The organism is Novosphingobium sp., from assembly GCF_032093395.1.
Classification (GTDB): Bacteria; Pseudomonadota; Alphaproteobacteria; order Sphingomonadales; family Sphingomonadaceae; genus Novosphingobium.
This window is the reverse complement of sequence record NZ_DAMDBA010000031.1, coordinates 1-53,804: the sequence shown is the minus strand read 5'-3', so window position 1 is coordinate 53,804 and position 53,804 is coordinate 1. Positions and strand designations below refer to the sequence as shown.

Below are 53,804 nucleotides of genomic sequence, written 5' to 3'. Positions count from 1 at the left end.
GCGCCGAGGGTAAGGTCCGGATCGTGCCACGCGCGACGCCGGAATGGACGCCGACGGCCGTGAACAGGTCCCCAAAGTGACCTTGGACGGGCAACCAGCCCGCCCGGCGGCCACTTTGGCCCGAGCTGTTCGCCATTCGGGCGCCTCGATGGTGCGGTTTATGAGTTTACGCCCTAGTGCCATCGGCTGGAAAATACTCCGATTCGACAGGCCTTACGCCGCGCCCCAAAGCGGACCCTGCAATTGTGTTAATTTAACAGGCTCGGGTGATTTCGAGGAAGTTCGCCTTAGCTCATCTCGTCGAAATCACCCGGCTTCCAGCTTCCATCGAACGCACCGCCTTCGGGTCCATAAATGCGGAAATAGGCGAACCAGCCCTTGCCCGGGGTCGTCTTGATCCACCGCGCCACTTGGCCATCCGATGCCTCCGGCCCGAAGAAAAGATCGACGCTGTCTCCGGTCAGGTCGCTCAGTTCGAACATCGAACGCAACGCTGCCTTGTTCTGATCGGTGCGGATCTGGCTTCGCGTATCGGTTTCATAGACGGTAACCGACCAGAACAGCCGTCCGGGCACCGACAGCGGCACGGACAGCCGATAGTTTTTTCCGCCGTCGAGATAGGCCCCTTTGCCATCCCGAAGGCCCAGCCAATAGAGCGAGCCAGCCAGCGCATCGCGACGGAACATCGCCGGGGAGGCGCCGATCGCCTGATAAAACCACTTCTCCCGCGCTTCGAGATCCGTGTGGAACGCGGTGTTGAAGTCTCCATCCTCATAGCGCAGGCTTGCCCATTCCCACTTGCGGTCCGGCCATGGGAACCGGTCGGGCCGGCGGTCGGCAAAGGACTGAACCCGCATCTGGTCGTTGGCGATCTGCGCCGCGCGTGTCAGGATGTCCTTCATCCGTTCGTCCGGTGCAAAAGGCGTGCCCTTTCCGATTCCCAGGGCGGCAAGCTCGCCATATTCGTTGTGATATCCCGCAAAGGCCGGTTCGTGTTCAAGGGTCCGGTGCAAAACCTCCCAGAAGTGAAACTCCCGCTCATACGCGATCGGCGTACCGTCCTGCTCAACACCAGTGAGATCGATCCATTGCGGCTCGTCCCATGCCGCCGTAGGATCGAGCGGATAGACCTTGATGGTGGTCAGCAGCTGTTTGGCGCTTTCGACATCGCCGCCCACCGGCAACGCCCGCGCGCCAACGATCTGAAGATTGCTGCTCGCCTCGTGGAGGTAGATACCCTCGCCGCTGGGCAGTTCGCCCTGCCAGCCCGGCGGAACCAGGACATGCTTGCCGCCCTTGCCTCCGTCAGGTCCCGGCAGCCCCATGTCCGCTACCCAGCGCTGGTTGACGTCGATCGAACAGACGATCAACGCCCCGGGCTGCAGCTCGATCACCAGCGGTCCCACTCCAAGGTCAAGAAGCAGCGGACCGTAAGGCGTATCGTTGTTGGTGGTGTAGACGATCTGTTCCGGCCCGGAATGCATGGTCCCGAACACTTTGTTGGGCACCAGTCCGCAATCCAGATTACCCTTCAAGATCGCTGCCCCCACAACGGTCGGGTAAAAGAACCGATAGGCGGTGATGGCACGGTTCAGGTCTGCCGCGTCGTAGGCGTCCTGAGCGGTTTCTGGATCGGGATATCCGAGCGAAAAGCGAGCGTCATCGTTGGCGGCTGACGAAATGGCACCGGACATAAACTTGTCTCCTCAGACCGCCACGTTACCCCGCTGCCATAATCCCGACATTGGGGTCTCCCCCGAGAGGGCGAGGGACAAATACCGGTTAGGAAGCAAGAACGCCGCGACACTCTGGAGATTACGACGTCTGTTGGCCCACGGGTAAAAACCATCAAAGTCGTCGGTCAGGAAGCAGCCAAACAGTAGCTTGGTAGGCCGCCGCCGGAGCGGCCGGGCAGCAAAGCGCTTAAAATCGGTCATTTCTGAGCCACGCCATCGTTCGATACATCGCGTTCGACACGGCGGCCTGTCAGCTGATCGATGTGAAGCGCCGGCCATGAACGTAGTCGCTATTATTGTAACTATTTGGCGATACCACGACGAAGGCGTAGCGCGCGGTTATCCGCGACTTAAAAATGATCAGCCGATCCGGGTCTGAGCTGCTAATCGGCAAGCGCCGCAACCTGGAATATCGCCGATCATTCAGGCATCCTCAAACCGCGTATGCTTCGGCGACGGTCAGCGCAGTGGGGTGTCGACGACGTACGGCTGGTCGTGGAACGCGCGGACGAACCGATACGACTACGGCAACCGCACCGAGATGACCGGGCAGCAGTTCGATGCCTCGCTGATGCTCCAGTTCTGGGACGGAGGCGGGCGAATCCGCCTGCCCAAGAAGCTGGTTCCCCCCATCAACAGCCGGGGCAATGACGGCTGGTGGGATCTTTATGATGTGGAGATGGGGCCGGACGTGATCCGGGCCAGATACCGTCTCAATGGTCTCAACAAGCCGCTGGTGACGATCAACCGCCGCAGCGGTCAGATCAGCGTGCAGGGCACCGCGCCTTATGCGTTTCGCGGAACCTGCGACCTGATTGATGGGCAGGAGCATCGCCGCTTCTGATGTATTTCGGCTCCCCGGTGCTTGCCGTCGTCATGGTTGTGCGACTTGTGTGTCAGCGCGAACGCGGCCCGATCAGCGCCGGTGCGATGAGGCCGCGCCGGGCCGCATCGGCTGCCGCCTCAATTGCGATGGCGTTGACGGGATGGACTACGGCGATCGGAATGGGCGGAAATCGGCCACATTGAGCCAGAAACTGCTCGGTCGCTTGAGTGATGGGGGCCTCAGTCATGCGCGAGAATCCAGCGCGCGATCTCCGGCCAGGCATAGGCGAGCGTGCGATGCCCCATGAACAGCCCGATGTGCCCGCCGGGAACCAGCCTGCTCTCGATCAGATCGGGGTCCGTACCGAATAAGTCGCGGGCGCGAAAAACCTGCTCGGACGTCGTGATATCGTCCTCCTCGCCCGCCAGCAGGTAGGTGGGTATGGTTATGTCTTTAAGGTCCAGCGTCCGCCCTAGCGCGCTAAAAGTGCCGTTGGCCAGCCGGTTTTCCTTGAACAGCTGGCTGATCGCCTGGAGATAATAGCGTCCCGGCAGGTCCAGCGGATTCTCGTACCAGCTGGCGAATTTCTAGGTGCGGGCGATGTAGTTGCGATCCTCTATGTTGCGGTAGAGGGTCTCGAACTTCTCGACGTACTGCTTGTCGGGATGCATGTTCTTCCAGCCCGTCAGCATGAAATCGCCGGGCATGTTGCCTCCGCCCGCGCCGACCATCTTTTCATGCCCCTTGAGTGTCTCGGACATCATGGATCCACAATTCGCGCTGAGGGTACGGAATGGAGATGCCGGCGTCGTCCAGCGCCTTGACGATCACGAAGTAGAGATCGGATCGCACGGTCAGGCGCTGGTTCACGTCGCCCACGAAGCATAGCAGATTGAGGTTGATGGCATTGTCCCCCAAGGCATCGATCACGACGCGAGGGAGCGGATCGCCCAGCACCTTCTCGTGCGATACCGCTATGTCGACGAGCAGCTTGCGCACCTTTTCCAGGTCGGAACCGTAAGCGACACCGATCGGTAGCACGATCCGCCCCTCGCTGTCGCCATAGGTCAGGTTCTTGACGCTGCCGGCCACCAGTTCGTTGTTGGGGATGATGACTTCGTGGCGATCGGCCGTTTCGATGTGCGTCGAGCGGAACGCGACCTTGCGGACATGGCCGGAATAGCCCGCGACCTCGATCCAGTCGCCTTGCTTGATCGGCCTTTCGATGAGCAGGATAATACCGCTGACGAAGTTCGCGACGACCGACTGCAGGCCAAAGCCGATGCCCACTGACAGGGCCCCGGCGATGAAGGCGAGGCTCGAAAGGTCGAGCCCTGCAGCCGTGATCGCTACCAGCGCCGAAAGCGTAAGTCCCAGGTAGCCGGTTCCGGTCAGGATCGCACTGCTTGCTCCCACGTCCACCCGAAGCCGGTCCAGCACGGCGAAATGGACGATACGCTGGATCCAGCGGGTCAGGATGTAGCCGAACAGGAACACAAGCGCGAACGTCATCACGCTGCCGAACGATATGCGAATGTCGCCGAGCGCCACGCCATTCTTGAACGCCAGCACCAGGTCGATGACTCGTTCACCACTGACGCCCCACATCAGCGCGATCAATGGCAGAGTGGCTATCAGCAGGACGAAGCCGAATACGAGCGGCACGACTTGCATGTAGCGGGACTGAGGCTGGCCTGGAGCCATGAACAGCAGACCCGAGGCTTCGGTAAGCGAGCGGAACAGGAATAACGCAGTAGCAGCGGTGGCGAACGACGTCAGCGTCGATATCAGCAGATACTGTGACAGCTTGGAATAACCGGTCATCGCCGCAAGCACCGCGAGTATCGCGATGATCCTCAGGAACAGGATGACCGAGGACAGCATGTCGCCGCGGTGCGATCCAGCCTCAGCATTCGTGCCAGCCTGTCTTCCGGGCCGGGCAAGTCGCAGGAGTGCGGTCAGTCGCCAGATACAGGCGGCGCCGAACACGATGATCGCCAGCGAGATGATGGCATCGAGCGCGGGAGCGCTGCCGGGCAACAGCCTGACATCCTGCCGCAGGGTATTCGCAGCAAGCGTGGCGCCAAGCAGCGCCATGAGTGTGATGGCATTGCCCAATTTGCCTTCCGGGAGGGTGAGAAGCCGTCCGGGCGGAAAGGCCGGTTCGAAAATGCTGTGGCCCAGCCAGCGGGCGAAAATGACGGTCATGCCCGCAAGCGTCACCCGTCCGCCGATTGCAGCAAGGACCGGTAGCTGATCGGGCATGCTCCGCAAAAGCAGATGGACGAACAACAAGGCCAGCGCCGGAGCGGCAATGTCGATGAGATCGCGCAAGAAGGCGAACCCGAGACGCCTCGCCGGCACAGTCGATGCCTGGGAGCGCCGGTCGATCATCACGCGTGTCCGGCGACGGACGCGGAATGCCAGCCACAGCGCAACAATCCCCGCAGCGAAGGCGACAACGAACCGCGCGGCAGCGGAAAATGCGCCGCCAGCGGGCAAGGCAGCGGAAAGCAGCGTAGATACTTGCGATCCGGCCGCTCGCCATGTCTGCACTAGCAGCACCGAATTGCGGTTTGCAAAAAGGTCACGGCTACGCTGCTTGCGCAGGATTTCATCGATGTCCGAGATGAGCACGCTTGATCGGGCGTGGAAATCCCGGGCGGCCATGACCGGTGCCTGGTCCGCCGCCAGTTCGGCATTGAGCGCAGCGCGACGTGTACGCATCCATTCAGGCTCGGGCTGCCCTTTGGCTGCGGCGCCCAGTTCCTTGAGCTGAGCGGCCGCTATCCGGCTTCCGAGGCTTCCGTGCGATGTCTGTTCCAGCGCTTCCTCGCGCTGCAGGGTCAATTGCAGGCGCAACTCTTCCCATTGCTCCGAGGTAATCCGATCACGTCTCGGCGGTGGAAGCTGGAGCAGCGTTTCGGCCCGCGTCGCCGTCGCCTCCCAGGTTTGGCTGGTGCTGTCAGTCACTTCGGCCATCGCGGGCCATGCGATCAAGAGCAGGATCGCCGACGTCAGGCCCAGGGCGAGCCGAAAACTCACTGGCCTCCTGGCCGATGCATTTGAAGTGTCTGGCATCACGGCTGCGGTACGACCGCATCCATGATCGTCAGCCGTTCGAGCGGCGTGGCACCGACCCGCGAATCCGTGACGAGGATCGTCGATCCCGGTTTCAATTGCGCCTTGACCAGTTGGTAGAAGGCTCTCGGCATATGGACCCGGTTGACAATGGCTTCATCGACTTCCTTGCCTTCATCGGCCTCATGCCCGTTCATCCCCACATAGACCCAGTGCGGCTTTCCCTGCCGGAGCGTCAGGGTGATGACATGTGAGCCGGGATCATCGTCATTCACCTGTGCGGCGCTGCGTCCGATCTCTGTTCCGTTGCGGAGCACGACGACGCGCTGATCGGATTTCGACACGATGATGCTGAGCGGCCCTTGCTCGGCTGCTTGCGGTGTCCAGCGATATTCCATTCCCTCAAGGGGCTGCGTGTCCCGAGCCCGGCCGGCCGCGTCAAAAGGGGCAAGCAGGCTGTTGTCGCTGGTCCGCACGTGATGGGCGGCGTCGCCCTCGACGACCACGGTAATGCCAAGGCTTGTTATCCCGAAAAGCTCTCGTGCGAACTCGAAAGGGAGATGCACGCATCCATGGCTCTCGGGATAGCCCGGCAGACCGCCCGCATGGAGCGCGACCCCATCCCACGTCAGCCGCTGCTGGAACGGCATCGGCGCACTGTTGTATTTGCTGGACCGGTGATCGGCGTCCTTCTGAAGAATGGTGAATACGCCGGTCGGCGTCTCGTGACCTGCCTTGCCGGTCGAAACGGTCGTGGCGGCAATGCGGATCCCGTTGCGATAGACGATGGCGATCTGGCGGGAGAGGTCGACATAGATCAGGATCGGCCCCCTTGGCGAGACCTGAGACGCCCAGACCCACTGGCCAGGTTGGAGATCCTCTATCATTCGCGCGAATTCAGGAGGCGAACTGGCTTTCGCCCCTTGCGCCGCTACTGGTTGCGCAAGCATGCATGCCAATCCCGCAATGACAATGCCAAACGATCTCATGCCATCCCCAAGCAAATTGCTGATCGGAACCCTTGCAGGGAGTAGATCAGGAATTTGCTTGGACAGTGCAAGTGTTTACGTATGTTACTTCTAGTGCCGTAGCTGTGTAGCGAAAACCAATTCGCCCCACTCTGCCCCGGAGGATTGCCTTGCGCTGCGGGCCCATTGCAGGATCGCCCGGCTCGTAAATTCAGTGCCATTACCACTGATAATGCAAGCAGGTTTCCCGTGTAGACGAACCAGAGCATCCCGTTCACGCGCCACCTGAGCCCCCGAGATGCTGGTGTCCGCCGCCAGGCACAGGTTCTCCCGGCAACATCATAATTGATCGCCAAAATCTTGAACTTGCGCGACGCGCCAAAGGTATCGGCGACAAAGTCCATCGACCAGCGGTCGCCAGCGCGAAGTGCCCCCTGGACTGGCGTTCGACTGCCCCGGGCACGCTTGCGGCAACGTCGTCGGCGCACGTATCGCCTCGTCCAGCATGCTGTCGGCCAGGAGCCGCTTCAGTTTGCAGTTCTCGTCGTCCAATTGCCGCAACCGATGGGCATCTGGGGCAGTTCACTCACCCGTTTGGCCGTTTCTCCCCTAACCGTCTTAAAACCTTCATAAAATTCTTTGTCCCCTTTTGCGGTTGGGCACAATCTTCCTCCTTGGTTGACCGGTTGAATTCGGCGTGAAGGGGATCCGATGTGCATGACATCGCAAGCATCGAATCTTCTCAGGCAGGGGGTATCCGGTCTCCGCTCGCCTTGTTCCTCGTTTCTCTTCTGGAACGATGCTCAGGCGATACGACAGGCGCACCCGGTCAGCGATCTGTGCCTGTTTCCTCTAAAAAGGAGCAATTTGATGCGTTCTGCTTCCTGCCTGAACCGGCTTATCCCGTGGATACTTCCAGCCATGGTTGCATCCTTCCCCGGACCTGCTTTCGCCGCGGTCATAGGCCATGATCAGGTCCAGTCCATACCGGCGGCCGCCGAAAGCTACATGTCCAAATTCCAGCCCGTGCTGAAGGTGGAGAGCGGCTGCGTGCCGTTTCCCGCCGTCGATGCCGCTGGCAACACCAACGGGGGGCTGAACCCGACCGGCTCTCGTAACGGCGGATGTTCCTCCAACACCGGCCAGGTCTACGTCCGCGCCCAGACCCATTACGGTCTCTGCGCGGTCATGTACGCCTGGTATTTTCCCAAGGACCAGGTGATAGACGGCCACCGGCACGATTGGGAAAGCGCGGTCGTCTGGCTGTCCAGCTGCGAGGAATCCGCAAACGTGGTCGCGGTCTCCTATTCGGCACATTCGGGCTACGACAAATCGACCTCGCCGCCGCTCGACGGGAGCCACCCGAAGATCCGCTATTACACCAACGGCATCACCAACCACCAGCTCGGTTCGACCACCTCGCAGGGTGGCCAGCAGCCGCTGATTCAGTGGGAAAAGCTGCCGGCTGCCGCGCGCAACGCCCTGACGAACACCAGCTTCGGCGATGGCAATGTCCCGATGAAAGACGCCAATTTCGCCAACAATATCGTGAAGGCCGATTTCCGCTAAACGGAAATCTTGTCCTTATATCCCAGTGGCCCGCCGCGCATACGACGTGCGGCGGGCCACTTTGACTTATGCCGCAACGAGATAGATTCCGTCGGCCCGCTTGCTGGGCCGCAGGCCGAACAGCGCGCCGATCAGCGCCAGCGATTGCTCGGGCTCGTCGAGGCGGAAGCGACCGCTGAAGGTGCGGCTCGCCAGGGACGGTTCCTGAAGCCGGATCGGATCGGCGCTGTAGCGGCTGAGGCGCTCGATCGCAAAACCGAGCCGCATGGACTCCGCGTCGAGCCAGTCGTTCTGCCAGTCGGCGTGGGCGGCAGGATCGAAGCTGCCCTCATCGATGGCTCTCCCATCGAACAGCGCCCACTGCCGCGCGGGCACCACCAGTGGCTGCTGCCCGTGCGCCGCCATCGCGACGCGGCCCGAGAAGACGCGCAGCTCGGCAGCGTCCGAGAGCCGGTCGACACTGAAGCTGGTGCCCAGCGCGGTCATGGCCGCGCCGGGGGTGCGCACCTCGAAGGGACGCGCCGCATCGTGGCGTACGTCGAAGCGCGCGGCACCCCGGTCCAGCTCGATGCCGCGCCGCTCGGGCGTGAAATGAACCCTGACCGACGATGCGGCGTCGAGCAGCATGCTCGATCCGTCCGGCAGTACGACGTGACGCCGCTGGCCGACGTCGCTGGCAAAACGCAGCGGATCGGGCGCCGAAGCCGGCTGCCTACGCGTCAACAAATAACCTCCCAGCGGCGCGGCGACGAGGGCGGCAAGCCCTGCCGCCAGTGCCTGTCGGCGCCCGAGCTGCGTGGGCAGGGCGTCGTGAAGACGGGAGAAACGTGTGCGAGGCAGAGGGCGCGATCGCGGCAGATCCGCTGCGAAGTCCACCATACGCGCATCGCGGGAAGGCGCGGTATCGACGGCCTCCAGCAGCGCAGCATCGCTGAGCACCTGGCGGATCCGGGCAAAGGCGCGGGCATGTTCGGGGCGCTCGGAAAGCCACTGGGCCAGCTCGCGCCGCTCGGCTTCGTCGAGTTCGTCATAGCGGTCTGCCCAGTCGGCGGCGGTCTCGATCGTTTCGAGCTGTCGTTCATCCATGGCCCGTCGTTCCCATCCGATCGGTTTTCCAGTCGCTGGCCCAATCTCCGCCCAACGACAGGGTCAGGTCGGCCATCGCGCGCACGAGGTGTTTCTTCACCGCCTCCACGCTGAGGTCCAGTTCCGCCGCGATCTCCTGCCGCGACTTGCCATCGATATGGCGGAGGCGGAAGGCCGCGCGCCGCTGCGGTGTCAGGCGCTCCAGCGCCGCCTCGAAGCGGGCGAGGCGCTGGCGATAATCCAGCACTTCATCGGCCAGCGGCAATTCGCAAGCGAAATCCAGGCCGTCCAGTCCCGCTTCCCGCGAAGACTTGCGCGCGCCGGCCATGATCACCGAATCCGCAACCCGAAAGGCATAGGCCAGGGGCTGTTCGATCACCTGCCGGCGCTCCTGCTCGATCACGCGCATAAGCGTTTCCTGCACCACGTCCTCCATGCCTTCGGGGTCGCGCAGGCGCCGGCGCACATAGCTGCGCAGCCGCCCGAGCCCCGCGGAAAGCTGGCTGGCGACATCGCTCATGTACATCGGCGGCAGTCCGGCAGGAAGCTCTGCATGTCCGGCGATCCATAAAATATCCGGCCCATATGAGGCCTGCGATGAAGAGTGCGGAGCGGGCAAAACGGGGACAGGTAAATTCCGTCCATCTCGGTCAGAACCGGTATCGCAGCCCGGCCGAGAACACGCGTCCGCTGCGGGTCCGGGCGAGGAGACGCTGTGCGCTGTGATCGGTGTACTGGACGACCGGGGCGTCGGTGAGATTACGTCCCTCGATCAAGGCCTGCATCCTTGCGCCGATCGCCAGGTGAGCCGCGAAATCGAGCGTCAGGCTGGGCTTGATCCACTCACCGATATTGCCGTTGTTGCCGATCCCCACGCGGTAGGTGCCGCGATAGGCCGCGGCCACGCGCGCGTCCCAGCCACGCCCGGTGTAATAGAGCGTGGTGTTGCCCGACCAGCGCGAGAGGTCGATCAGCGGCAGGCGGACAGTACCGCTATCGTACGTGACCTCGCTCCTGCCCGAGGCGAACGTCACATTGGCGGCAAGGCCCAGGCGGTCGAGCGGCGCGGGAAGAAAACGCAAGTCTCGCTGGATGGCCGCCTCGACACCGACGATGGACGCCCCCGATCCGTTCACCGGCTGGATGACGTTGTAGAGGATCGAGCCGTCCTGGTCCGCGTAGAGGAACTCCAGCGGATAGCCCGTCTGCGCGTAGGGTATCACGCTCGTCTCCGAGGTGATGAAGGAATCGAGGTGCTTGTAGAACAGGCCGAGCGAAGCGTAGCCGTCCCGGCCCCAATACTGTTCCAGCGAAAGGTCCAGCGCATCGGAGGTGAAGGGCTTGAGCGCCGGGTTGCCCGAGGTGATCGTGCCGCCGAAGGGCGTGGCGTTGACTTGCGCTGCGGCGCGCAAGTCCGCCACATCGGGCTGGTTGAGATTGCGGCTGGCTGCCAGCCTCAGCAGGAGATTTGGGCGCAGGGTGGCACGTGCCTGGAACGAGGGCAGCCAGGCGTCGCGGTGGCTGCGTTGGGAGACGCGGTACTGGCTGGCATCGGTGCTGGCCTTGCCTGACGACAGCATATCGACGCGCTGGTACTGAAGCCCGATTTCGGCCTTGATCGGCCATGGGCCCAGCCGTGTGTCGAATGTCGCCAGGGCGAAGGCCGCGTAGCTGTCCTCGTGAACCGCATAGCTGGTGCCGGGCATGTCGTCGGTGCCGGAAAGCACGCGGTTCTGCCCGGTGGCGGCGAAAGTGCGGTCGACATCGGCGACGACATAGGGCGCCAGGGTTTTGCCGGGCAGCAAAGTGGTGACGGCGGCCAGCCCGCTTCCGGCCGGGTAGTCGACCCGCACGCGCCGCTCATAGCCGTCATTGCCGAAATAGCGATAGATTCCGCCGAGCTTCAGGGTTGCGCCGGGCGTGAGCACGCGGGCCACTTCGAGCCGGGCGGTGGCGTTCTGGTTCAGAATGGCATCCTCGCGCGTGTCGGCCCGCATCAGGCCCCATTGCGCGGCATCGGCCGGATCGAAACCATAGCGATTGCCGGTCTCCGATCCTGTCGCGGTGTAGCTGAAACGCTTGCCCTTCGCCTGGAGGAAAACCTTGTCGAACACCGGTTCCTCGAAATCGCTTCGGGCATAGCCGAACCGGGCGGCGATCGTGGTGGCATCATCCAGCGGTGCTTCGAGCGAAAGCACGGCCTGCGCGAATGCGGTATGGTCTGCCGTGCGCTTGCATTCGGAGCGGAAGTCGACGCCGCTGAAGTCGGCGGCGGCCATGGTATCTCCCGCGATCGTCACGCTTTCCAGGCGCTGCGTGCCGGTGACGTCGGCGGTGAGGCCGTTCGTCCCCGCCGCCGCGAGCGAATATTCCTGCCGGTCGTTCGCAAGCCGGGCATAGAGCATCTCGAGTGCGATGCGCAGGCCCGTGTCGCTCTCGTGCTCGATGGCGCCCACGAGGTTCAACCGCTCGAAGCTGTTGGTCCAGGTGGAATAGGATTGCGCGCGCGACATGTAGACCGGCTTTCCCGTGCCGGTGAGCCGCGCGCGGTCCTTGGCGTCCACACCGGGGCCGATGTTCTCCTCGCCGAAGACGACCGGCACCCAATCCCAGTTGCGATAGCCATATTCGGTCACCCGGTTGCGGCTCCAGGACGCCGCGATCAGCAGTCCCCAGGCCTCGTTCCTTCGCGACAGTTCGGCGGTCACCTGCGGCGTCACGCTGCGGCTGTTGGCGCCGGCGCGGCCCTGCACCGAGAGCAGGGTGACCGGCCCGGTCTGTTCCAGCGGACGCACGGTACGCAGCGCCACTGTCCCGCCGACGCCGCCGGCATCCCGGTCGGCCGACCAGGCCTTGAGCACTTCGACTTCCGAGAAAAGCCCGGCATCGAAGATCGAGTAATCGAACCGGCGCTGACGGCTGACGGAGCCGCGATTGTCGAGACCGGACGCGGTGGTTGCCAGCGTCTCCATGCCGTTCAGCGTCGTACGGGTGAACAGTGGGCCGAGGCCGCGAAGCGAGACCTGCCGTCCTTCACCGTTATCCCGGCTGACCGCGATACCGGGCAGACGCTGGAGCGCATCGGCGGCATTGTGATCGGGAAAGGCGGCGATGTCCTCCGCCCGCGTGACTTCCATGATCGACCGGGCGGTCCGCTTGGTTGCGGCTGCCTGGCGGAGGCTTTCCCGGTAGCCGGTAACGAGGATCGGCGGGCCTTCGGTCTCCGGCGGATGGCTGGCAAGTAGCGCCGACGGCAGCGACGCAGCCGGTTCGGGCGCTCTCTGCATCGACGCCCGCGCGTCCATCACCACGAAACCGCCCGGCATCCGCCGGACTTCGACCGGAAGGCCTCGCGTCGCCTGGGCAAGTGCCTGTTCGACCGTCAGGCGCTTGTTCACGGCATGGCGGCTGCGCAGATCGGGGCCGACGGAGGTGACGATCTGCACGCCCGATTTCTGGGAAATCATCCGCAGCACGTCGGCAAGACGACCGGAAGGAATGTGAAAGGCAATCGCGCCGTGTCCGGGGGCCGCTTCGCGCGCGGTGGCGCTTCCGGCCGCCATCGGGGCGGCCAGTGCCAGAACCATGCAGCATGCGACGCGCCGACCGCGAACCTTGGGAAACACGAGCCCTCCGGCGCGGGCGGCTATCAGGGCGGGATGACGATTATGTGACCGTTCCGGGGGCGGCTACACCTCAATGCAAAGTCGCGGGGCAATGATCGCCCCGCGCCTTCACCTTACGCCTTCACTTTATTCGATGGATGCGGTCTGCGCCGCCGCCGCAAAATTCGCTTTCAGCGAATTTTCAAACGGACTCTCAGAACTCGAAGCGCACGCCGCCCATGATCGTCGTGCCCGAACGGGTGTTGACGTAGAGCCGCTTGGTGCTGTCCGAGTATTGCTTCTCGTGCTGGTTGGTGAGGTTGATGGCATCGAGCGTCAGCTGGACATTCTCCATCACCTTGTAGTGGGCGGACATGTCGACGTAGACCGTTGCCGCATAGCCCGAGAGGTCCTGATCGAGGCCCAATGTGCTGGTGATCGGCGCCGCGCTGTAGACGTAGCTGCTGCGGTAATTGGCCGAGCCGCGAATGTCGAACTTCGCATCCTGGTAATAGAGCGTGATGTTGCCGTTATACTTGCTCAGCCCTTCCAGCGTCGTGTTGGCGCCGCCTGCGTACATCGTCGAGTAATCGTACTTCGAATTGACGTAAGTGAAGTTCACCGCCGTACCGAAGTGGTCGAAGGGCGCGGGCAGGAACGTGAAGTCGGTCTGCGCGGCCAGTTCCAGTCCCCAAAGGTCGGTCTTGCCAAGGTTCACCGGGCGCGAGAACGTGGTGACATTGGTGCTGCCAGTCACTCCCGTGACGAGGTCGGTGGAAAGGCCGGTCTGGCTATAGGGCACGTCGTTGACGGTCTGGGTGGTGATGAAGCCGTCCAGCGTCTTGTAGAACAGGGCGGCGCTGACGGAGCCGACCTTGCCGAAGTAATACTCGACCGAAAGATCGAGGTCGGTGGACTTGTAGGGCTTCAGCGCCGGATTGCCGACCGAGACCGAGAGTTCGCCGTTGTCCCCGACGGAGACGGTCCCGTTCACAGCAAGCGAGCCGAGCGCGGGTCGATTGATGTTGCGCGCCGCCGAAGCGCGGACGACGAGGTTCTGCGTCGCATCGAAGATCAGGTTCATGGCCGGCAGGAAGCCCTGATAGCTCGACGACACGGAGATCGGCGCTTCCGTGCCGCCTACCGTGCCGATCCCCGCCGAAAGAATATCGGTGTGATAGTAACGTCCGCCGATGTTGCCCCGGAACGGCATGCTGCCAAGCATGTGGTTCCAATCGTACTGGACGTAACCGGCGGCGGTGCGCTCCTCGACCGAAAATACGCTGTTCTTGCTGGTCAGGTACTTGCCGCGATCAATCCCGAGCGTGGACAGGGCCTTGTCATAGTCGACGATCACCCAGTCCTGGCCCTTGTATCCGTCGTAGACCTTCGCATAGTGGCTCATATCTGCGCTGACGGTACCGTTCTTGAACCCGGTCAGCAGGGCATCGTTGTAAGTGCGCTTGAAGCCGGAGTTCTCGAACCGACGCCACTCGCCGCCGATCGAGATCTTGTCGTCAGGCGTGACTTCATAGGCCAGGCTGCCTTTGACATTATCGAAGGCGCTGTCCTGGAAGCTCTGGTTCATGTCGATTTCATGGGCGTGATAGTTCGACGCATCGCCGGCGTCCCAACCGTACGTGTTGGAAAGCGAATAGCTTCCCCCGCGATAGTCGGTGACCACATCGCCATAGGCCTCGGTGTAGAACTGATCGCTCAGCGGCATGTCGTAGCTGGAACGCTCGATACCGCCGAGGAACGTCGCCTTCAGGCCCGGCGCGATCTCGGCGTCGCCACTGAACGTAAGCTGCTTGAAAGTGTTCGTGGCTTTCTGGACACGCGTCTCGGTCGCGGTCTGGCCGCCCGAGACATCGAGGTAGGTCACCTCGTTCTGATCGTTCCACTCGATCGCGTTTATCCTGGAGTTGGGATAGGTCACACCCGCGAAAGTCTGCCCGCCGCCCAGCCAGGTGGAGCCGCCACCGCCGCGCGAAGCCAGATGGGTCTCGAAGCGATCGGCCTTGTACTTTCCATAGAGGCCGTCCAGCGTGAGGTGGACGGTATCGGCCGGGTTCCATTGCGCCGAAGCCGTCACGCCGAGGCGGTCCTGCGTGCTGTCCCATACCGAGAGGCGATTGCCGCGCGCAAAGCGCAGCGTGCCGGAGTTGATCTTGTCCCGCTCTTCCTGCGTCAGCGCCGAGATGTCCGAGCCGTTGGCCTTGTTCAGGCGCCAGCGATAGGTGTCGACGCCGGTTTCGCGGGTCTGGCGATGGCTGTAGGCGGCGGAGACGAGAATGCCGAAATCGCCCCAGTTCTTGGAGACGAGTCCGGTCAGGCGCGGCTGGAAGTCCTTGGTCAGGGTGTTGGTGCCGCCCGAGGCGGAGAAGGCGACCTTGGTGCCCTCGGAATCGAACGGGCGTGCGGTGTAGAGGCCGACGGTGCCGGCCAGTCCGCCCTCGCTCTGCTCGGCGGAAAACGACTTGCGCACATCCACGCGGCTGAACAGCTCGGCGGCAAAGATGTTGAAGTCGAAGGCGCGATCGCGCGTGCCCTGGCCCCGGCTGTCTTGCGCGGAATCGACGTTGCCCAGCACTTCCATGCCATTGAGCTGGACGCGGGTGAAATCGGGACCAAGCCCGCGCAGACTGACGCGGCGCCCTTCGCCCGCCTCGCGATTGATGGCTACGCCCGGCAAGCGCTGCAATGCTTCGGCAAGGTTGAGGTCAGGGAAGGCGGCGATGTCCTCGGCAACGATCGAGTCCTGGATGATCGTTGCGCTGCGCTTGACGTCGCGAGCGCCTTTGAGGCTGGCGCGAAAGCCGGTGACGACGATATCGCTTGCCGGCTGCGGGGCCTGTGTGCCCTGTTCGTCCTCGGCAAAGGCGGGCTGAATTGCCATCGCGCTCATGGCGATAGCGGTCGATACCAGCCAGAGGCTGCGCTTGGTGCACATTTGAATAACTCCCCGATCACAAGGCCACGAGCAGGAACATCCGTGGCGGTCGGGGTGGAGAGAGTGCAGGGCGGGTATCGGGGACAATAAAGTTGTGAAAGTTCAAGGTCAGTTTTATTGCACTTCTGTTTCAATGAATGCGATATTGTGAGTTCTTCATAAGAAAATCAGGGGTCGCAATAAATTGGAGGGCTTAGCTGAGCGCTGTTATTGCACTCGAGCCAAGACTGCCAAGTGCACTCATCGGAAGTGGCGGCTATCCCGGTAGGGGGCGGAAGCGTGCGTGTCGGGAGACGGAAAATTCCGCAGCGCATCAAAATATATGGGCAGGAACGCCCGTTTGCGCCGTCAATCCTCTAGAATCAGATTAACACCCTGCAAGCGGCTAAATGATTAAATTGGCCGGAAAGAACCCAGAGGATAAAATGCGCCAAGTTATCGCAGTCACGGACTCCGTGACGGTGCGTTCCGCTCGCGAGTTCGCCAGTGTTCTTTCCAGTGAATTCGAAGCTGGGCGCGATAATGATCTTGATCTGTCTGCGCTAAAAGATGTGGATCTTGCGTTTATAGAAATAGTTTACTCTGCCCGCGCGCAATGGGCGATGGCGGGTCGTGAACTGCGTCTGACGCATCCCGTCCAGGGCGCGGTCCTGCCGCTGCTCGAACGTGCCGGCTTCCTCACGGATATCACCCCTCGGGATCTGGAATTCTGGTTCCACGGAGAACTGCCGCAATGACTGCCTCTATCCTTACCGTCGACGATTCCCCCAGCCTGCGCATGGCCATCCGCATCGCGCTGACCGGCGCGGGCTACGACGTCACCGAAGCGGGCGACGGCGTCGAAGGGCTCGCTGCGGCAGGCGCCAAGCGGTTCGACCTCATCATCACCGACCTCAACATGCCGAACATGGACGGGCTGACGATGATCCGCGAACTGCGCAAGGCGCCCGAGCAGGCCGGCATTCCGATCATCTTCCTCACTACCGAGAGCGATGATTCGATGAAGCAGCAGGCCAAGGCCGCCGGTGCCACCGGCTGGCTGGTCAAGCCCTTCGTGCCAGAGCAGCTCATCAAGGTCTCGCGCAAGGTCCTGGGCCGGTGAGCACGCAAGACCCGATCGCGGCGTTCCGCGTCGAGGCGGGCGACCTGCTCGACCAGATCGAGCAGGGCCTGCTCGATCTCGGCCACCGGCTCGACGATCGCGCCCTGATCGACGAAGTGTTCCGGGGCCTGCACACGCTCAAAGGTTCGGGCGCGATGTTCGGCTTCGACGCGTTGGCCGAATTCACCCATCACTGCGAAACCGCTTTCGATCGCGTGCGCAAGGGGCTGGCCCCGGCGACGCAGGAACTGGTGGCGGTGATCCTTTCGGCGCGCGACCACATGCGTGCGCTGATCGAGGGCGATGGAGCAGGGCTGGAAAGTGCCGGCGCCGCCATCCTCGCGCAGCTTCAGGACGCCATCGACGGCGCCTCGGACAGCGAGCCCACCGCTCCTGCTGCTCCCGCCTCGAAGGGCTGGCGCCTGTTCTTCCGCCTCCCCGCCGAGGCTATGGCCAATGGCACCAACCCGCTGATGCTGCTCGACGAGCTGCGCGACCTTGGCGACTGCCGGATCGTCGCGCGCACCGATACGATCCCGCCGCTGGCGGAACTGGTGCCGACCGAATGCCACATCGGCTGGGATGTCGAACTTCGCGGTGACATCTCGCGCGACGACATCGACGACGTGTTCATCTTCGTGATGGACGACATGGAACTGACCATCGCGCCGCTGGAAGTCGAGGCGGCGCCGGATCAACCTGCACTGACATCGGTCGAAGCACCCCAGGATGCCAAGGCCGAAGCGCCCGTCGCCGAGGCATCCCCGATGGCCCAGGACGGTCCTGCCAGCCGAACGCCTGCAAAGCCCGCGGGTGAAAGCGTTCGCGTGCCCGCCGAGCGGCTCGACGAGCTGATGGACCGCGTGGGCGAACTCGTGATCGTCCAGAGCCGCCTTTCGCAGCTTGCCAATGGCCACGGCGCGGCGGTCGGCAGCGAACTGGCGCTGCGTTCGATCTCGGAGGAGATCGAGCGGCTCGCGGGCGAACTGCGCGATACCATGATGGTGTTGCGCATGGTGCCCGTCGCCAGCCTGTTTAGCCGCTTCCGCCGCCTGGTCCACGACCTCGCGCGCGAAACCGGCAAGACCATCGAACTCTCGACCGAGGGCGAGACCACCGAAGTCGACAAGACCATGATCGAGCGTCTGGCCGATCCGATGGTCCACCTGATCCGCAATGCCTGCGACCATGGCCTGGAAACGCCCGAGGATCGCCTTGCCGCTGGCAAGCCCGCCGCCGGGCAGGTTCGTCTTTCCGCGCATCAGGCGGGCGGCGAAGTGCTGATCACCATCCGCGACGATGGACGCGGCATCGATCGCGCCCGCGTGCGCGCCAAGGCGGAAACGCAGGGGCTGATCCAGCCCGGCCAGTCGATCTCCGACCACGACCTGCTCCAGATGATCTTCCATCCCGGCTTCTCCACGGCGGCACAGGTCACCAACCTGTCCGGGCGCGGCGTCGGCATGGACGTGGTGAAGCGCACGATCGAAAGCCTGCGAGGCGCCATCGACATCACTTCGGCACCCGGCGAAGGCTCCACCGTGGTGCTGCGTATCCCGCTGACCCTGGCGATCATCGACGGATTGCTCGTGCGCGTGGGCGAGGGGCGCTACGTGATCCCGCTTGGCGCGGTCGAGGAATGCCTCGAACTTAGCCTTGAGGAAGACCTGCGTTCGCGCGGCCGCAGCTTCATAACGCTGCGCGACCGGCTGGTGCCGTTCCTGCGCCTGCGCGAAATCTTCGACACCGGCACGCGGCCCGATCCGCACCAGAAGATCGTCGTCATCGCCACCGGCACCGAGCGTGTCGGGCTGGTGGTGGACCAGATCATCGGCAGCCACCAGACGGTCATCAAGTCGATGTCGCCGCTGCACCGCGACGTCGCGACTTTCGCGGGCGCCACGATACTGGGCGACGGCGGCGTGGCGCTGATCCTCGATGTCGCGCAGCTCGTCATGCTCGGCCAGAACCAGGAGGAGCGGCTTCGCGCCGCCGGATAAGCCCCATGCCCGAACAGACAGCCACGCAGTGGGATGCCGCCGGCAATCTCGAAGTCCTGACCTTCAACCTTGGCGCCGAGACTTTCGCGCTGGAGGCAACGCTGGTCCGCGAGATTCTGGACCTGCTTCCCGAAACCCGCGTGCCCGGCGCGGCGCCGCTCCTGGGCAGCGTCGTCAACTTTCGCGGCAAGATCATCCCGATCGCCGACCTTCGTCTGGCTTTCGCCATGCCCGCCGCCGAAGCCACGGTCGACAGCCGCATCGTGGTGATCGAGACCGAAGCGGAAGGCGAGACGTTTCAGATCGGCATTCGCACCGACAAGGTCCACGAAGTGGCCACGCTCCGGCGAGACGCCAGCGAGGAGCCGCCCGCCGTCGGCATGCGTTGGCGCCGCGATTTCGTTCGCGAGCTGGTGCGTCGGCAAGACGGCGTCGTCGTCCTGCCAGACCTTGCCGCAATCTTTCGCTCGCTGGCCGGTGGGAACGATCCCGCCGTGGCCCAGCCATCCACAGTACATTGAGCCGGGGGGCCGACATGCGCGCAACTATCAAGCTGAAGCTTTGGGGGACTTTCGGGCTCCTGCTGATCATCATGGCCTCCGTCATCGTGGTCGGCGTTTCCCGCCTCGCCACGCTCAATGACGCCGTGGGCGATCTCGTTGCCGGCCCGGCCAAGCAACTCGACCGCGCCCGCGCGATCGATGGCGGCGTCAGTATGATGGTTCGTTCCGAAAAGAACCTGGTGCTCACCAACGACCCGGTGGAGCGGCGCGAACTGGAAACGCGCATCACCACCTGGCGCGACCGGGTGGAGCAGGAGGTCGAGCAGGCCAATGCGGCCGCATCGGAAAGCACGCGGGCAAGCTGGGCGCAGCTGCGCGAGCAGTGGAATGCGTTCAAGCCGGTGAACCAGCAGGTGAGCGAACTCAGCGCCCATGACAAGGCTGCCGCCGCCACCCTGACCATGGGCGAATCCCGCGATCGCGCACAGGCCGTGACCAAGACCGTCGAAAGCCTGGTCCAGGCCCAGCAGCGCATGATGAGCCAGGCCGACGACGATACCGAAGCGACTTACGGATCGGCGCGTTCGCTGATGATCGGCATGGGTCTGGCCGCCGTGCTGATCACCCTGATCGCCGCCGCCTATCTCGCGCTGCTCATCTCGCGCGGGCTGAAGGCAGCCGGAGATGCCACGCGCCAGGTGGCCGAAGGCGACCTGACCCGCACCGCCGAGGTTACTTCCAACGATGAGATCGGTGATCTGCTCGGCAACGTGAACACCATGATCGAGCGCCTGCGCGGCGTGGTCGGCGATGCGACCGTGGCGGCCGAGAACGTCTCGGCGGGCAGCCAGGAACTCTCGGCCAATTCCGAGCAGGTCTCGCAAGGCGCGACCGAGCAGGCCGCCGCTGCCGAACAGGCTTCGGCCTCGATGGAAGAGATGGCCGCCAACATCAAGCAGAACGCCGACAACGCGGCGCAGACCGAGAAGATCGCGCGCCAATCGTCGAAGGATGCGGAATCGAGCGGCATTGCCGTGGAGCGCGCGGTCGGGGCGATGCGCACGATCGCCGAGAAGATCGGCATCGTCCAGGAAATCGCCCGCCAGACCGACCTGCTTGCCCTGAACGCGGCGGTAGAAGCGGCGCGCGCCGGAGAACATGGCCGTGGCTTCGCGGTGGTCGCCTCGGAAGTGCGCAAGCTGGCCGAACGCAGCCAGCATGCCGCCGCCGAGATCGGCGCGGTTTCCACCGAGACCGTGCAGGCGGCAGCCGAAGCGGGCGAGATGCTCTCCAAACTGGTGCCCGACATCCGCCGCACGGCCGAACTGGTTTCCGAGATCAGCGTGGCTTGCCGCGAACAGGATATCGGCGCGGCCCAGATCAACCAGGCGATCCAGCAGCTCGACCAGGTGACCCAGCAGAACGCCGGGGCCTCCGAGCAGATCTCCACGACCTCGGAAGAACTCGCCGCGCAGGCGGAGGAGCTTCAGGCCTCGATCGCCTATTTCCGCACCTCCGATGGCGGCAGCCGCCGTTCCATGGCGCCCGCGCCGGTCCGCAAGCCGGTACAGGCGGCGCGTAAGGCCGCCCCGGCGGCGGTCCGTAAGCCCCGCGCGCTCTCGGTGGCCGAACAGCAGGCCCGCGCTCGCGGCTTCGCGCTCGATCTTTCGACCGGCGGTCCCGACAGCGAGGACGACGCGTTCAGCACCCACGCGGCCTGACGCCCCCCATACCGACTTCACATTACCGACTTTCCCCCCAATCCGCCTTCCAGGATTCCCATTGCCATGCGCGCTACCATAAAGATGAAACTGGGCGTGACCTTCGCCATCATCCTGATCTTGCTTGCAGTCGTCGTCGGCGTCAGCCTGACGCGCCTCGGCACGCTCAACACTGCGATCACCGATCTCATCGACGGTCCGGCGGCCCGTCTCGACCGGGCACAGCAGGTTCAGGTCGTGTTCGGCACGCTGGCGCGCAACGAGCGCAACATGACGATGACGAACGATCCGGAACTGGTGAAGGAATTCGACGACAAGGCCACCCGCTCGATGTCCGAATTCGACCGTCTGCTGGAAGAAGGCGAGGCGAATGCCGTGGCCGAAACCAAACAGACCTGGAGTGAAATGCGCTCTTCGTACGAGACCTTCAAGCCGCTGGACGCGCGTATCAGGACGCTGGCACGGGCCGGTCAGAACGAGGAAGCGGCAGCGCTGGCGCTGGGCAGTGCCCGCGACTCCCTGGACCGCGTGACGAAGCAGACAGAGGATCTCGTCGTCCGCGCCCGCCAGGACATGGAGCAGGTCGATAAGGAAACCGACGCGCTCTATGGCTCGGCGCGCGTCACGCTGCTGACGGTCGCTGCCGTCGCCTTCATCGGCGCGCTCGTCGGTGCGGTGTGGATTTCGCTGATCGTGTCGCGCGGTCTCGGCCGGGTCGGCAATGCGATCAATGCAGTGGCCATCGGCGACCTCGACAACGACGTGGAAGTGACCTCGAACGACGAGATCAGGGACCTTGTCGATACCGTCAACAAGATGACCGCCAACTTGCGCGTCAGCGCCGCCCTGGCCGACAAGATCGCCGATGGCGACCTGACGGTCAGCCACAAGCCCTTGTCGGAACAGGACAAGCTGGGCCATGCTCTCGTCCGCATGATCGAGCGCCTGCGCGGCGTGGTGGGCGATGCCACCGTGGCGGCCAACAACGTCGCCAGCGGCAGCCAGGAACTCTCCTCGACCTCCGAACAGGTCTCGCAGGGCGCGACCGAGCAGGCCGCCGCTGCCGAGCAGGCCTCGGCCTCGATGGAAGAGATGTCGGCGAACATCAAGCAGAACGCCGAGAACGCGGCCCAGACCGAGAAGATCGCGCGCCAATCGGCCCAGGACGCGGAAGCCAGCGGCATTGCCGTCGACCGTGCGGTAGGCGCCATGCGCACCATCGCCGAGAAGATCGGCATCGTGCAGGAAATCGCCCGCCAGACCGACCTGCTTGCCCTCAACGCGGCCGTCGAGGCGGCGCGTGCGGGTGAACATGGCCGCGGCTTCGCCGTCGTCGCTTCGGAAGTGCGCAAGCTTGCCGAACGCAGCCAGGGCGCTGCCGCCGAAATTGGCGCGGTTTCGTCCAATACCGTCGATGCCGCCACCGAGGCGGGCGAGATGCTCTCCAAGCTAGTGCCCGATATTCGCCGCACCGCCGAACTGATCTCGGAAATCAGCGCCGCCTGCCGCGAACAGGACATCGGCGCGGGCCAGATCAACCAGGCGATCCAGCAGCTCGACCAGGTCACCCAGCAGAACGCCGGGGCTTCGGAAGAAATTTCCGCAACGTCGGAAGAACTGGCTGCCCAGGCCGAGGAACTTCAGGCCTCGATCGCCTACTTCCGGGTCGATGATGCCGGCAAGGCGCCCCGCGCCGCCGCCAGCCCACGTAAGGCCGCCCCGATCAAGACGGCCGTGAAGGCGCCGGTGAAGCGCCCTGCGGCGGCCAATGGCCAGGCCCGCACCAACGGCTTCGCGCTCGACCTTGCCATGGGCGGCCCGGACGACCGCGACGACGCCTTCGGGATGCACGCGGCATGAGCGACGTCCAGGAGATCCAGGCCGTTACCTTCGGCCTCGGAGCGGAGATCTTCGCGGTGCCGGTGACACTGGTCCGCGAGATCCTGGACTACCGCGAAACCTTCCGCATTCCGGGCGGGCCGGACTACCTGCTCGGCCTCACCGACATGCGCGGCGAAGGCGTGACCACGATCGACTTCCGTCTGCGGTTGGGCCTGCCGCAGACGGAGCCGACCCCGGCGACGCGCATTCTGGTGGTGGACATTCCGCTGGAGGACCGCGTGCTGGTGCTGGGGCTGGTGGTGGACCGGGTGATCGAGGTCACCAGCTTCCGGGCGGACCAGATGGGCGGCGCGCCGGACGTCGGCGTGCGCTGGCCGTCCGAATATATCGGCGGGGTTGTGAAGCGCGAGGAGGGCTTCACCGTGCTGGTGGACATGCCGCGCATCTTCTCCGCCGAGGAAGCTTCACGCCTGTCCTTCGCTGACTGACGTCCTTCGCTGCCTGACGTCCTTCGCTGCCTGACCCCTCAATTCGAATCCCGGAGCCGCGCAGATGACCGCAACCGCGCAAACGACAGCCTTGGCCAGTCGCAATTCGTCCAGTGCCCCCGCAGCGGCGCACCAGGGCAGCGACCCGATGAGCAAGCGCAATTTTGCGCGGCTGGCGGCCTACATCTACGACTATTCCGGTATCAAGATGCCCGAGAGCAAGAAGACCATGCTCGAAGGCCGCCTGCGCCGCCGCCAGCGGGCGAGCGGGGCGCGCACGCTTGACGACTACTGCGATTACATCTTTGCCGGTGAAAATCTGGCGGAGGAAGGGCTCTCGCTGATCAACGCGGTCACCACCAACAAGACCGACTTCTTCCGCGAGCCCGGCCATTTCGACTACCTGAGCAAGGTCATCCTGCCGGAAATGACCGCCCGCGGCGTGCGCACGATCCGCGCCTGGAGCGCGGCCTGCTCGACCGGGCCCGAACCTTACACCCTGGCCATGGTGCTGGACGATCATGCCGAGACCCAGGGCGGACCGGACTATGGCATTCTGGCTACCGACCTCGATACCGACGTGCTCGAAGCCGCGCGTGCCGGCATCTATCCGGCGGAACTCGTCGATCCGGTGCCGGATGCGCTTCAGCGCAAATATGTGATGTTCCCGCGCGATCCGGCGCGACGCGACGTGCGCATGGTACCCGCGCTGCGCAGCGCGATCGGCTTTGCGCGGCTCAACCTGATGGACGATCGCTACCCGGTGGGCGAGCCGATGCATCTGGTCTTTTGCCGCAACGTCCTGATCTATTTCGACAAGCCGACTCAGAAGCAGGTCGTCTCCCGTCTGGTCGATTGTCTGAAGCCGGGCGGCTACCTTTTCCTCGGCCACTCGGAATCGATCACCGGTCACGACCTGCCGCTGACCCAGGTGGCCAATACCGTGTTCCGGAAGGGCTGAGGCGATGCTCGAGAACAGGAAAATCCGCGTCCTCGTCATCGACGATTCCGCCAGTGTCCGCCAGGCGATGACCACGATCCTCCAGGAAGACCCGGAGATCGAGGTGATCGGCGCCGCGCCCGATCCGTTCAGCGCCGCGCGCCGCATCCAGGAGGAAGTGCCCGACGTCATCACGCTGGACGTGGAAATGCCGCGCATGGACGGCATTACTTTTCTGCGCAAGCTGATGTCGCAATGCCCAGTGCCCGTGGTCATGTGTTCCTCGCTGACCGAAGAGGGCTCCGAAACGCTTCTCCAGGCGATGGAAGCGGGCGCGGTGGACGTGATCCTCAAGCCCCGCATCGGCGTTGCCGACCATCTCGTAGAGCACAACCTCCAGATCCGTGACGTGGTAAAAGGGGCTTCCCGCGCGCGGGTGCGCGGACGGCCCGCGGTGCGCGAGGTAAAGCCGGAGGGGCCGCAGAAAAAGCTGACCGCCGATGCCGTGCTGCCGCCGCCGAGCGGCCGGGCCATGAGCCGCACCACCGAGATGGTGGTCTGCCTCGGCGCCTCCACCGGCGGCACCGAGGCGCTGCGCGAAGTGCTGGAGGCGCTCCCCGCCAATGCGCCGGGCGTCGTCGTGGTCCAGCACATGCCGGAGAATTTCACCCGCGCTTTCGCCAAGCGGCTGAACGGCCTCTGCGAAGTGGACGTGAAGGAAGCGGTGGACGGCGATCCGGTGCTGCGCGGCCATGTCCTGATCGCGCCGGGCGGCAAGCACCTGATGCTGGAGCGGCAGGGCGCGCGCTATCACGTCGCGGTCAAGGACGGTCCGCTGGTTTCGCGGCATCGTCCTTCGGTGGACGTGCTGTTCCGCTCGGCCGCGCGCGCGGCGGGCTCGAACGCGGTGGGTGTCATCATGACCGGCATGGGTGACGACGGCGCACGGGGCTTGCTGGAGATGAAGCAGGCTGGTGCCCGCACGTTCGCGCAGGATGAGGCGAGTTCGATCGTCTTCGGCATGCCCAAGGAGGCCATCGCGCGCGGCGCGGCGGATCGGGTGGTCCCGCTCGGTTCCATCGCCCGCGAACTGCTGGCGGCGACCAACCGCTGATGACGATGCAAGAATACGGCCAGGAACAGAGATTGCAGATGACCGATATCGCCACTTTCCCCGAAGCCGATCTGGCCCAATCCGTTCTCGCTGCGCCCTCTTTCCCGATCGCGCTCGATACCGGGCCTTCGCTGGCGGAAATGAGCGAGGCAATCGCCGGCATCGCCGGAGGGCTCGACGCGCGTTTCGTGGCGGCGGGCACGGCACTGGCGCGGGCCTATGAGATCGTCGAGGGCCTGGTCGGCGCGCTTGAAAGCGTGACCAATGCCTTCGAGCGCGACGCCGCCGATGCCGCTGTGGGCAACATGCGCGGCACCGCCGACCGGCTGATGCAGTTGCCCGCGATCCAGGCCGCGCGCAAGGAAGCGCTCGTCTCGATCGAGCGGGCCGGCACCGCGCTTTCGCACCAGATCGACCAAGTCAACCGTACGCTCAGCTTCCTGCGGATATGCGGTCTCAACATCAAGGTGGCGGCGGCTGGCTCGGGCGACTTTTCCGGCTTTGCCGATAGCATGTTCGTCAAGCTGGACCTGGGCGAAACCGAAATGGAAGGCCTTTCGCGAGAGATCGCCTGGCTGGCCGAAGCCGTGCCCGCGATGTTCGAGGTGGAACGCCAGCTGGCCGGGGAATGCGCGCTGGTGATCCCGCACATCCCGCGCAAGCTGTCCGACGATGCCGTAGCCTTGCAACGGCATCAGGTCGATCTTGCCGAGCGCGCCTTGCGGATCGCCGAAGTGGCCCGTCATATTCGCGCGCAGGTCGGCACCGCGCTGGGGGCGCTCCAGGTCGGCGACAGTACCCGGCAGCGGTTGGAGCATCTGGCCGATGGGCTGATCGATATCGATGCCTTCATCGCCGCCCCCGGAGAGCTTCCGGCGGATGTCGCAGCCCTGATCGCGGACCACGCCGTGGCCCTGATCTCGGCGCAGGCGGTGGATACGCTGGAGAACTTCCAGCGCGAATCCCGCCTGCTTGCCAGCAGCTTGCGTGGGATCGGCCCGAGCGCCGCCAGCCTGCTCGAACTGCGCGAAGGCGGTGATTCCGAGGATGGGAACGGAGACGGCGTGTTCCTCCACCGGCTGGAGCGCAGCGTGGCAGACGTGGCAAGCGTGACCGAGCGGTTGCGAGAGGCCGATGCCCGTTCGAACCGGCTGAGCGGCCATGCCTCGAAGACGGCCGAGAACCTGGCGCAGCGTCTGGCGACGGTCCACCGCATTACCAGCGACGTGCAGCAGATGGCCTGGAACACGGACCTTCGCTGCTATCGCATGGGCGCGGAAGGGCGCGGACTGGCCGTGGTGGCGTCCGAAATTCGCGGTTTCGCCGCCACTCTGGCGACGATCGCCTCCGGAATCGCCCAATCCTTCGACGGGCTGACCGCTGCCGCTGCCGTCATCCGCGGCTCCGAGGACGGTGCTCCCGAGGATGTGGGGGCAGCCCTGACGGTATCGCTCGACTGCATCCGAAGCGGCGGCGAGCGCATGCGCTCCGGACTATCGGCACTCGACGAAGGCGCCGTCTCGGTCACGGCGATCCTGGAGGAAACCACCGGCGCGATCGATTGCGACGAAGACGTCGGCGGCCCCCTCATGGCGATCGCCGAAAGGCTCACGGGGCTTGGTCGCGAGGCTGCGGAAATCCCCGAGGCGGGCGAAGCGGCCTTCGGCGCTTTGCTGGGATCGATCGCGGCGCGCTATACCATGGCCCGCGAACGCGAAGTGCACCGAGCCTTCCAGCCGGGCGCCGAAGCCGCGCCCAGTGCCGACCCGTTCGACCTCGATGACGACGATTTCGACGATGGTCTGTTTTAGGCAAGAGGCGATGGGCGGGGGATACCCTGAAACGGACTGAACTGCCGACTGCGATCCCGATGGGAACTGGGTGTTCAGGGTTCGTCGCAGGGTCTTTCCGCCTTCGCGAAGGTGGAAGGCGTGACCGGTTCGGGCTCCAACGGCGTTGGCGGTCGTGCGGGCGTTTCCGTAAGCTGGTGAAGCTAAATCTCACGCAGGGCTGATGGTCCAAGGGGGCTGGTGCACTTCGGTGCCCGGCCCTTTTTTCGTGGCTCGTTGCAGTGGAAGTTTGCGTTCCCTGGACCAGCTATCGTTCCTGCTATCATGAGCGTTGGGCTAGAAGACTCCCAATTCTCAAGCTATTCGGCCTTCTCGGTCGTCCTTTGTTCGCCGTCATGCTCCTTCACGCCCGTTTGCTGTTCCTGCTCGAGTTCTTCGGCGTGCCACAGGCTGCGTCCCGCGAAGACCAGGACAATGACGGCGAGCAGGATCGCTACCACCATGATTCCGGCGCGCCCGAGGCGACGCGAACTGGGCTTGTCTCCTTCGGGCATCATTGCCCCGTGTTCCGGGCGCGCTGGTCTTCGGGGTAGTCTTCCGGCTTGACGGTTCCGACCGAGGGACGGTCCTCGATTTTCTCCGGCTTCTGCGCTCCTTCCTTCTGGCGGTGCGGGTCGACTGCATCGGGCCGGGCGTCTCCCAGCGCGCCGCGCCGGGCTCCGGTAGCATCTGTGTCCGACATGATACTCTCCATCAGGTGTCGATAGGTAAGCGCGCCGCGAGCCGGCTCGTTCCCGCACTGCCACTCCTCAACCAACTTCGATCCTCACCGGCACGCCCTTCGCAGCGGGAGTCTTCGACAGAACGTCGTGGTGACCAAGCGGGATGAGCGGGTTCAGTTCGGGAAAGTAGCCGGCAAGGCAACCGCGCGGCAGGTCGAAGGGGGTGACGGCAAGGCCCCGCACGTCTCGGCGATGTTGCGTGTCGCAATCGGTGACAAGGGTGACTGTCGATGCTTCTTCCAGCCCGGCCTCCCGCATGTCCTCCGGGTTCATCAAGACGATCATGCGGCTTCCCTCAAGCCCGCGCAGCCGATCGGAATGACCGTAGACAGTCGTGTTGAACTGGTCGTTGGATCGCAAGGTGACGAGTGTGTAACGGCCGCTCTGCTCATCGAGCCCGTTTGCATTGAGGACATCGGGCACGGTAAACTCCGCCTTGCCGCTTTCCGTCTTCCAGATTCGGTCGTGGGCCGGATTGCCGCGATAGAACCCTCCCGGTTCATTCATCCGCGCTTCCATGTCGCGGAATTGGTCCGGATAGGTCCGCTCGATCAGGGCGCGGACTTTCGCGTAATCCCCGGTCCACTCGTCCCAGCGCCATGACGGATGGGCGGGCAGGGTTGCCTTGGCTATGCCGCTGACGATGGCCAGTTCGGACTTGAGATGCGGGCCGGCGGGCTCGCGCCGGCCGATCGAGCCGTAGATGTGGCTGAAGCTGTCCTCGATCGTCACGGTCTGAGGGCCGCTATCCTGAAGGTCTTCCTCGGCGCGCACGAGGCAGGGCAGGATCCACGACTGCTTGCCGGGCAGGAGATGGGTCCGGTTGAGCCGGGTGGCGACGTGAACCGTCAGTTCGAGGTCACGCCAGGCCGGATGGACCAGGGACTGGTCCGGCACGGCGCGCGCCAGATTGCCGCCGAGTCCGATAAATCCCTTCGCATCGCCCTTAAGCAGCGCTTCCAGGAATTCGACGGTCGTGTGGCCTTTTTCCGTGGGAGGGTCGAAGCCGAATATTTCCTTCAGCTTTTCCATCGGCACCAGTTCCGGCTTTTCCGAAATGCCCACGGTCCGCTGGCCCTGTACGTTCGAATGCCCCCGGATCGGCTGGCATCCGGCCCCCTGGCGGCCGATGTTGCCGCGCAGCAGCAGAAGATTGACCAGCATGCCGATCGCCTGCGAGCCGTGAACCTGTTGGGTGAGACCCATGCCGTAGATGCCAATGACGTTCTTCGCCGCGACGTAGACATCGCCGGCCTGTTCGAGTTCGCCTTGCGAAACACCCGAATGCCGCTCGATATCGCTCCATGACGTTTCCAGAACTTTCGCGCGGAAATCCTCAAGCCCATGGCAGTGGGCGGCCAGGAAAGCGGTGTCGAGGACGTTTCCCTGTTCGGCATCGCGTTCGAGGACTCGCTTGCACACGCCCACCAGGGCGGCGATGTCGCCGCCCGGCCGGACCTGCACATATTGGTGCGCGATTTTCGTGGAAGCGCCGACGGTCATCTGCCAGGGATTTTGAGGATCGACGAACTCGACAAGGCCGCGCTCGCGCAGCGGATTGAAGGCGATGATCTTGCAGCCGCGCTCCACGGCCTCCTTCAGCGGATGCAGGATGCGCGGACTGTTCGTGCCCGGGTTCTGGCCGAGATAGAAGATCGCATCGCAATGCTTGAGATCGTCGAACGTGCAGGTTCCGACTGGCGAGCCGATAACCTTCTTCAGCCCGACAGAGGTCGTCTCGTGGCACATGTTCGAGCTGTCAGGCAGGTTGTTATGCCCATACATTCGCGCGAACAGGCCATAGAGATAGGACGGTTCCAGCGCCGCCTTGCCCGACGCGTAAAAGGTGACGTCCTTCGGTGCCAGGCGCTTTAGGCTATCGCCAATCGCCTGGAAGGCCTCATCCCAACCGGCCCGCACATAGCGGTCGCTCGCGGCGTCGTAGCGCAGCGGTTCGGTAAGACGTCCGGCCTTTTCCAGATAGTGATCCTCCCAGTCGAGCAGTTCAGAAACCGAATGCTCCGCGAAGAACTCGGGCGCGCAGCGCTGCGAGGTCAGGTCCCAGATCGTCGCTTTGGCGCCGTTCTCGCAGAATTCCGCGACATGCGGGTTCGGAGGCTTGGCCCAGGCGCAGGACGAGCACATATAGCCGCCCGGCTTGTTCTGTTCGGCCAAGGTCTGAAGTACGGCAGGCTTCGCCTTGCTGGTCTTCTCGACACGGGCGATGCCGTCCAGCGAGCCCCAACCGCCGGTGGCGTTCTCGTAACGGCGCGGTCTTGCGAGATCATCCATTTTCCGCGTCCTACGCCAATGGTTCGTGAAGGGGACAGCCGTTCGTCGCAGCCCTGAAGTCGGCCGAGTGACGATACGTGTCTTGCCGCGCGCGGTTTATTCCACCGAGCGGCCGGTGTGCGGCCAGCCCGGTCCACACGGAAAAGCGCATGCCTTCATCCACGGCGCGCACTTGCGCTTCGCTCCAGCTATCCTGCGGCTGCAAAAGCAAGGTGGCGACTTGCACGAAGGGCGCTTCGTCCTCTTTCCATTCCACCGAGGCGTCCTCGATCGGCTGGCTCTGCGCATCGCGGCGCAATTGCACTTCGAAGGCCCATTCGCCGTGGATATGCGCCATCTCGCGCCGCACGGTTTCTCGAATGGCGTCCTTCCCGAGGGAAGTGTCTACCTTCTTGCCGGTAAGATCGGTAAGTTCGCGTGAGAGCGGGCGCAGACGGAATTTGGCGACATAACTGCCGTAGCGAAACGGGGTCACGCTGAAATAGGTTTCTTCCAGCGGATCGACCTGAGGCGCCCCGCCCAGACCGGCGAGCTTCGTACTTTCCAGGCCTACCGCACCAAGAGCGCCGTTGATGGCCTGAAAGATCTTGGAGGCTGCGACTTTCGCGCCTTCCGCGCGGTCGGTGGTCTTGGCGAGGATCTTGAGGTTACCGGCGAACTTTTTGATATCAGGTGTGGTGAATACCGGACCGTTGATCATTACGAAGTCCTGGGTGGAACCTTCGGCACCGGGCAGCCGCCCCCCCTCGACATTCAGAACCTTCATGGCAAGCCCTCTGGGAAGAGCGACCGCATCGTCGAGGATGTCGCCGGGATTGGTCGAGAGCCGGATATGGACGGGATAGCTCCCCGGCATGGCGAACAGGCCTTGCGCGAGTTCGGGCGGGACGTCTGCAGCGATCATCAATGTGCCTGAAAGGAGGCCGTGAGCCTTGGCGTGGACGGCCCGCACGGCCTTTCCGTAGTCCTGGTGCGTCGTCTGTAGGATTTCATCGAAAGAGGCATTGAGCTGCCCGACCAGCGCGGTTTCCTCGTCGCTGATTTCCTCGATATCGGGTGAATAGGAGAGTGGCGGTGAAAGGGGCATGCGTTCACTCCTGATAGCGCCACGATGTCAGCCACGCGCGCTGCGGAACTTGGGTATGCATGCCTAAGAGCTTTGTGCGGGCGCGGGTTCCAAGATTACGCCACCGCTAAATTCCTGATATTCACCGTGCCATGCAGACGAGCGCCCCAGGCCATTTGTCGCGTTCTTTATTCTTGGAGAGGAGAAAGAGGATGGCAGACGATAAAGATGTGCCCGGGAAGAAGGATGTTTCCCGAGCTGCAATGGGCAAAGATCATGAGGCCGATTATGGGACCAGCAAATTCGGCGTTTCTCGCGAGGCTTTGAAGCGCGCGGCTGCCGCTGTCGGCAACAGCGCCGAGGGACCTAGCGGCCGCAATGTCAGCGATTTAATCGAGTTTGAATTGAATCGGCATGGTGAATTCAACGATGTCTGGCCGGCCGGGAGGAATGGTGGGTAGCGGCTGTGCGCGGTGCAGCGTGTCGAGCGCGGCCTGATCCAGCGTGAAGAAACCGGACTTGCGCACGATGCCGCTGCTGAGCACGGCGCCGCTCCGGTCCATCCTGAAACGGACATAAACGACACCTTGCTGGCGCATGGCGCGGGCGCGGGAAGGATAGCGGCGAAAGCGTTCGAGGTGGGCAAGCACCGATGCTTCCCAGTCGGGATGAGCCTCGCTGGAGAGGCGGTCTGCCGTCGGAGCCGCGATACTTTTGGGAGCGGTGGTTTGCGGCACCGGTGGTCCCGGATCGGCAAGGTCGGGTGACTTCGGCGTGACCGGCGGTGTCGCCGGGGTCTGGCCCAGTACGATCTGCGGCGGCGGGATGTCCCGAACCGGCTGCGGCTTGTGGTCCTGCCTTTCCACCTGAACCGGTCCGGGCGGCAATTCCCGCACCGGGTCGGGAGGAGCCGCCAGAGGCTGGAATTCGACCACGAGCGGCCGGGGGGAGGGGGACAGCGACGGCCTCACCACCTGCCATGTGAACAGCAGCGCAAAGGCCAGCAGGACGGCGATGCAGCTCGTTCCCGCGAGTCCGGCAAGGCGGGAACTTCTGGAAGTGGGGTTTTCGCTGTAGCGCCCGCTCGCGGGGCTCGCGGCGAAGCCCGTGGCTGCTGATGCTCCGGGGCAGGCGGGCGCAGAAAAATGGCGCGGCCTCATGCGTCTGTTTCCGGCTCCGGACGCCGGAAGATCCAGACGGCCCAGAACAGCATGAAGGCGCAGATTGCGGTGGCGGTCAGGGGGCGCGGATGGACGTGGAACCAGAACAGCGCGAAGCCCAGCGTCATGCCGATGCAGGCGGCGATCTTGGCATGGCGCGGCACCGCGCGGTCCCGCCGCCATGCCCTGAGGCTGGGACCGAAGCGCGGGTGGTTCAGCAGCCAGGCCTCCAGTCGCGGCGAAGAGCGCGCGAAGCAGGGCAGCGCCAGCAGCATGAAGTCGGTGGTCGGTAACAGTGGCACGAAAATGCCGACGAAGCCGACCGCGACCAGCATGAGGCCCAGCACCAGCCAGGCACTGCGCGCCATGCGTCCGCGTTTCAGCAGATCCGGCGCCTGTTCCGCTTCTGCCACTTCAGGCGATGTGGGCATCGATATGGGCCTGAACCCGCGCGAATGCGGCAAGGGCGCCTTCGTCGGCCCTGGCCTCTTCGGCTTCGGAGAGCGGTACGGCGTCCAGCGCGGCGGTGAAAGCGCGCCAGTGCGGGGCCGGACCGGCTTCGGACGGGGCGAGGTGGCGAGCGCCGAAGGTGTCGGACAGAGCAAGCTTCTGCGCTTCCTTGCGCAGCAGCGCGGCGCCCATGTTGGAACCCTCCGCGACATAGAGCCAGCCCAGCGCGGTGCCGAGATCAGCGCGGGTGTCGAGCGCGAAAGTAGGAGCCTCGGTGGCGGGAACGTCGAGGCCGAGGTCGTCCATGTCGGCGATCACGCGGGCCATGCGGCAGCGGCTGGCGAGATCGGGGATCGCATCGCGCAGGTGAGGGTCGGCGTAGAGCGCCTCGACGTCGCGGTGGAACAGGTACTGGATGCGCAGAAATTGCCGATAGCCGTCCAGCGAGGCGAACGACGCGGCGGACATGATGGAGCGGTCCACGCCTTCATGAACGGGGCTGGTCGCGGCCTTGAGGCGCTTGGCTCGGCTGTCGGTGGGATCGGTGATGGTGATGGACATCATGGTCTCCTGTTGCAGGGTGGTTTTCAGAAAGTGCGGCTGAGACGCAGGCTCGCGCTCGTGCGGCGGTAGGAATAGAGCCAGTCGACTGTGCTTTCGACGCGGGTGTGCTGGAGCACGAATTCGGGGACGAGCCTTGCCAATCGCAGCGCCGGGAAACGGGCGATGGCGGTGGCGTTGTACTGGTCGTCGCGGCGGCGGGCAGCGAACACCTCGTTGAAGGCACGCGTGTCGCGGTGGCGCCAGGAGCCGATCAGCAGCAGGCTGGCCACCTTGCCGAAAGTCTTGTTCACACCCAGCCGAGCGCCCCACTGGCGATAGGCATCGACCTTGGCGGGGGCATCCTTCATGGCGAAATCCGGCCCGGCGAACAGGCTCCAGCCGGGGGAGGGCGCGTACCAGGCCGTCAGGCTCAGGTCCGTCATGCCTCCGTCCTGCGAACGGAACACGCGTTGGCGATAGCGGTAGTCGCGGTAGTTCGCCTCGATCCGCAGCAATGTCCTTGGCGAGAGCACGTGCTGCCACAGGGCATTGCCCCCCGGCGCCGTGTAGAGCAGCGCCGATCCGAAAGTGCCGAGATCGAGCGAGGGGGACAGCGTCAGGGTGTCGCGGGCGGACTGGTACTGGTAGCCGACCCGCAGCATCAGCGTCGATTGCGAATAGTCGTGGTGCTGCGGGTAGATATCGCCGAACAGCAAGGCGCTGGCCCGCAGCGCGTTATGCCCGGACAGCGGCAGCGTGCGGCCCAGCGTGCCTTCGAAATTGAGGCCTATGGCGCGGATAGGATCGGGCACCTTGCGCTCGAACAGACACGATCCATCGGCTGCGGCCAGCAGGCAGGTATAGCTGGCCGAGGACTGGTTGAGATTGCTGCTGTAACCGGGGCCGAGCGCGAAACTGCCCTGCCAGCCGCGCCGCTGCTTCAGGGCGCCGAGGAAGGCATCGACGGTGGCGAGAACGCCGTGCGTCTGCTGGCCCTGCGATGCAAGCAGACGGCGTATGTCTTCGAAGGCGCGCTTTGCCTCGCGGTCCTTGCGGTTCTCGAACAGCACGCGCGCCAGTTCCAGACGGGCGGGCATGAACTCGGGGCTGAGCGAAAGCAGTGCGCGGTAGCGGCGCTCGGCCTCGGCCAGCTTTCCGTCTTTTCGGGCAAGTGCGCCTTCGGCGCTGAGCACCAGCATCGGATCGTGATCGGGATAGCGGCGATAGGCGGCGAGGAAGCGGCGAACGTCGCGCCACTGCTTGCGTCCGATCGCGATGTAGAGCGCGCGGCCCATGTCGTCGACATTGTCGCCGACCACGTAAGTGGTGCCGTCCAGTTCCAGCGAGGTGGGCACGGTGTCCCAATCCTCGGCATCCTTCAGCCGCTCGCGTTCGGCCTTGCGCTGCTGCACGTCGGCCTGCTGGTCGAGGCGCAGGCGGGTGTCCTGATCGCTCGCGCTTTGCGCCGCCGCATGGGCGGGCAGCAGCATTGCTGCCATGCCGGCGTACAGGAGCAGCCGAAAGGATGTGCGGTGATGCGCCATGTCTCGTTCGAAAGAGGTTGTCGGGCGGACGGGGCCGGACCGTTTGTGCCGGATGGCCCGGCCCCGTCTCCCTGTTCAGGCCGCCGGGGTTACTGCGTGCCGCCGAAAGCGGTGTCGTACTGGCGGCTGCCGGCGAAGGTTGCGGCACCTGCCAGTGCCTGTGCGGCCGAGCCGAAGAACTGGGCGCTCACGTCACCGCCCGATGCCAGCGTCGCGCTGGTGGAGGCGTTCGAGGCGGTGGCGGTGCCGAGGCCGATGACCTGCGAGCCGACGATGTCGGCGGTACCGATGTCCACCTTCAGCGCGGCGTTCTGGATCGAGCCGGTCAGGGTACCGGCGCCGAAGTTGGCGGTGAAGTTGCCGGTCAGCTGCGCGCCGCTGGAGGCGTAGTTGCTGATGCCCTTGACGGCGTAAGTGGCGGTGCCGCTGGTGGGTACGCTGGCATCGGCAGTGGCGCCGGTGCCGCCGTAATAGACCGTGTGATCGCCCGCCGTGGCGCTGCCGGTCTGGGACCATTCGCCATAGTAGACGTCATGGGAGCCGACCTTGGCGTAATCGAAGCGGCCATACTTCGAGTGGTCGGTGGTGGCCTGCGTCGTGTTGACGAAGCTGGTCACGCCGTTCGCATCGGTGCCGAGAATGCCCTGGAGGCCCTGGAAGTCGATATACTGGGTGGGCAGCATGCTGGGCACGTTGATGCCCACGCGCCCCGGGACGTGGATCGAGCCTGCGGAGACCGTGCTGACGCCGATCTTCACTTTGGTGGTGTCGCTGGATTCACCGACGATCTGGGCATGGGCAGTGCCCGCCATGGCGCCGGAAAGTGCAAGGGAGAGACCAAGGGCCTTGAGATGAGAGAATTTCATTCTACTTCTCCTGCGTGTTGGTGCGCCTGATCGTCAGGCGCATCGATCCAGGGTCGCTGTCGTTGTCCGGGTCTGTCAGGATTGCTGGACGCGGCGGCGGCCCTGAAACTTTGTTTAGAACTTCCCCGTCAGGCTCAGTCGCACCGTCCTGCCCGGAGCGGGCAGCATGGAGCGTGACAGGGGGTCGAGGTAATAGCGGTTGTTGAGGTTGAGCCCGGTCAGCTCGGCGCTGAAGCGCGCGTTGATCCGAAACTTGGCGTAAGCGTCGAGCGTGATGATCTCACCCCAGGTATAAGGGATGTTGAGCGCGCACCCGCCCACGCAGTCGTTATCCTGCGTGAATTCGCCCAGCTGCGGATTGTCGTAGGCGCTGTACCAGATGAGACGTCCACCCAGCTCCAGCCGGCGATCGAGGAAGCGTCCGCCCACGGTCCAGTTCACCGAGTCCTCGGGCGTTGCCTGGGTAAGCAGGAAGCCGGCGAGGAAGCCATATTTGACACAGTCCGGCACGCGCCCGCGCGACGGATCGAGCTGGGTCGCGATGGATTCGTCGCAGGCCTTGTTGGTGGTCATGTGTCCGGCGCTGATGTCGGTAAAGAAGCGGCCGTTGTCGAAGCGAGCCTGCAGTTCGAACCCGGCGATCACCTGCTTGTCGAGGTTGGTGAACATCAGGTTGGTATCGCGCTCGATCACGTTGCGCGTGGTGTTGTGATACCAGGTCAGCTTGATGTCGGCGTGCTGATCCTCGCCGCCGAGGCCCAGTAGCGGGCGCAGGTCCTGGACGAAGGCGGTTTCCCATGAGCGCATGCGTTCGGGCTTGAGGTTGGCCAGCGGGTTGATCGAGGCCGCGAAGCCGATCGTGCTTTCGAACATGCTGGGGAAGCGCAGCGCTTCGGCATAACGCACGTAGGCCCGGCTGCTATCGCTGAAGGTGATCGTGGCCGATGCCGTAGGCGTCCAGCCATGGCCGGACTTGCGCCTGGCCTCGTTGACCGGCACGGAGACGAGATTGGGGCCGGCTACGCAGGAACCGGATACATAGGTGGCCAGGCTGTCGAGCGAACCGTTGAGACAGATGTTGTCGGCGCGGTTGTAGTTGCCGTTGGCGTCGGCGTTCCAGTCGGCGCCGGTGCGCGTCCAGGTGAACGTGGTCGGGTTGGCGTTGTAGCGGGCCAGAGCGGTTGCCACGAGCCGGTTGATCACCGCCTGGCTGGCATTGGTGGCGCCATAGCGTTCGCGCAGATAGGCTTCGTAGGCGGTCGCGCCATATTCCGAGGTCTGGTAGGTCGTCGAGTAGTTTTCAGTTAAGAACCGGTCGACCGAACCACCTTGCAGTTCGATGTACTTGGGCAGGAAGTCGTCCTTTGCCCGGTAACCGGAATAGGCCAGCCCTGCGTTCAACTTGAGGAAGCGAGTGGGTTTCCATTCGCCGCTGAAGTTGATGCGGTATTCCTCCCGCCGACCGGCGCGGGGCAACTGGCGCCAGCCATTGGCGGCAGCATTCGAATATTCGTCGTCCGAACGCAGTTTCTCGTGTTGCCAGTTGCCTTCGAGCAGGAAGCTGAGCGTGTCGGACAGGGCGAACTGGTTGCTGGCGGTAAAGCCGAAGCGATCGTTGCGGGCGTTCATGATCGCGCTGTTGATGATGATGGGATCGGCGATCGATGCCGAATTCGGGAAGCCGCCGGAGCTGTAGGTGTCGCTGACGGTGTGGGTAAGCCAGCCGGTCAGACGAACGTCCAGCCAGCGGCTTCCGGGTTGCCACTTGTACTCGGCGTTGTAGGCCTGCGCATGGACCTTGCTCAGCGGCCACTGGATATTGCCGAAATAATTACCGTCGGTGGTCATGATGCGCGAAGGCATGATTTCGCCAAATTTGGTGCGGCTGTCGCGGAACCCGACTTGCAGGGCCTGGTCGTCGGCGATGTGCCATGTGGCCTTGAGCAGCACCGATTCCAGTTCGCTGGAGGTGTTGGGCACCTCGTTGCCCGGCTCGTAGTTGAGACCGAGGATGCGCACGTAAGTATCGGCGTTCTGCGGCAGGCCTTCCTGCTGGTAATAACGTGCGCCGGTCTTGCCCGAGAAGTAGTTGCCGCGCTCGCGGAAGGCATAGGCGCCCATCAGGTCGAGATCGCCGACCCGGCCCGCCGCAGCCAGCCGGATCGCGCGGTCGCCGAAGGAGAAGCTCTCGTTGTCCTCCGAAGTGCGCAGGTTCACACGCAGCGAGGAATCGCAATAAGGATAGGTGGGAGAGCCCCCGGTCGAACAGAGAAAGCCCGGCACGTCGTTGTAGTTCTGCCCCGTCAGCAGAGTGGGAAGGCGCGGGTTGGTGGAGTTGTTGCCGCCTTCCAGCCGCAGTTCGAAACCGAAGCTCTGGCCCGGTTGCAGGATGTCGTCGGCATCGAGGGTGTTGATCACCACCGCGCCGCCGGTCGATCCGTTGATTCCGCGCGCCGAGACCGGCCCCTTGAGTACCTGCACGCCGGAGATCAGGCTGGGATCGATATAGCTGCGGTTGCTGGCGCCGTTGTAGCCGCGCCAGACGGTCAGCGCCTGTTCGGTGCCGTCGATCACGACGGGGACGCGGCCCGGGCCCTGAATGCCGCGAATGCTGGGATCGATGGCGCCGCCGTTGCGGGCATCGCCGCTGTAGACGTTGACCATGCCCTTGAGCACGTCGGCGGTGTTGACGCCCTTGTAGCGCTCCACCTCGTCCTTGCCCGCGTAGACCGAGGACATGTCCGCATCGTAGACGGCATCCTTGCGGCGGGCATCGCGCTCGGCACCGGTCTCCGAAGTAGCCTCGATGCTCTGCGCCTCGACCCGCAATGTACCCAGGTTCACGGCGCCTGCCTCAGCGGGCGCATCGGCGGCGGCCTGTCGCACGCGGGCGAGAGTGACGACGTTGCCTTCGATGCGAAAAGTGAACCCGCTCGTTGCCAGCAGCCGAGCCAGTGCGTCCTCTGTGGACATTTTGCCGCGAAGGCCTGCGCTGCGCTGGCCTTGGAGGTCGGAGGCGTTGATGCTGACCTGCAGGCCGGACTGGCTGCCGAAATCCATCAGCGCTTCGTCGAGCGCCTGTGCCGGGATATCGAAGCTGCGAAAGGCCTGTGCCGCACCCGTCTGTGCCGCTGCCACGCTCGGCCATGCGAGCACGCTTGTCGAAGCCGTTGCCAGCAGAATTCCTGCAATAGCTCGGACGTGCCCTGTCCGTCCGTACTGTCCCCCCGAGATCACACTGTCGCTCCCTACATCTGAATGTCGCATGCTAAATGCTAATGATTGGCATTCGCATATGTCATTGACGGATGGGCGAGAGGCATTTCCGGAAGAAAATTTAGAAAATTTATAACGTCATGATTTAAAACAAAAAATCATGAAATCTGGAGGGGCTGGCTTACTCCACGGTGACGATTTTCAGCCACGGGGTGAGACGCCTGACGCGGATGGGATGGGCTTTCCCAAGGGCCGACAAGGCCGCGTCGGGATCGCGAAGGTCGTAGATTCCTGTCACCCGGCGCGAAGCCAGCCCTGGCCCTCGAACGACCATATAGCCTTCGTACCAGGGGCGCAGCGCATCGAGCACTTCGCCGACCGGGCGGTCCTTCACGAACATCCGGCCTTCCACCCATCCAGCGACGCGTTCCGCGCGCATTGCGCCGCGTTCGGCTCGGCCGTCCGCTGCGAGTGCAACCGTCTCGCCCCGGTGCAGCACGGTGCGTGGACCATGTCCGGCGTAATCGACCGCGACGATGCCGCGGCGCACGGCCACGGCGGCATCGGCGGAAAGGCCGTCCACTTCGAACGCCGTGCCCAATACGGTGACCACGGTATCGTCGGCCATGACCCTGAACGGACGCGACTTATCGTGCGCGACGTCGAAATAGGCGCGGCCGCGCAGCAGGTGTGCGGATCGCGCCTTGCCGTCGATGTCGAAGGACAAGGCGCTGTCCGGCGCCAGTGTCACGCGGGTGCCGTCGTCCAGCGCGACCGATCTGACTTCGCCTGCGCCGGTCATTTCCTGTGCGCGAAGGCGCAGCGCCATGTCCGGCGCGAGCGCGAGGCAAAGGCAGGCGGCAAGCCCAAGTCCCCCGACCAGACCCCAGCGCCGGTAGGAAAAACCGCGCCGGTCGGTCCGCTGCGGGAACTTGCAGACGTTGTCCGAAACTACCGCATCGTGCGCAGGCGCATTGTCAGGAACCCTGTTCGAGGGGAACGCGGTTTCGACCGCACAGGCCAGATCGAGCGCCGCATCCCAGCTCGCCCGATGCGCGGGGCTGCAGTCCAGCCATGCATCGAAAGCGGCGTGCACGGCGTCGTCGCCCGGCTGGTCGTCGAGGCGTACCAGCCATTCCAGCGCCTCCCGGTCGAGTGTCTGCCGGTCCGGGGCGCTCATGTTCCCGTCTTCGCTGATCATGGAACTTGCGTCTTTCCCGTCGAATGTCCGAAGTTTTTTCTCTCGTTATCTGGAAGACGAATGATGCCGCAATTTTTCCGGAACAATGTGATCACCGCCGTGGCCCTCCTTGTCGGCGGGCTTTGCGGCAGTGTTCCAGTGCGGAAACGACCAGTTCATGAACGAGGCTCTTGGACAGCCCGAGCCGCATGCCGACTTCGACCAACGTCAGCCCCTCGACCCGGTTCAGGAGGAAGGCCTGTCGCGTTCGTTCGGGCAGGCGGGAGACGGCGTCCATGACATGAGAGAGTTCGTCCGCGGCTTCCGAGCTGGCTTGCGCGGACGGCATGTCGCTTGCGATCCGCTGCGCAGCATCGGTTTCGTCCTGCGCGAACAGGCGGCTTTCGAAAGCGCGGCGGCGTCTGGCGTCAAGCGCGAGATTGCGCACGATCCGGAACAGCAGGCGGTCGGGTTCGTGGATCGTCTGGATGGTGGCGGCAGCGATGAAGCGGGCCCACGCGTCCTGCACGATGTCCTCGGCCAATCCGATGTCGCGGGTGATCGTCGATGCGTATCGGATGAGAGCGGGACGGTTCTTCGTGAACACCCCGAGATGATCAGGCCTTTGCGATTCTGCTTTGCTCCCGAAGGGGTTATCCATTTCCGGGCCAATAGCAGATCAGTTGTTGCGAACCAATCGCAAAAGTGTTTTCGCATTCAGCACAAGATCATGGGAAACCGAAGCCTCGATATAGGGGGATTTATGCCGAGGCAGCGTAGTTGATAACCAGCGGCCGGTGCGCAGTCTCCGTCAGCGCATGAAGAACTCTACCGGTACGACCAGTTCGATGCTGTCGCCCTTCACCTCGGCAGGGAGCTTTGGCAGCGGCTGCGCCCGCTTGGGAAGCGATACCGCCTCGTCGTCCAGAGACCGGAAGCCCGACGACCGCTCGATGCGGGAGGACAGCACCTTGCCCTCGCGGTCCATGACGAAGCGAATATAGGGCACGCCCTGCTGGCGGAGCATCGCGGCCCGGCGGGGATAGCGCTTCACCTTGTTGAGCGCGCCGAGGACCAAGCCCTCCCATGTCGGCTTGGCATTGCTAGCCTGCGGTGCTGGCGGTTCGGGCTTGGCCTCGGGCGCAGTCGTCTCCATCACTGGTGGGCCAGGATCAACAATCGGCTTTACGATTGGAGCAGGCACAAGGTCTGGGCTGGGCAATTGGATCTGCGGCGCGGGAATGACAGGTCTGTCAGAAATCGGTTCAGCGTGCTCCTTCCGCTCTTGTTCCGGGCCGGGCGGCTTCTCACTCGGAGATTCGGGGCGGGCGGCGGGAGGCGCTACGTTGAAGACGCTGAGATGCGTGGCCTCTTTCGGGACATGGAATACCGTCCATGTGAACAAAGCTCCGCTGATAATAACCATAACGACCAACGCTACCCCGCCCAAGCCGAACAGGCGCGTGCCGAACGACATGGGTTGATCGGAGTAGCGTCCTGGCGGTTGCGAGTGGACAGCAGCGATTGCCGGTCTCGCAGGCCCAGCATGTTGTACGGGCAGTTCTTGGAAATGAGACAGGTTGAGGGTCATCCGGTCAGGCCTTCAAGGAGGGGCGCTGCAAGCATCACACCGGCAAGGATCAGCGCCATCCGCAGGAGCCGCTCCGTAGCGGAACACCAAAGGATGACGGGCATCATCTGCGCATGGCCCGGCATCGTCCCGGCCATGACTGCGCCGCCGCGCGGAAGCGGCAGAATGGCGGCGAGCAAAATGCTCGCCGCCGAACCCAGGCCATACGATAGGAAAACCCCAGTGCTGAAGCGCTGACAGACCCGGTCAATCATCGATCAGTATTTCGCGCGCAGCGTCACCATGAAGCTGCGGGGTTCGCCATAATAGCTGCCATAGGTCGTATAGCCGATCGTCTGGTAATAGCGCTTGTCGAACAGGTTGTTGACATTGACAGCGACATTCCAGCTCTCACTGAGATCATAGCCAACGCGCGTATTCCACAAGGTATATCCGCCCTGCGTGATCCTCGTTCCACGATTGAGCGTGTAGATTTTGGATTGTGCGGTAACGCCGCCACCGACACTGAACCTGCCGGTTTCATAATTGGCCCACAGCCGCAGGAGATGACGCGGCGTCAGGCCGTTGAAGACGGTTCCCTCATTCGCATCGCTAAGGTCTCGCGTGATCTTGGTCTTGGTGAAGGTGTACCCGGCCTGCAATTCCAGCCCCGGCGCCACCCGGCCGTTCAGTTCCGCCTCAAATCCTTCGGCCCGAACATCACCCGAATTGATATAGCAATAGCCGTCCGAAGAGCCGGGACAGGACGAGGCATAATCGGTCTGGGCCAGATCATGGCGGTCGGTCCGGTACAGGTTGATCGCGCCGTTCAGGCGATCGTCGAACCATGCACCCTTTACACCCAGCTCATAGCTGGTTCCCGTCACCGGCTTCAGCGGATTGCCCGATTCCGTTTCATAATCGCTTTGCGGCGTGAAGATTTCCGCATAGCTGGCGTAGAACGACACGTTGGGTGTCACGTCGAAAATCGCCGCCGCAAACGGCGTGAACTTCGCATTGTCCTTTACATGGCGATAGGAATGGACACCCCAGAAGGCCGCATTCTCCCGCTCATAATCGTACCAGCTCAACCGGCCGCCCAGCACGATGGTGACCGGGTCCGCGACCTTCATCCGCAGGTTGGCGTACATGCCAAAATTCTTGCTGGTACTGACGTCGGGCACCGCCCCGCCGCGATAGGCATTGGGGGCATAATAGCTGTCGTCCGGTTCGGCGACGTTGCTGACGGGATGGAAGGCGTCCTGCGTTTCGGTCATGCGGATCAGCGCCCAGCGATCATCATGCTTGGAACGGCTGGCGTTGATCCCGACGATCAGTTGATGCTCCTGACCCAGGGCGCGGAACTTGCCATCGACAAAGGCATCCACGCCGTAATCCTGATGGTCGTAATCGAACAGGCCCGAATAGAGCGCCAGCGGCGCGGTCGTGCTGCCCAGCGGGATCGATCCTTCGGCGAAGGCATATTTGATGTCCTGGTCATTCTGACTGAAGACGGCCGATGCCTTGAACGTCCAATCCTCGCTGAACCTGTGCGTGAGATCGGCGAACAGCGTCGTCCGCTCGCTCTTCCAGCGGTTCCATTTCATACCGAGACAGGTGGAGCGGTCGAGATGCGGATCGCTGCCGTCGCTGTAGCGCGGCAATCCGTGGAAGCAGGGCGTGGCGTTCAGTTTTTCATAGGAAATGCCGGCGCCCAGCGTCGTGTCCGGCGATACGTCATAGTCGAGCGCCGCATAGGCGATCCGGTCGCCGCGCTGCCCGATATCGTAGAAATAGTCCCGCTCCTGCATGGCCAGAAGCCCACGGGCGCGCAGCGTGCCCGAAGCATTGAGAGGGCCGCTGGCGTCCAGTTGGGCGCGGTAATTGTTCCAAGATCCAGCCTGGATCGTGCCGGAAAAGGTCGGTTCATAGGTACCGCGCTTGCGCACGAAATTCACCGTGCCCGCCGGGTTGCCCACGCCCCTCAGCATGCCGGCCGTGCCGCGCAGGACTTCCACGCGGTCATAGAGCGCCATGTCGGCGTTAAAGCTGCTGGCCTGAACATAATTGCCGCCAACGTCCAGCGGCACGCCATCATAGAGATATTGACCGGCCTGACCGCTCATCTGGAAGCCGCGCGAATAGAAATAGCGGCCACCCATGGGCGATTCCCCGACGGTGATGCCGGGTGTCTTTTCCAGCACCTGTTCGACGGTGTTGAGGTTGAGGTCATCGAGAAATTTGCGGGTCACCACTGTGACGGACTGCGGGATTTCCTTGAGCGCTTGGTCACCCTTGAACATACTTGCGCCACGCGCGGCGTAAGATTGGGTGCCCTCGGACGCAATAGGGTCGTCCGTCAGGCTTGTCAGATCGGCGGTCTCGGCCCCTTCGACCCGCACAGGGCCAAGTTGAACGGTACTGGCCGAAGCCTGCGGGACAGCTACGAGGGTGACCGTCGCGGCGCCTGTAAACCTGAAAGTCAGACCGGATCCGGCAAGGCTTCGCGACAGAGCTTCTGGAGTGGACATTGTGCCACTGGCGCCCTGGGAGCCAACTTCCGGCAAGGTGCCGCCATAGGCAAGCGTGATGCCGGTCTTCTCCGTGAACGCTGCCAGCGCTGCGCCCAGCGATTGCGGTGCAATCTCGAACCGAACCGTCCCTGCCGTCTGGGCCTGCGCCACAGGGGCAGCCATCTGAATCGTAGCCAGCGTCATCACCGAAATAGCACAGCGCAGTGCTGCCCTCCGGATCGCCCCAGCCGTCCGCCGTTGCTTCATCGTCATATTCATATCCCCGCTTCACGTCGTTCCCGTCAGCGCTTCGCAGCGCCCACACAAAGGAAGACGGGCGGGTTTCACGATTGTCAGGTATGCTAATGATAATTATTTTCAGGCTGCCGATCGGATGAGCGTCAACAGCGGTGTCAGCTGGGTAATGCGCATGGGCAGGCTGCCGCCCAACTGGATCAATGCGTCATCGGCCTTGCTGGCATCGATCATCAGCGTAACGCGTTGCGTGGCCAGCTTGTCATCCATGATCCAGGTTTTGCCAGATCGCCAGCGGTCCAGCTTAGCCACGACTTCGCGGAGCGGGCGCGAGATGAAGACCAGCCGTCCCTGCCGCCATGCCAGCCCAGTCGGGTCCGATACAGCCGGATTGGACGGCCCATCGGCGCCGTAACGGCAACTCTGGCCTTCGCGTAGATCTGTCGAACGGCCTGAAGCCCTTACGCGAACGCTATGCTCGGTAACGGTGACAAGACCGCTTTTGCCATCGCTCGCCACAGCGAAAGCGGTGCCTAGCGCCGTTGTGGTGCCGCCTGCGCTTTCGACGACGAAAGGGCGTGCTGGATCGCGAGCAACCTTGAACCATGCCTCGCCGTCATGAAGGTGGATGTGGCGTTGGTGGCCGGTAAAGGCGACGGAGATCGCGGAACCTGTCGAAAGTTCAACGGACGAGCCATCGCCAAGCGCTACTGTACGCCGTTCTCCGATGCCCGTGGTGTAATCCGCCAAGGGATGTGGACCGAGTACTACGCGGCCGGTTCCTGCCAGCACACCCCCTACAAGCGCCAAGCTGCCCGCTCCGCGCAGAACGGCGCGGCGATCATGGGCAGCGTCCAGGCGAGCAAGACTGGGCAAATGGCCGGAAGCGCCCCACAATCGTTGCAGACGGTCGTAGGCCGCGCCGTTTTCGGGATCGGCGCTGCGCCATGCCTCGAAAGCGGCCCGCTGGCTTGTGTCGGCAGGGTCTTCGTGCAACGCGACGAACCAGCGCGTGGCTTCCCTGGCCGCCGGGTCCAGCCGGTCGAGCGGATCGGGTTTAAGACGTCGGTTCACGCACGTAGATTCCCATTGCCGTGCGTCCACCGCACCTTGCACTAACCCCTAGACGAGCGAGGATGACGATTGTCAGGCTCTGTCGTCAAATTCGGTGTCAGCGGCCAGTTGAATGGCAACCAGCGCCTTGGTCATATGATCGTGGACCGTCTGGCGCGAGACACCAAGTCGGCGGCCGATTTCCGCGAAAGACAGACCCTCGAAGCGCGACAACCGAAAAACCTGGCGTGGGCGAGCGGGCATTGCGGCAATGATCGCGTCCATGCGGCGCAGTTCTTCCCGTACGATGAGCTGCTTTTCCGCACTGGGGCGCGGATCGGCTATGCGGGCGACGACGTCATCCGGCGCCCATGTCTCGACACCCAGCGCTTCCCGACGCCGATGGTCGATCATCAGATTGCGGGCGACTTTAAGGAGATAGCCACGGATATTCGCAATCGGCCCGCCGTTCGATATCCCATTGGAGACTTTCACCCAGCTTTCCTGAGCTATGTCCTCCGCCTCCGGTGCCCCGCGCATCAGCTTGCGCGTATGATTGACGAGCGTGCCGTGGAACTCGCGGGCAAGCGCGTCCATATCCTCGGCACTATTGTCCACCATCGATCCAGGCTTTCCGATCCCCAGGCGTTGTCGCCAAACGAGAGCGCCCCGTAGTCAAGTTGCGACTTATTCGCAAGAGCGGACTGCATATAGCCCGACGTGTGGATCCGTCAGACTGGTACCGCCGATCGCGCAAAACCCTCTATCTGCGGATCTGAGGCGCTACGCGGAGCGACTTCTATCCCTTTACCAATGACTGCGGCGCGCGACGTTTGCGCGCCGGGCCGACCGTAATCGGCGCTGTTTGTGCAAAAAGCGCCTCAGTCCGGTTCGCGTCTTCAGAAACATCGGATTTTCGGCAATGAAGACAGGTTTATAACTACAGGGCAGGAACCGTCCAAATCTTGCCGTTCAAGGGGCAGTATCACCTCCGATCAATGGTTGGCGCCGAGTTCGGCGATGACGCGGTTGCGCATGATGGACAGCTGCGCAACGAGGTCGGTCAGCAGATAGGCATCACGGCGGCGCGTCCATGGCTGAGCGGACTCGGGATCGTATTGTACCGGCAGCGGCACCTCGCGCGCGACAGATGCGTTCATGCCATTATCGCGAGAGACGATCACGCAGCGCTTGATGTGGTCGCGGTGACCGACAACGGCAACCTTGCCCAATGCCTGCGCGGAACCGGCACGGGCGACCACTTCCTTGGCGACGCCATCGGTGCTCAGGTAAATCGTTTTGCCATCCGGCCCCGTGATGGGATGGATCGAGACGACGTCCTTCATTCCATGCTTCCGCGTCAGGACCTGCGCGATTTCCCACTGCGCATAGACGCGCACGGCGCGGGCGCGCGAGATGGCATAAACGGCATCGGCCAGCAGCGCATTGATCGGTCCCGGTTCGGGTGCCTCCCCGCTGTCGGAAAGCCCGGTATCAGGGTCGACCTTTCCGGTCGGCGAACGATAGCCGAAGCTATAGGCGACGACGCTGTCGGCTTCGCGCACCGGGAATGTCGGATATTTCCAGCGAAATCCCGCCTCGGCAAGATGCGCGGCCAGTTGTCGAGCAACGGCCTGATCACCCAGCTCGCCATAGAGCGTCTTTACCATCAGTCGCTCCAGGGCCTCGGCATCGCTCCCGGCGCCTGCAACGCCCAGAGCGGCCCCCAAAGCGGAAGGCGCAAAGGTGGCCTGAGCAGCCAGGAGGCCGGTGGGCGCCCCGACGAGTAACGCACGGCGTGTGGTCATAATAGTCTCCGGTCACGGCTGGGCCGGGTCGGTAGCCCGGCCCGGCCGTGTTGGTTTCAGAAGCTGACGTTAACGAAGCCGCCGACCGTGCGGCGCGCATTGGGCGAGGTGTAGTGCAGCAGGCCGAGTACGCCGTACTGCTGCCATCCGGTCGAGAAGTACTTGTCGAACAGGTTGCGTGCGTAGACGCCGACCTCGATCGGGCGATTGGGCAGCGTGACACCGAGGCGACCGTTCACGAGACCATAGCCCGGAACGTGGGAATAGGCGGGCTGGCCCACGACGGTCCAGTACTCGCTGCGATAGGCATAGTCGGCATGGGCCTTGAAGCCGAGGCCCGAGTCGAATTCGTGATCGTAATCGATCGACGCCGTACCCGACCATTCAGGCGCGTTCGTCAGTCGCGAACCGGTGTAGTTGGTCGTGGCGTTATAGACGTAATCGGTGAACTTGGCGTCGGTGTAGGTTACCGCGCCAGACAGCTGCAGGCCGCGCATGGGCTGGACCACCAGACTGCCTTCGATACCCTGGGTGCGCAGGCCGCCGGCATTGCCGATGACGGTGGCGTTTATCGTTCCGCCCGCCCCATCGGGGATCTGCGTCAGGATCGTCGCCTGGAAGTCCTTGAAGTCCGACCGGAACGCATCGAGGTTGAAGCGCAGGCGGCGGCCGAACCACTCGGATTTGATGCCCGCTTCCCAGGCCTTTACCGTTTCGTCCTGATAAGGCGCGTACTTGTTGCCGACGAAAGCGATGCCTGCGGGTTTGTAGCCGGTGGAATAGGTTGCGTAGAGCATGACGTTGTCGGCAACCTGATACGTCGGCGCGATGCGGAACGAGAAATTGTCGCCCTTCACACGGCCGAAATCGTAGGCTGGTGCTGCGCTCGAAGCGGTGAAGGCAGGGGTATATCCTGCGATCGGTTCAGGGTTGATGGTGATGTAGTCGATACTCTGGGAATTGTTGTCGTGCGTGTAGCGGCCACCCAGCGTGAGGGCGAGGCGCGGGGTGAAGTTGAACTTCAGCTGGCCGAAAGCGGCCATGGTTTCGTTCACCGAATCGAATAGCGAGGCATTGCCGTTCTCTCCAATCGCGCCCGTCAGCGCGATCAGCGTGGGCAGCGGCGTGCCTGCGCTGTCGTAAAGCGGCTGCCCGCCGGTGGACCACTGCAACTGCGTTTGCCGCGCATGCAGGCGGTTGTAGAAGGCACCGACCAGATATTCCACGAAACCGCCAGTGGGCGATGCCAGATGGGTTTCCTGGCTGAACTTATCTGTGTCGAGCTGGCCCAGATTGAAGGGGATGTAGGCGTAGCGATCGTAAGGCGTCAGGCTTGCCGGCGTCCAGTTGTCGTAGCGGGTGGCGCGATAGGCGGTGATCGAGGTCAGGTCATGATTGCCCAGCTTGGCGTCGGCCCGCAGAGAGGTACCCCACTCCTCGGTGACGATCTGGCCGAAGGACGAATCCGCCGTGTCTGCACTTTTAGGCCCAGGATAGACGCCCAGTTCGTTGAGGATCGCCGTAACCGCGGCGGACTGACCGGAAACGGGCGTGCGCACGCTGCTGTCCCAGTGATAGGCATAGTCGCCCGAAAGCGCCAGGTTGAAACTATCCGAAGGTTCCAGATAGAGTCGCGCGCGACCGCCGTACTCGTGCTGCGACCCGACCTTTCGGTTCAATGTAACGTTGCGGCCGAAACCGTCGAAGGCTTGGTCGAAACCGGACACGCGCAAGGCCGCGATCGGGCCGAGCGGCACGTTGGCGGTGGCGTTGAGGATACGCTCGTCATGTTCACCGAAGCTGGCGCTGGCGCGCAGCGACCATTCGTCCAGCTTGGGCTTCGTGGTGCTCACCGCGATGACGCCCGAAGTGGCGTTCTTGCCGAACAGCGTTCCTTGTGGCCCCATCAGGACGTCGACGCGGTCGATGTCGACGAGGCCGGTCAGGCCATTGGCGCGCTGACCGTCCATCACCACGTCATCGACGACTACGCTGACCGACTTGGCGTTCGAAAAGTCGAACGAGGTACTGCCGACGCCCCGGATCTGGAACGCGGCGCCTTGGGTGGGATCGTACTGCACGCCCGGCATCGTATATTGCAGGTCGGTGACAGAGGTGTAGCCGATCTTGGCCAGTGTCTCGCCGTCGATCGATTGGATCGCCAGGGGAACCTTCTGACTGCTTTCGGCGCGGCGCTCTGCGGTGACGGTGATCTCGGGAAGCGCGTCGTCAGCAACGGCAACCTCCTCGGCTTGCGCGGCAAAGGCCCAGCAGGGCGCAACCGCCCCGGCCAGGATCGTCGAGAGAAGGTGGATCGTACGCTTGCGATGGATAGCAGACATGGGAGGGCTCCGTCCTGTTGACCGGGGGTCTTCAGGGGGAGCTCCTAGAGCGGCTCAGTGACTCTTTTGAGACATTCGTACTGTATATATACCTCACATAATCGTATTTTCGAGACAGGTGTACGGCCTATATGAAACCCGCAATCAGCTCCTCCATATCGGGCCAGTCGGTATGTTCCGCCATTGTGCGCAGGCCACTGCCGATCGAGGCCATGACCATCGCCTGCACACATGCGCGATCGGAATTCTCCGCGATGCCAAGCCACTGGGCATACAAGGCATGGACGTTCTCCGCGCGGCGGCGGCGCATATCGATGGCGAAAGGGCGAAACGCCGGGTCGGTCAGGGCCGACAGCGCGCATTCGTGAGTCAGGCGGATTATGTCGCCATTACCCGAGCGCGCGCCAGCGGTATGAATCTGGCTGCGCATTCGACGATAGACTGCCTCCACCCCTGCGAACAGGATATCGCGATGGGTCGGGAAATGATGTGCCACGCTGGAGGTCGCGACGCCCGCCGCCTGGGCGACGGTACGGTGAGACAACGCGCCCACCCCTTGCTCCACGACGATGTCGGCGATCTTTTCGGCAATGACGCCCTTGGATCCGGACGGAACGGCAAATACTTCATCGAAGGCCGTCGCCGCCGGTATCGCCAAACGCTCGACCAGCGCCATATGCCATTGAGTAGCGGTTGGATCTGCATTGACGCCGCCACTTCGCAGCATGCCGCGTATAGTCGAATGGCGCAGCAAACGATAATCCGTCTCGTCTGCCAGAAGGATGGAAAAGACCTGTTCATCCAAACAATATCGAGCGATGAGGCGCGCCAGCTTCTCCCCCTGTTCCGAACGAGACAGCAGATCGCGCCACAGTCCTTCCGTCTCTTCGAACAAGGCCGAAATAGCGGGGAGCGACTGGGGTTCACGTCCGGCCGTTAATGCCAGTTCGCATAGGACGATCGCTGACGTACGCCTTGTTCCTGCCCCCTGATCCAGCCATTCGCAGATGAGATCTGGCAGGATACCACTCACCACAGGGTCGTGACCGCCGACCCGCTCGCTCCATTCCGCACGTGCCGTGGCAGCCAGTTCGATCTCACGATCCAGCACGGCAGCAATCAATGCTGCACGATCGCCGATGCGATAGCTGATCGAACCCGCTGAAGTGGCAGCGGCTTCCGCGACATTGCGCAAGCTCATGCCTCCGATGCCCTTCATGGCGATCACGCTACGGGCCGCGTCGACAATGCGCTGCGTTTCCAAATGTTTTGCTAGTGACTTGGATGGGTTTTCAATTGCCATGCCGCATGGCATATCGCCATCTGCACTCTAGTCCACTGCCCTTTCGAACCAGAATGCCGACGTTGTCATACCAGTGAGGGTGTAAATGACCGGTTCCAGCGTGAAGCCACATTCCCGTAGCAGAGTCGAAGGGCTTCTTCGGGGTGACAGCGGCTGGAGACCGGGTGGTCTGCAACTGAACGGCTGCCTTGGTTGAAATCGCCACGCCCTACGTCCATTAATGCTGCTCGACCCGCGCGCCTTGGCGTTCTACCCGCAAGGCTATGCTGAACGTCGTCCATCATCCCGGTTACGTGGTCGAAGCCGAACATACGGGCACTTTCCCACATGACAAGTATGCGCTGGTCATGCGTGCGCTGGGCGAAAGCGGCGTACCGATGACGGTCCATACGCCCGAAGTCATGCCGCGAGAATGGCTCGAGGCTGTCCATGACCCGACTTATGTCGACGAAGTCATCGGTTGCTCGGTGCCGACTGCCAAGCAGCGCCGGATCGGTTTTGCGATCGACGAACGGATATCCCGGAGATCGCAGCTTTCTCCCGGTGGAACATGGCTCGCGGCGAAGCTGGCGCTCCGGCACGGGTATGCCGCAAATTCCGCTGGCGGCAGCCACCACGCCCTGGCCGATACCGGCGCGGGCTATTGCGTGTTCAACGATCTGGCGCTCGCCGCCAACAGGCTGATCGACGAAGGCGACGTCTCGCGTATCCTGATCCTCGATCTCGACGTGCACCAGGGCGATGGCACTGCGGCCCTGACGGCAGGGCGCTGCGACATCTTCACGCTTTCCATTCATGCCGAGAAGAACTTCCCCACACGCAAGGCGCGCTCGTCGCTGGATATCGGACTACCCGATGGAGTGGGCGATGCGGACTATCTGGACGCTCTCGCCGGATCACTCCCCATGGTGCTCGATCATTTCGTGCCGGAACTGATCCTGCTGCAGGCAGGCGTCGATGCCCATCGGGACGACAAGCTTGGCCGGCTGTCCCTGACCGACGAGGGCCTTTCGGACCGCGATCGCTTCGTAGCGACGGAGGCGAAGCGGCGCGGCATTCCATTGGCGAGCACGCTGGGCGGTGGCTACGGCGCGGACCGCAAAGCCGTGGCCCTGCGGCACGCGCGCACGATCCTCGCTCTTTCCGCCACGATCAACGCGAGGGATGCCGCCTGACCGAAGGGGATTCCTGGGCGGGTTTACTGGGCGCCCTGCCTCTCGGCGTTGAGCCGCTCGACAAGCTTTTCGATCTCGTCTGGATTGAGAATCCAGGTGCGGGTCTTACGGCCTTCGCGAAACACGGGCCGCGTCAGCAGGATGCGCGCCTGCTCCTTGGCGAAAGGCTTGAAAAGCGAGAAGTGCATCACGCATTCAAGCATCACTCCGATCACCGGCGTCTTGCCATCCAGATCGATCAGCGTTGCGGGCTGGTCCCAGGGAATGTTCATCATATTGCGCGACTACCGCGGGTTCTTACGAATGCAAAGGCTGAATGCCAAAACGCGCAAAACTCCAAAAGCCTGGCGAGAGTGCTGCAAAAACCGGACGGTCAGCGCCGGTACAAACGTCGCAACCGCATCGAGATCACCTTCGGCCGCCTCACAAACTGGCGCCGCGTTGCCATTCGCTACGATCGCTGGCCCGCTGTCTTCTTCTCCGCCATCGCGCTCGCCGCAATCGTCATCGTGTGGCGTGATCAACGAGTCCTGACCCCAGGCTTCACTCATACCAGTTCGAATGTGCGGGGGGGGCTGGCTCAAGAAGATCGGAGTTTGGCAATCGCCGAGGTTCAGCGTTGAACGCGCACCATCATCAGTTCCGCTGCCTGTCCTGGCGCGGGCAAAGCCGTATGCGTGTCCGTCGTCCATATCAGTTGTCCGCTGCCATCTGTGATGCGGGCCGACACGGCGTAGCGGCCGCGGGGATCGATTTTCGACGCATCGTAATCGAGCGCGAAAGGCAGGGGGACTTGCCGCCCTTCCGTAGCGAATTCGGTCGAGGCAATGACTGTCGCAGCAGTATCCATCCGGCTTACGTCGCTGATGGCGACCGAGAGGTGCGCATCCGGCGGCAGTGCAATCCGTTCGCGATATGTGGCCCGTCCTGACAGCGTAACGATCCCGTTCGGTGCGCCCGTTTCGTGCAAGCCTGTTCCGTGCGTAGTGGTTTCGCAAGCCGTCAGCGCGGCGACTAGGGGGAGAAGAAAATAGAGCCGCTTCATGATTCTCCCTGCCCCTTGAGCTTTGGTATTGCCGTTCCGCTCTCGCGATACAATCAATTTGGAGGCGGCGCAACTAAACCGCACGGAAATCCAGATGGCAGCCCGAAGGTTAACATCCTGGACACTTCAATCGACGAATTGTTTATAGCAATCGTTCTGAAATCGTGAACGCGGATTGGATATGGCGTTGAACTTTCTCTAATTTTACTCATATAAGAAGCGGTGGGCGATTCATTTTTGATCGTTTCCGGCATTTCCGATGTTATACCAAGGTGCATTGATCAGAACCCATGAGCCCATTGGCGCAGTCCGAGGGA

General features: G+C 63.4%; 45 protein-coding genes and 4 pseudogenes. 15 read left to right on the top strand and 34 right to left on the bottom strand.

Features of this window, described 5'->3' with window-relative positions:
- Window positions 1-287 precede the first annotated feature (287 nt).
- Entirely contained in the window at window positions 288-1,694 is a 1,407-nt protein-coding gene (locus RT424_RS12380; RefSeq protein ID WP_313438402.1) for a DUF1214 domain-containing protein, read from the bottom strand.
- A gap of 514 nt (window positions 1,695-2,208) precedes the next feature.
- Here RT424_RS12380 and RT424_RS12375 point away from each other — a divergent pair.
- On the top strand, window positions 2,209-2,580 hold the full coding sequence (locus tag RT424_RS12375) for a hypothetical protein (RefSeq protein ID WP_313438400.1): 372 nt from the start codon (window positions 2,209-2,211) through the stop codon (window positions 2,578-2,580).
- 52 nt (window positions 2,581-2,632) lie between these two features.
- Here RT424_RS12375 and RT424_RS12370 read toward each other — a convergent pair whose 3' ends face one another.
- From RT424_RS12370 to RT424_RS24535, 7 genes and pseudogenes are all read right to left on the bottom strand, one after another.
- Window positions 2,633-2,809, bottom strand: coding sequence for a hypothetical protein (locus RT424_RS12370; protein WP_313438397.1), 177 nt, complete (start codon window positions 2,807-2,809; stop codon window positions 2,633-2,635).
- Window positions 2,802-3,128: pseudogene (locus tag RT424_RS24540) on the bottom strand (hypothetical protein); the annotation flags it as partial. The gene RT424_RS12370 and the pseudogene RT424_RS24540, both read right to left, overlap by 8 nt.
- A 21-nt stretch (window positions 3,129-3,149) precedes the next feature.
- A complete protein-coding gene (locus RT424_RS12365) occupies window positions 3,150-3,323 on the bottom strand; it encodes a hypothetical protein (RefSeq protein WP_313438395.1) in 174 nt (57 codons plus the stop codon).
- Window positions 3,298-5,607 carry a mechanosensitive ion channel domain-containing protein gene (locus tag RT424_RS12360; RefSeq protein WP_313438392.1) on the bottom strand — a complete coding sequence of 770 codons (2,310 nt, stop codon included), beginning with the start codon at window positions 5,605-5,607 and terminating at the stop codon, window positions 3,298-3,300. The genes RT424_RS12365 and RT424_RS12360 overlap by 26 nt, the downstream gene beginning before the upstream one ends.
- 35 nt (window positions 5,608-5,642) lie before the next feature.
- A complete protein-coding gene (locus RT424_RS12355; protein WP_313438405.1) occupies window positions 5,643-6,632 on the bottom strand; it encodes a L,D-transpeptidase in 990 nt (329 codons plus the stop codon).
- 126 nt (window positions 6,633-6,758) lie between these two features.
- Window positions 6,759-7,099: pseudogene (locus RT424_RS12350) on the bottom strand (IS3 family transposase); the annotation flags it as partial.
- Window positions 7,098-7,187: pseudogene (locus RT424_RS24535) on the bottom strand (cytochrome BD quinol oxidase subunit I); the annotation flags it as partial. The pseudogenes RT424_RS24535 and RT424_RS12350, both read right to left, overlap by 2 nt.
- Before the next feature lie 345 nt (window positions 7,188-7,532).
- Here RT424_RS24535 and RT424_RS12345 point away from each other — a divergent pair.
- Window positions 7,533-8,180 carry an NPP1 family protein gene (locus RT424_RS12345; protein WP_313438389.1) on the top strand — a complete coding sequence of 216 codons (648 nt, stop codon included), beginning with the start codon at window positions 7,533-7,535 and terminating at the stop codon, window positions 8,178-8,180.
- A 66-nt stretch (window positions 8,181-8,246) separates the two neighbouring features.
- Here RT424_RS12345 and RT424_RS12340 read toward each other — a convergent pair whose 3' ends face one another.
- The 4 genes from RT424_RS12340 to RT424_RS12325 form a co-directional block, all read right to left on the bottom strand.
- Window positions 8,247-9,266: a FecR domain-containing protein gene (locus RT424_RS12340; protein ID WP_313438386.1), complete on the bottom strand. Its 1,020-nt coding sequence runs from the start codon at window positions 9,264-9,266 to the stop codon at window positions 8,247-8,249.
- Entirely contained in the window at window positions 9,259-9,786 is a 528-nt protein-coding gene (locus RT424_RS12335; protein WP_313438383.1) for a sigma-70 family RNA polymerase sigma factor, read from the bottom strand. The genes RT424_RS12340 and RT424_RS12335 overlap by 8 nt, the downstream gene beginning before the upstream one ends.
- A 130-nt stretch (window positions 9,787-9,916) precedes the next feature.
- On the bottom strand, window positions 9,917-12,853 hold the full coding sequence (locus RT424_RS12330) for a TonB-dependent receptor (protein ID WP_313438380.1): 2,937 nt from the start codon (window positions 12,851-12,853) through the stop codon (window positions 9,917-9,919).
- Between the two features lie 232 nt (window positions 12,854-13,085).
- A complete protein-coding gene (locus RT424_RS12325; RefSeq protein ID WP_313438378.1) occupies window positions 13,086-15,824 on the bottom strand; it encodes a TonB-dependent receptor in 2,739 nt (912 codons plus the stop codon).
- A gap of 389 nt (window positions 15,825-16,213) precedes the next feature.
- Here RT424_RS12325 and RT424_RS12320 point away from each other — a divergent pair, with 389 nt between their 5' ends.
- From RT424_RS12320 to RT424_RS12275, 10 genes are all read left to right on the top strand, one after another.
- Window positions 16,214-16,561: an STAS domain-containing protein gene (locus tag RT424_RS12320; protein WP_313438375.1), complete on the top strand. Its 348-nt coding sequence runs from the start codon at window positions 16,214-16,216 to the stop codon at window positions 16,559-16,561.
- Window positions 16,558-16,926: a response regulator gene (locus tag RT424_RS12315; protein WP_313438372.1), complete on the top strand. Its 369-nt coding sequence runs from the start codon at window positions 16,558-16,560 to the stop codon at window positions 16,924-16,926. The genes RT424_RS12320 and RT424_RS12315 overlap by 4 nt, the downstream gene beginning before the upstream one ends.
- Window positions 16,923-18,926, top strand: a complete 2,004-nt coding sequence (locus RT424_RS12310; protein ID WP_313438369.1) for a chemotaxis protein CheA — start codon at window positions 16,923-16,925, stop codon at window positions 18,924-18,926. Before RT424_RS12315 ends, RT424_RS12310 begins: the two co-directional genes overlap by 4 nt.
- 5 nt (window positions 18,927-18,931) lie before the next feature.
- Window positions 18,932-19,447 carry a chemotaxis protein CheW gene (locus RT424_RS12305; protein ID WP_313438366.1) on the top strand — a complete coding sequence of 172 codons (516 nt, stop codon included), beginning with the start codon at window positions 18,932-18,934 and terminating at the stop codon, window positions 19,445-19,447.
- Window positions 19,448-19,461: 14 nt separating this feature from the next.
- Entirely contained in the window at window positions 19,462-21,150 is a 1,689-nt protein-coding gene (locus RT424_RS12300; protein ID WP_313438363.1) for a methyl-accepting chemotaxis protein, read from the top strand.
- A gap of 66 nt (window positions 21,151-21,216) precedes the next feature.
- Window positions 21,217-23,010: a methyl-accepting chemotaxis protein gene (locus tag RT424_RS12295; RefSeq protein WP_313438360.1), complete on the top strand. Its 1,794-nt coding sequence runs from the start codon at window positions 21,217-21,219 to the stop codon at window positions 23,008-23,010.
- A complete protein-coding gene (locus tag RT424_RS12290) occupies window positions 23,007-23,480 on the top strand; it encodes a chemotaxis protein CheW (protein WP_313438357.1) in 474 nt (157 codons plus the stop codon). The genes RT424_RS12295 and RT424_RS12290 overlap by 4 nt, the downstream gene beginning before the upstream one ends.
- 148 nt (window positions 23,481-23,628) lie before the next feature.
- A complete protein-coding gene (locus RT424_RS12285; RefSeq protein WP_313438403.1) occupies window positions 23,629-24,441 on the top strand; it encodes a protein-glutamate O-methyltransferase CheR in 813 nt (270 codons plus the stop codon).
- A gap of 4 nt (window positions 24,442-24,445) precedes the next feature.
- Complete coding sequence (locus tag RT424_RS12280) at window positions 24,446-25,534, top strand: chemotaxis response regulator protein-glutamate methylesterase (RefSeq protein ID WP_313438355.1); 1,089 nt, start codon at window positions 24,446-24,448, stop codon at window positions 25,532-25,534.
- Window positions 25,534-27,345, top strand: a complete 1,812-nt coding sequence (locus RT424_RS12275; protein ID WP_313438352.1) for a hypothetical protein — start codon at window positions 25,534-25,536, stop codon at window positions 27,343-27,345. The genes RT424_RS12280 and RT424_RS12275 overlap by 1 nt, the downstream gene beginning before the upstream one ends.
- 338 nt (window positions 27,346-27,683) lie before the next feature.
- Here the strand turns inward: RT424_RS12275 and RT424_RS12270 are convergent, their stop codons facing one another.
- The 4 genes from RT424_RS12270 to RT424_RS12255 form a co-directional block, all read right to left on the bottom strand.
- Window positions 27,684-27,881 (bottom strand): hypothetical protein, encoded by a 198-nt coding sequence (locus RT424_RS12270; protein ID WP_313438349.1) that lies wholly within the window; start codon window positions 27,879-27,881, stop codon window positions 27,684-27,686.
- A complete protein-coding gene (locus RT424_RS12265; protein WP_313438346.1) occupies window positions 27,878-28,066 on the bottom strand; it encodes a hypothetical protein in 189 nt (62 codons plus the stop codon). Before RT424_RS12265 ends, RT424_RS12270 begins: the two co-directional genes overlap by 4 nt.
- Window positions 28,067-28,133: 67 nt before the next feature.
- A complete protein-coding gene (locus RT424_RS12260) occupies window positions 28,134-30,398 on the bottom strand; it encodes an FdhF/YdeP family oxidoreductase (protein ID WP_313438343.1) in 2,265 nt (754 codons plus the stop codon).
- Between the two features lie 10 nt (window positions 30,399-30,408).
- Window positions 30,409-31,485, bottom strand: a complete 1,077-nt coding sequence (locus RT424_RS12255) for a catalase family protein (RefSeq protein WP_313438340.1) — start codon at window positions 31,483-31,485, stop codon at window positions 30,409-30,411.
- Window positions 31,486-31,616: 131 nt separating this feature from the next.
- Between RT424_RS12255 and RT424_RS12250 the strand changes: the two genes are divergently transcribed.
- On the top strand, window positions 31,617-31,925 hold the full coding sequence (locus RT424_RS12250; protein WP_313438338.1) for a DUF3606 domain-containing protein: 309 nt from the start codon (window positions 31,617-31,619) through the stop codon (window positions 31,923-31,925).
- On the opposite strand, the gene RT424_RS12245 is transcribed toward RT424_RS12250, so the two are convergent.
- From RT424_RS12245 to RT424_RS12170, 16 genes are all read right to left on the bottom strand, one after another.
- Window positions 31,854-32,624 (bottom strand): energy transducer TonB, encoded by a 771-nt coding sequence (locus RT424_RS12245; RefSeq protein WP_313438335.1) that lies wholly within the window; start codon window positions 32,622-32,624, stop codon window positions 31,854-31,856. The two genes, RT424_RS12250 and RT424_RS12245, sit on opposite strands and share 72 nt — an antisense overlap.
- The gene (locus tag RT424_RS12240; protein WP_313438333.1) at window positions 32,621-33,055 is read right to left on the bottom strand and encodes a YbaN family protein; all 435 of its coding nucleotides are present in this window, start codon (window positions 33,053-33,055) and stop codon (window positions 32,621-32,623) included. Before RT424_RS12240 ends, RT424_RS12245 begins: the two co-directional genes overlap by 4 nt.
- Window positions 33,039-33,635 carry a biliverdin-producing heme oxygenase gene (locus RT424_RS12235; protein ID WP_313438330.1) on the bottom strand — a complete coding sequence of 199 codons (597 nt, stop codon included), beginning with the start codon at window positions 33,633-33,635 and terminating at the stop codon, window positions 33,039-33,041. Before RT424_RS12235 ends, RT424_RS12240 begins: the two co-directional genes overlap by 17 nt.
- 26 nt (window positions 33,636-33,661) lie before the next feature.
- The gene (locus tag RT424_RS12230) at window positions 33,662-35,116 is read right to left on the bottom strand and encodes a porin family protein (RefSeq protein WP_313438327.1); all 1,455 of its coding nucleotides are present in this window, start codon (window positions 35,114-35,116) and stop codon (window positions 33,662-33,664) included.
- 134 nt (window positions 35,117-35,250) lie between these two features.
- Window positions 35,251-36,027: a Slam-dependent surface lipoprotein gene (locus tag RT424_RS12225; RefSeq protein WP_313438324.1), complete on the bottom strand. Its 777-nt coding sequence runs from the start codon at window positions 36,025-36,027 to the stop codon at window positions 35,251-35,253.
- 114 nt (window positions 36,028-36,141) lie between these two features.
- Window positions 36,142-39,183 carry a TonB-dependent receptor domain-containing protein gene (locus RT424_RS12220; protein WP_313438321.1) on the bottom strand — a complete coding sequence of 1,014 codons (3,042 nt, stop codon included), beginning with the start codon at window positions 39,181-39,183 and terminating at the stop codon, window positions 36,142-36,144.
- 241 nt (window positions 39,184-39,424) lie between these two features.
- A complete protein-coding gene (locus RT424_RS12215; RefSeq protein WP_313438318.1) occupies window positions 39,425-40,444 on the bottom strand; it encodes a FecR domain-containing protein in 1,020 nt (339 codons plus the stop codon).
- Window positions 40,445-40,535: 91 nt separating this feature from the next.
- Window positions 40,536-41,030, bottom strand: a complete 495-nt coding sequence (locus RT424_RS12210) for a sigma-70 family RNA polymerase sigma factor (RefSeq protein WP_313438316.1) — start codon at window positions 41,028-41,030, stop codon at window positions 40,536-40,538.
- 204 nt (window positions 41,031-41,234) lie between these two features.
- Window positions 41,235-41,579 (bottom strand): energy transducer TonB, encoded by a 345-nt coding sequence (locus RT424_RS12205; RefSeq protein ID WP_313438313.1) that lies wholly within the window; start codon window positions 41,577-41,579, stop codon window positions 41,235-41,237.
- A 431-nt stretch (window positions 41,580-42,010) separates the two neighbouring features.
- Window positions 42,011-42,268 carry a hypothetical protein gene (locus tag RT424_RS12200; RefSeq protein WP_313438310.1) on the bottom strand — a complete coding sequence of 86 codons (258 nt, stop codon included), beginning with the start codon at window positions 42,266-42,268 and terminating at the stop codon, window positions 42,011-42,013.
- A 3-nt stretch (window positions 42,269-42,271) separates the two neighbouring features.
- On the bottom strand, window positions 42,272-44,689 hold the full coding sequence (locus tag RT424_RS12195; protein ID WP_313438307.1) for a TonB-dependent siderophore receptor: 2,418 nt from the start codon (window positions 44,687-44,689) through the stop codon (window positions 42,272-42,274).
- Between the two features lie 195 nt (window positions 44,690-44,884).
- Window positions 44,885-45,835, bottom strand: a complete 951-nt coding sequence (locus tag RT424_RS12190) for a FecR family protein (RefSeq protein ID WP_313438304.1) — start codon at window positions 45,833-45,835, stop codon at window positions 44,885-44,887.
- A gap of 72 nt (window positions 45,836-45,907) precedes the next feature.
- A complete protein-coding gene (locus RT424_RS12185) occupies window positions 45,908-46,435 on the bottom strand; it encodes a sigma-70 family RNA polymerase sigma factor (protein ID WP_313438302.1) in 528 nt (175 codons plus the stop codon).
- 374 nt (window positions 46,436-46,809) lie between these two features.
- Window positions 46,810-47,622, bottom strand: a complete 813-nt coding sequence (locus RT424_RS12180; RefSeq protein WP_313438300.1) for a hypothetical protein — start codon at window positions 47,620-47,622, stop codon at window positions 46,810-46,812.
- Window positions 47,623-47,678: 56 nt separating this feature from the next.
- Window positions 47,679-49,964 carry a TonB-dependent receptor domain-containing protein gene (locus tag RT424_RS12175; RefSeq protein WP_313438297.1) on the bottom strand — a complete coding sequence of 762 codons (2,286 nt, stop codon included), beginning with the start codon at window positions 49,962-49,964 and terminating at the stop codon, window positions 47,679-47,681.
- 127 nt (window positions 49,965-50,091) lie between these two features.
- The gene (locus RT424_RS12170; protein WP_313438294.1) at window positions 50,092-51,267 is read right to left on the bottom strand and encodes a TetR/AcrR family transcriptional regulator; all 1,176 of its coding nucleotides are present in this window, start codon (window positions 51,265-51,267) and stop codon (window positions 50,092-50,094) included.
- A 263-nt stretch (window positions 51,268-51,530) separates the two neighbouring features.
- Between RT424_RS12170 and RT424_RS12165 the strand changes: the two genes are divergently transcribed.
- On the top strand, window positions 51,531-52,442 hold the full coding sequence (locus RT424_RS12165; protein WP_313438291.1) for a histone deacetylase: 912 nt from the start codon (window positions 51,531-51,533) through the stop codon (window positions 52,440-52,442).
- Window positions 52,443-52,465: 23 nt separating this feature from the next.
- Here RT424_RS12165 and RT424_RS12160 read toward each other — a convergent pair whose 3' ends face one another.
- Window positions 52,466-52,717 (bottom strand): hypothetical protein, encoded by a 252-nt coding sequence (locus RT424_RS12160; RefSeq protein ID WP_313438289.1) that lies wholly within the window; start codon window positions 52,715-52,717, stop codon window positions 52,466-52,468.
- A 99-nt stretch (window positions 52,718-52,816) separates the two neighbouring features.
- On the opposite strand from RT424_RS12160, the pseudogene RT424_RS12155 reads away from it, so the two are divergent.
- Window positions 52,817-52,957, top strand: a pseudogene (locus RT424_RS12155) (IS5/IS1182 family transposase); the annotation flags it as partial.
- A 98-nt stretch (window positions 52,958-53,055) separates the two neighbouring features.
- On the opposite strand, the gene RT424_RS12150 reads toward RT424_RS12155, so the two are convergent.
- Complete coding sequence (locus tag RT424_RS12150) at window positions 53,056-53,487, bottom strand: YbaY family lipoprotein (protein ID WP_313438287.1); 432 nt, start codon at window positions 53,485-53,487, stop codon at window positions 53,056-53,058.
- Window positions 53,488-53,804 lie beyond the last annotated feature (317 nt).

What these genes read in the sequence shown, in the direction of transcription:
- RT424_RS12380 (WP_313438402.1), bottom strand. Translation starts at nt 1,694, where the DNA reads ATGTCCGGTGCCATTTCGTCAGCCGCCAACGATGACGCTCGCTTTTCG.
- RT424_RS12370 (WP_313438397.1), bottom strand. Translation starts at nt 2,809, where the DNA reads ATGACTGAGGCCCCCATCACTCAAGCGACCGAGCAGTTTCTGGCTCAA.
- RT424_RS12365 (WP_313438395.1), bottom strand. Translation starts at nt 3,323, where the DNA reads ATGTCCGAGACACTCAAGGGGCATGAAAAGATGGTCGGCGCGGGCGGA.
- RT424_RS12355 (WP_313438405.1), bottom strand. Translation starts at nt 6,632, where the DNA reads ATGAGATCGTTTGGCATTGTCATTGCGGGATTGGCATGCATGCTTGCG.
- RT424_RS12345 (WP_313438389.1), top strand. Translation starts at nt 7,533, where the DNA reads ATGGTTGCATCCTTCCCCGGACCTGCTTTCGCCGCGGTCATAGGCCAT.
- RT424_RS12340 (WP_313438386.1), bottom strand. Translation starts at nt 9,266, where the DNA reads ATGGATGAACGACAGCTCGAAACGATCGAGACCGCCGCCGACTGGGCA.
- RT424_RS12335 (WP_313438383.1), bottom strand. Translation starts at nt 9,786, where the DNA reads ATGAGCGATGTCGCCAGCCAGCTTTCCGCGGGGCTCGGGCGGCTGCGC.
- RT424_RS12330 (WP_313438380.1), bottom strand. Translation starts at nt 12,853, where the DNA reads ATGGTTCTGGCACTGGCCGCCCCGATGGCGGCCGGAAGCGCCACCGCG.
- RT424_RS12325 (WP_313438378.1), bottom strand. Translation starts at nt 15,824, where the DNA reads ATGTGCACCAAGCGCAGCCTCTGGCTGGTATCGACCGCTATCGCCATG.
- RT424_RS12320 (WP_313438375.1), top strand. Translation starts at nt 16,214, where the DNA reads ATGATTAAATTGGCCGGAAAGAACCCAGAGGATAAAATGCGCCAAGTT.
- RT424_RS12315 (WP_313438372.1), top strand. Translation starts at nt 16,558, where the DNA reads ATGACTGCCTCTATCCTTACCGTCGACGATTCCCCCAGCCTGCGCATG.
- RT424_RS12305 (WP_313438366.1), top strand. Translation starts at nt 18,932, where the DNA reads ATGCCCGAACAGACAGCCACGCAGTGGGATGCCGCCGGCAATCTCGAA.
- RT424_RS12300 (WP_313438363.1), top strand. Translation starts at nt 19,462, where the DNA reads ATGCGCGCAACTATCAAGCTGAAGCTTTGGGGGACTTTCGGGCTCCTG.
- RT424_RS12295 (WP_313438360.1), top strand. Translation starts at nt 21,217, where the DNA reads ATGCGCGCTACCATAAAGATGAAACTGGGCGTGACCTTCGCCATCATC.
- RT424_RS12290 (WP_313438357.1), top strand. Translation starts at nt 23,007, where the DNA reads ATGAGCGACGTCCAGGAGATCCAGGCCGTTACCTTCGGCCTCGGAGCG.
- RT424_RS12285 (WP_313438403.1), top strand. Translation starts at nt 23,629, where the DNA reads ATGAGCAAGCGCAATTTTGCGCGGCTGGCGGCCTACATCTACGACTAT.
- RT424_RS12280 (WP_313438355.1), top strand. Translation starts at nt 24,446, where the DNA reads ATGCTCGAGAACAGGAAAATCCGCGTCCTCGTCATCGACGATTCCGCC.
- RT424_RS12275 (WP_313438352.1), top strand. Translation starts at nt 25,534, where the DNA reads ATGACGATGCAAGAATACGGCCAGGAACAGAGATTGCAGATGACCGAT.
- RT424_RS12270 (WP_313438349.1), bottom strand. Translation starts at nt 27,881, where the DNA reads ATGATGCCCGAAGGAGACAAGCCCAGTTCGCGTCGCCTCGGGCGCGCC.
- RT424_RS12265 (WP_313438346.1), bottom strand. Translation starts at nt 28,066, where the DNA reads ATGTCGGACACAGATGCTACCGGAGCCCGGCGCGGCGCGCTGGGAGAC.
- RT424_RS12260 (WP_313438343.1), bottom strand. Translation starts at nt 30,398, where the DNA reads ATGGATGATCTCGCAAGACCGCGCCGTTACGAGAACGCCACCGGCGGT.
- RT424_RS12255 (WP_313438340.1), bottom strand. Translation starts at nt 31,485, where the DNA reads ATGCCCCTTTCACCGCCACTCTCCTATTCACCCGATATCGAGGAAATC.
- RT424_RS12250 (WP_313438338.1), top strand. Translation starts at nt 31,617, where the DNA reads ATGCAGACGAGCGCCCCAGGCCATTTGTCGCGTTCTTTATTCTTGGAG.
- RT424_RS12245 (WP_313438335.1), bottom strand. Translation starts at nt 32,624, where the DNA reads ATGAGGCCGCGCCATTTTTCTGCGCCCGCCTGCCCCGGAGCATCAGCA.
- RT424_RS12240 (WP_313438333.1), bottom strand. Translation starts at nt 33,055, where the DNA reads ATGCCCACATCGCCTGAAGTGGCAGAAGCGGAACAGGCGCCGGATCTG.
- RT424_RS12235 (WP_313438330.1), bottom strand. Translation starts at nt 33,635, where the DNA reads ATGTCCATCACCATCACCGATCCCACCGACAGCCGAGCCAAGCGCCTC.
- RT424_RS12230 (WP_313438327.1), bottom strand. Translation starts at nt 35,116, where the DNA reads ATGGCAGCAATGCTGCTGCCCGCCCATGCGGCGGCGCAAAGCGCGAGC.
- RT424_RS12225 (WP_313438324.1), bottom strand. Translation starts at nt 36,027, where the DNA reads ATGAAATTCTCTCATCTCAAGGCCCTTGGTCTCTCCCTTGCACTTTCC.
- RT424_RS12215 (WP_313438318.1), bottom strand. Translation starts at nt 40,444, where the DNA reads ATGATCAGCGAAGACGGGAACATGAGCGCCCCGGACCGGCAGACACTC.
- RT424_RS12205 (WP_313438313.1), bottom strand. Translation starts at nt 41,579, where the DNA reads ATGGAGACGACTGCGCCCGAGGCCAAGCCCGAACCGCCAGCACCGCAG.
- RT424_RS12200 (WP_313438310.1), bottom strand. Translation starts at nt 42,268, where the DNA reads ATGATTGACCGGGTCTGTCAGCGCTTCAGCACTGGGGTTTTCCTATCG.
- RT424_RS12195 (WP_313438307.1), bottom strand. Translation starts at nt 44,689, where the DNA reads ATGGCTGCCCCTGTGGCGCAGGCCCAGACGGCAGGGACGGTTCGGTTC.
- RT424_RS12185 (WP_313438302.1), bottom strand. Translation starts at nt 46,435, where the DNA reads ATGGTGGACAATAGTGCCGAGGATATGGACGCGCTTGCCCGCGAGTTC.
- RT424_RS12180 (WP_313438300.1), bottom strand. Translation starts at nt 47,622, where the DNA reads ATGACCACACGCCGTGCGTTACTCGTCGGGGCGCCCACCGGCCTCCTG.
- RT424_RS12175 (WP_313438297.1), bottom strand. Translation starts at nt 49,964, where the DNA reads ATGTCTGCTATCCATCGCAAGCGTACGATCCACCTTCTCTCGACGATC.
- RT424_RS12170 (WP_313438294.1), bottom strand. Translation starts at nt 51,267, where the DNA reads ATGGCAATTGAAAACCCATCCAAGTCACTAGCAAAACATTTGGAAACG.
- RT424_RS12165 (WP_313438291.1), top strand. Translation starts at nt 51,531, where the DNA reads ATGCTGAACGTCGTCCATCATCCCGGTTACGTGGTCGAAGCCGAACAT.
- RT424_RS12160 (WP_313438289.1), bottom strand. Translation starts at nt 52,717, where the DNA reads ATGATGAACATTCCCTGGGACCAGCCCGCAACGCTGATCGATCTGGAT.
- RT424_RS12150 (WP_313438287.1), bottom strand. Translation starts at nt 53,487, where the DNA reads ATGAAGCGGCTCTATTTTCTTCTCCCCCTAGTCGCCGCGCTGACGGCT.